Origin of the sequence: Agromyces luteolus, assembly GCF_009729855.1 — a bacterium.
Classification (GTDB): Bacteria; Actinomycetota; Actinomycetes; order Actinomycetales; family Microbacteriaceae; genus Agromyces; species Agromyces luteolus.
This window is the reverse complement of sequence record NZ_WODA01000025.1, coordinates 742,004-796,561: the sequence shown is the minus strand read 5'-3', so window position 1 is coordinate 796,561 and position 54,558 is coordinate 742,004. Positions and strand designations below refer to the sequence as shown.

The 54,558-nt window shown below is 72.3% G+C and carries 59 protein-coding genes and 1 tRNA gene (2 of these 60 only partly in view); 35 read left to right on the top strand and 25 right to left on the bottom strand.

Annotation, left to right across the window (positions count from 1 at the left end):
• Nucleotides 1-1,068: the 5' portion of an ABC transporter permease gene (locus GLX25_RS17360; RefSeq protein WP_155843766.1), read on the bottom strand. Its footprint begins 12 nt before the window's first position; 1,068 of the gene's 1,080 nt are visible here — the first part of the coding sequence; its start codon is at nucleotides 1,066-1,068; its stop codon lies off the left edge, out of view.
• On the bottom strand, nucleotides 1,065-1,988 hold the full coding sequence (locus tag GLX25_RS17355) for an ABC transporter ATP-binding protein (protein WP_155843765.1): 924 nt from the start codon (nucleotides 1,986-1,988) through the stop codon (nucleotides 1,065-1,067). Before GLX25_RS17355 ends, GLX25_RS17360 begins: the two co-directional genes overlap by 4 nt.
• A 182-nt stretch (nucleotides 1,989-2,170) precedes the next feature.
• On the opposite strand from GLX25_RS17355, the gene hisS reads away from it, so the two are divergent.
• The 8 genes from hisS (at nucleotide 2,171) to GLX25_RS17315 (ending at nucleotide 10,137) form a co-directional block, all read left to right on the top strand.
• Nucleotides 2,171-3,490 carry a histidine--tRNA ligase gene (hisS, locus tag GLX25_RS17350; protein WP_155843764.1) on the top strand — a complete coding sequence of 440 codons (1,320 nt, stop codon included), beginning with the start codon at nucleotides 2,171-2,173 and terminating at the stop codon, nucleotides 3,488-3,490.
• A complete protein-coding gene (locus GLX25_RS17345; RefSeq protein WP_155843763.1) occupies nucleotides 3,453-4,595 on the top strand; it encodes a glycosyltransferase family 2 protein in 1,143 nt (380 codons plus the stop codon). The genes hisS and GLX25_RS17345 overlap by 38 nt, the downstream gene beginning before the upstream one ends.
• Nucleotides 4,596-4,707: 112 nt before the next feature.
• Nucleotides 4,708-5,988 carry a phosphopyruvate hydratase gene (eno, locus tag GLX25_RS17340; protein WP_166548951.1) on the top strand — a complete coding sequence of 427 codons (1,281 nt, stop codon included), beginning with the start codon at nucleotides 4,708-4,710 and terminating at the stop codon, nucleotides 5,986-5,988.
• A gap of 73 nt (nucleotides 5,989-6,061) precedes the next feature.
• A complete protein-coding gene (locus GLX25_RS17335) occupies nucleotides 6,062-6,706 on the top strand; it encodes an FtsB family cell division protein (RefSeq protein ID WP_240898398.1) in 645 nt (214 codons plus the stop codon).
• Complete coding sequence (locus GLX25_RS17330; protein WP_155843762.1) at nucleotides 6,703-7,242, top strand: DUF501 domain-containing protein; 540 nt, start codon at nucleotides 6,703-6,705, stop codon at nucleotides 7,240-7,242. Before GLX25_RS17335 ends, GLX25_RS17330 begins: the two co-directional genes overlap by 4 nt.
• Nucleotides 7,239-8,558 carry a S8 family serine peptidase gene (locus tag GLX25_RS17325; protein WP_271192489.1) on the top strand — a complete coding sequence of 440 codons (1,320 nt, stop codon included), beginning with the start codon at nucleotides 7,239-7,241 and terminating at the stop codon, nucleotides 8,556-8,558. Before GLX25_RS17330 ends, GLX25_RS17325 begins: the two co-directional genes overlap by 4 nt.
• 38 nt (nucleotides 8,559-8,596) lie before the next feature.
• Complete coding sequence (locus tag GLX25_RS17320) at nucleotides 8,597-10,018, top strand: NAD(P)/FAD-dependent oxidoreductase (protein WP_166548950.1); 1,422 nt, start codon at nucleotides 8,597-8,599, stop codon at nucleotides 10,016-10,018.
• Nucleotides 10,019-10,063: 45 nt separating this feature from the next.
• Nucleotides 10,064-10,137, top strand: a tRNA-Leu gene (locus GLX25_RS17315).
• A gap of 45 nt (nucleotides 10,138-10,182) precedes the next feature.
• Here the strand turns inward: GLX25_RS17315 and GLX25_RS17310 are convergent.
• From GLX25_RS17310 to GLX25_RS17300, 3 genes are all read right to left on the bottom strand, one after another.
• Nucleotides 10,183-10,602, bottom strand: coding sequence for an arsenate reductase ArsC (locus GLX25_RS17310; protein WP_155843760.1), 420 nt, complete (start codon nucleotides 10,600-10,602; stop codon nucleotides 10,183-10,185).
• Between the two features lie 106 nt (nucleotides 10,603-10,708).
• Nucleotides 10,709-11,596: a metalloregulator ArsR/SmtB family transcription factor gene (locus GLX25_RS17305; protein WP_155843759.1), complete on the bottom strand. Its 888-nt coding sequence runs from the start codon at nucleotides 11,594-11,596 to the stop codon at nucleotides 10,709-10,711.
• An 87-nt stretch (nucleotides 11,597-11,683) separates the two neighbouring features.
• On the bottom strand, nucleotides 11,684-12,610 hold the full coding sequence (locus GLX25_RS17300; protein WP_155843758.1) for a Ppx/GppA phosphatase family protein: 927 nt from the start codon (nucleotides 12,608-12,610) through the stop codon (nucleotides 11,684-11,686).
• A gap of 147 nt (nucleotides 12,611-12,757) precedes the next feature.
• On the opposite strand from GLX25_RS17300, the gene GLX25_RS17295 reads away from it, so the two are divergent.
• From GLX25_RS17295 to GLX25_RS17285, 3 genes are read left to right on the top strand one after another with little or no spacing between them, the layout of a single operon-like run.
• Entirely contained in the window at nucleotides 12,758-13,345 is a 588-nt protein-coding gene (locus tag GLX25_RS17295) for a TetR/AcrR family transcriptional regulator (RefSeq protein WP_240898460.1), read from the top strand.
• Nucleotides 13,342-14,616: an alanine racemase gene (locus GLX25_RS17290; RefSeq protein WP_420837661.1), complete on the top strand. Its 1,275-nt coding sequence runs from the start codon at nucleotides 13,342-13,344 to the stop codon at nucleotides 14,614-14,616. Before GLX25_RS17295 ends, GLX25_RS17290 begins: the two co-directional genes overlap by 4 nt.
• On the top strand, nucleotides 14,613-15,971 hold the full coding sequence (locus GLX25_RS17285; protein WP_166548949.1) for a D-arabinono-1,4-lactone oxidase: 1,359 nt from the start codon (nucleotides 14,613-14,615) through the stop codon (nucleotides 15,969-15,971). The genes GLX25_RS17290 and GLX25_RS17285 overlap by 4 nt, the downstream gene beginning before the upstream one ends.
• Here the strand turns inward: GLX25_RS17285 and GLX25_RS17280 are convergent.
• On the bottom strand, nucleotides 15,946-16,680 hold the full coding sequence (locus tag GLX25_RS17280) for an ABC transporter permease (protein WP_155843756.1): 735 nt from the start codon (nucleotides 16,678-16,680) through the stop codon (nucleotides 15,946-15,948). The genes GLX25_RS17285 and GLX25_RS17280 overlap by 26 nt on opposite strands.
• Nucleotides 16,677-17,405 (bottom strand): ABC transporter ATP-binding protein, encoded by a 729-nt coding sequence (locus tag GLX25_RS17275; protein WP_166548984.1) that lies wholly within the window; start codon nucleotides 17,403-17,405, stop codon nucleotides 16,677-16,679. Before GLX25_RS17275 ends, GLX25_RS17280 begins: the two co-directional genes overlap by 4 nt.
• Before the next feature lie 225 nt (nucleotides 17,406-17,630).
• On the opposite strand from GLX25_RS17275, the gene GLX25_RS17270 reads away from it, so the two are divergent.
• Nucleotides 17,631-18,197, top strand: coding sequence for a LemA family protein (locus GLX25_RS17270; protein ID WP_155843755.1), 567 nt, complete (start codon nucleotides 17,631-17,633; stop codon nucleotides 18,195-18,197).
• A 74-nt stretch (nucleotides 18,198-18,271) separates the two neighbouring features.
• Complete coding sequence (locus GLX25_RS17265; RefSeq protein WP_155843754.1) at nucleotides 18,272-19,144, top strand: M48 family metalloprotease; 873 nt, start codon at nucleotides 18,272-18,274, stop codon at nucleotides 19,142-19,144.
• Here GLX25_RS17265 and GLX25_RS17260 read toward each other — a convergent pair.
• Complete coding sequence (locus GLX25_RS17260) at nucleotides 19,141-20,373, bottom strand: winged helix-turn-helix domain-containing protein (RefSeq protein ID WP_155843753.1); 1,233 nt, start codon at nucleotides 20,371-20,373, stop codon at nucleotides 19,141-19,143. The two genes, GLX25_RS17265 and GLX25_RS17260, sit on opposite strands and share 4 nt — an antisense overlap.
• Before the next feature lie 71 nt (nucleotides 20,374-20,444).
• On the opposite strand from GLX25_RS17260, the gene GLX25_RS17255 reads away from it, so the two are divergent.
• Nucleotides 20,445-21,680 (top strand): AI-2E family transporter, encoded by a 1,236-nt coding sequence (locus GLX25_RS17255; protein ID WP_271192488.1) that lies wholly within the window; start codon nucleotides 20,445-20,447, stop codon nucleotides 21,678-21,680.
• 1 nt (nucleotide 21,681) lies between these two features.
• On the top strand, nucleotides 21,682-22,965 hold the full coding sequence (gene ilvA, locus GLX25_RS17250) for a threonine ammonia-lyase (RefSeq protein WP_155843752.1): 1,284 nt from the start codon (nucleotides 21,682-21,684) through the stop codon (nucleotides 22,963-22,965).
• A 74-nt stretch (nucleotides 22,966-23,039) separates the two neighbouring features.
• On the opposite strand, the gene greA is transcribed toward ilvA, so the two are convergent.
• On the bottom strand, nucleotides 23,040-23,531 hold the full coding sequence (greA, locus tag GLX25_RS17245; protein ID WP_155843751.1) for a transcription elongation factor GreA: 492 nt from the start codon (nucleotides 23,529-23,531) through the stop codon (nucleotides 23,040-23,042).
• Nucleotides 23,532-23,591: 60 nt separating this feature from the next.
• Nucleotides 23,592-24,110 (bottom strand): DUF4307 domain-containing protein, encoded by a 519-nt coding sequence (locus GLX25_RS19450; RefSeq protein WP_155843750.1) that lies wholly within the window; start codon nucleotides 24,108-24,110, stop codon nucleotides 23,592-23,594.
• Between the two features lie 114 nt (nucleotides 24,111-24,224).
• Here GLX25_RS19450 and GLX25_RS17235 point away from each other — a divergent pair, with 114 nt between their 5' ends.
• Nucleotides 24,225-24,545: a hypothetical protein gene (locus GLX25_RS17235; protein ID WP_155843749.1), complete on the top strand. Its 321-nt coding sequence runs from the start codon at nucleotides 24,225-24,227 to the stop codon at nucleotides 24,543-24,545.
• A gap of 54 nt (nucleotides 24,546-24,599) precedes the next feature.
• Here the strand turns inward: GLX25_RS17235 and trhA are convergent, their stop codons facing one another.
• A complete protein-coding gene (gene trhA, locus GLX25_RS17230) occupies nucleotides 24,600-25,397 on the bottom strand; it encodes a PAQR family membrane homeostasis protein TrhA (RefSeq protein ID WP_155843748.1) in 798 nt (265 codons plus the stop codon).
• Between the two features lie 75 nt (nucleotides 25,398-25,472).
• Between trhA and GLX25_RS17225 the strand changes: the two genes are divergently transcribed.
• The 3 genes from GLX25_RS17225 (at nucleotide 25,473) to GLX25_RS17215 (ending at nucleotide 28,999) form a co-directional block, all read left to right on the top strand.
• On the top strand, nucleotides 25,473-26,258 hold the full coding sequence (locus tag GLX25_RS17225; RefSeq protein ID WP_166548948.1) for an isoprenyl transferase: 786 nt from the start codon (nucleotides 25,473-25,475) through the stop codon (nucleotides 26,256-26,258).
• A 67-nt stretch (nucleotides 26,259-26,325) separates the two neighbouring features.
• On the top strand, nucleotides 26,326-27,438 hold the full coding sequence (locus GLX25_RS17220; RefSeq protein WP_155843942.1) for an aminotransferase class V-fold PLP-dependent enzyme: 1,113 nt from the start codon (nucleotides 26,326-26,328) through the stop codon (nucleotides 27,436-27,438).
• Nucleotides 27,439-27,610: 172 nt separating this feature from the next.
• Nucleotides 27,611-28,999, top strand: a complete 1,389-nt coding sequence (locus GLX25_RS17215) for a PhoH family protein (RefSeq protein ID WP_271192487.1) — start codon at nucleotides 27,611-27,613, stop codon at nucleotides 28,997-28,999.
• Between the two features lie 110 nt (nucleotides 29,000-29,109).
• Here the strand turns inward: GLX25_RS17215 and GLX25_RS17210 are convergent, their stop codons facing one another.
• From GLX25_RS17210 to xseA, 5 genes are read right to left on the bottom strand one after another with little or no spacing between them, the layout of a single operon-like run.
• Nucleotides 29,110-30,525, bottom strand: coding sequence for a class II fumarate hydratase (locus tag GLX25_RS17210; protein ID WP_166548947.1), 1,416 nt, complete (start codon nucleotides 30,523-30,525; stop codon nucleotides 29,110-29,112).
• A 58-nt stretch (nucleotides 30,526-30,583) separates the two neighbouring features.
• Complete coding sequence (locus GLX25_RS17205; RefSeq protein ID WP_271192486.1) at nucleotides 30,584-31,237, bottom strand: carbonic anhydrase; 654 nt, start codon at nucleotides 31,235-31,237, stop codon at nucleotides 30,584-30,586.
• A gap of 11 nt (nucleotides 31,238-31,248) precedes the next feature.
• Nucleotides 31,249-31,890 carry a DUF4245 domain-containing protein gene (locus GLX25_RS17200; protein ID WP_155843747.1) on the bottom strand — a complete coding sequence of 214 codons (642 nt, stop codon included), beginning with the start codon at nucleotides 31,888-31,890 and terminating at the stop codon, nucleotides 31,249-31,251.
• Complete coding sequence (locus tag GLX25_RS17195) at nucleotides 31,890-32,183, bottom strand: exodeoxyribonuclease VII small subunit (RefSeq protein ID WP_155843746.1); 294 nt, start codon at nucleotides 32,181-32,183, stop codon at nucleotides 31,890-31,892. Before GLX25_RS17195 ends, GLX25_RS17200 begins: the two co-directional genes overlap by 1 nt.
• Nucleotide 32,184: 1 nt before the next feature.
• Complete coding sequence (gene xseA / locus GLX25_RS17190; RefSeq protein WP_155843745.1) at nucleotides 32,185-33,408, bottom strand: exodeoxyribonuclease VII large subunit; 1,224 nt, start codon at nucleotides 33,406-33,408, stop codon at nucleotides 32,185-32,187.
• A gap of 85 nt (nucleotides 33,409-33,493) precedes the next feature.
• Between xseA and GLX25_RS17185 the strand changes: the two genes are divergently transcribed.
• Nucleotides 33,494-34,540: a 4-hydroxy-3-methylbut-2-enyl diphosphate reductase gene (locus GLX25_RS17185; protein ID WP_155843938.1), complete on the top strand. Its 1,047-nt coding sequence runs from the start codon at nucleotides 33,494-33,496 to the stop codon at nucleotides 34,538-34,540.
• A 12-nt stretch (nucleotides 34,541-34,552) separates the two neighbouring features.
• On the opposite strand, the gene GLX25_RS17180 is transcribed toward GLX25_RS17185, so the two are convergent.
• Complete coding sequence (locus tag GLX25_RS17180) at nucleotides 34,553-35,173, bottom strand: DUF6264 family protein (RefSeq protein WP_155843744.1); 621 nt, start codon at nucleotides 35,171-35,173, stop codon at nucleotides 34,553-34,555.
• Nucleotides 35,174-35,181: 8 nt separating this feature from the next.
• Nucleotides 35,182-36,213, bottom strand: coding sequence for a class II fructose-bisphosphate aldolase (gene fbaA, locus GLX25_RS17175; RefSeq protein ID WP_155843743.1), 1,032 nt, complete (start codon nucleotides 36,211-36,213; stop codon nucleotides 35,182-35,184).
• Between the two features lie 117 nt (nucleotides 36,214-36,330).
• Here fbaA and GLX25_RS17170 point away from each other — a divergent pair, with 117 nt between their 5' ends.
• From GLX25_RS17170 to GLX25_RS17155, 4 genes are all read left to right on the top strand, one after another.
• Nucleotides 36,331-37,284 (top strand): fructose-bisphosphatase class II, encoded by a 954-nt coding sequence (locus tag GLX25_RS17170; protein WP_155843742.1) that lies wholly within the window; start codon nucleotides 36,331-36,333, stop codon nucleotides 37,282-37,284.
• A gap of 259 nt (nucleotides 37,285-37,543) precedes the next feature.
• Nucleotides 37,544-38,545: a class II fructose-bisphosphatase gene (gene glpX / locus GLX25_RS17165; RefSeq protein ID WP_155843741.1), complete on the top strand. Its 1,002-nt coding sequence runs from the start codon at nucleotides 37,544-37,546 to the stop codon at nucleotides 38,543-38,545.
• A gap of 103 nt (nucleotides 38,546-38,648) precedes the next feature.
• A complete protein-coding gene (locus GLX25_RS17160) occupies nucleotides 38,649-40,061 on the top strand; it encodes an MFS transporter (RefSeq protein WP_271192485.1) in 1,413 nt (470 codons plus the stop codon).
• 97 nt (nucleotides 40,062-40,158) lie between these two features.
• The gene (locus GLX25_RS17155; protein WP_155843740.1) at nucleotides 40,159-40,554 is read left to right on the top strand and encodes a VOC family protein; all 396 of its coding nucleotides are present in this window, start codon (nucleotides 40,159-40,161) and stop codon (nucleotides 40,552-40,554) included.
• Between the two features lie 49 nt (nucleotides 40,555-40,603).
• Here the strand turns inward: GLX25_RS17155 and GLX25_RS17150 are convergent, their stop codons facing one another.
• Together GLX25_RS17150 and GLX25_RS17145 are read right to left on the bottom strand one after the other, a co-directional pair.
• The gene (locus tag GLX25_RS17150) at nucleotides 40,604-42,100 is read right to left on the bottom strand and encodes a DNA recombination protein RmuC (RefSeq protein WP_155843739.1); all 1,497 of its coding nucleotides are present in this window, start codon (nucleotides 42,098-42,100) and stop codon (nucleotides 40,604-40,606) included.
• Nucleotides 42,101-42,185: 85 nt separating this feature from the next.
• Nucleotides 42,186-42,803, bottom strand: a complete 618-nt coding sequence (locus tag GLX25_RS17145; RefSeq protein WP_166548946.1) for an exonuclease domain-containing protein — start codon at nucleotides 42,801-42,803, stop codon at nucleotides 42,186-42,188.
• A 125-nt stretch (nucleotides 42,804-42,928) separates the two neighbouring features.
• On the opposite strand from GLX25_RS17145, the gene GLX25_RS17140 reads away from it, so the two are divergent.
• Nucleotides 42,929-43,723, top strand: coding sequence for a class I SAM-dependent methyltransferase (locus GLX25_RS17140; RefSeq protein ID WP_240898397.1), 795 nt, complete (start codon nucleotides 42,929-42,931; stop codon nucleotides 43,721-43,723).
• Between the two features lie 26 nt (nucleotides 43,724-43,749).
• Here GLX25_RS17140 and GLX25_RS17135 read toward each other — a convergent pair whose 3' ends face one another.
• Nucleotides 43,750-45,006 (bottom strand): DUF7363 domain-containing protein, encoded by a 1,257-nt coding sequence (locus GLX25_RS17135; RefSeq protein WP_155843736.1) that lies wholly within the window; start codon nucleotides 45,004-45,006, stop codon nucleotides 43,750-43,752.
• 196 nt (nucleotides 45,007-45,202) lie between these two features.
• Between GLX25_RS17135 and GLX25_RS17130 the strand changes: the two genes are divergently transcribed.
• Nucleotides 45,203-46,168 carry a DMT family transporter gene (locus GLX25_RS17130; protein WP_155843735.1) on the top strand — a complete coding sequence of 322 codons (966 nt, stop codon included), beginning with the start codon at nucleotides 45,203-45,205 and terminating at the stop codon, nucleotides 46,166-46,168.
• 11 nt (nucleotides 46,169-46,179) lie between these two features.
• Nucleotides 46,180-47,253 (top strand): redox-regulated ATPase YchF, encoded by a 1,074-nt coding sequence (gene ychF, locus GLX25_RS17125; protein WP_166548945.1) that lies wholly within the window; start codon nucleotides 46,180-46,182, stop codon nucleotides 47,251-47,253.
• A 17-nt stretch (nucleotides 47,254-47,270) separates the two neighbouring features.
• On the opposite strand, the gene GLX25_RS17120 is transcribed toward ychF, so the two are convergent.
• Nucleotides 47,271-47,834 (bottom strand): helix-turn-helix domain-containing protein, encoded by a 564-nt coding sequence (locus GLX25_RS17120; RefSeq protein WP_155843734.1) that lies wholly within the window; start codon nucleotides 47,832-47,834, stop codon nucleotides 47,271-47,273.
• A gap of 67 nt (nucleotides 47,835-47,901) precedes the next feature.
• Between GLX25_RS17120 and GLX25_RS17115 the strand changes: the two genes are divergently transcribed.
• Nucleotides 47,902-48,480 (top strand): dienelactone hydrolase family protein, encoded by a 579-nt coding sequence (locus GLX25_RS17115; protein WP_155843733.1) that lies wholly within the window; start codon nucleotides 47,902-47,904, stop codon nucleotides 48,478-48,480.
• A gap of 31 nt (nucleotides 48,481-48,511) precedes the next feature.
• Here the strand turns inward: GLX25_RS17115 and GLX25_RS17110 are convergent, their stop codons facing one another.
• Nucleotides 48,512-48,805: a putative quinol monooxygenase gene (locus GLX25_RS17110; RefSeq protein WP_155843732.1), complete on the bottom strand. Its 294-nt coding sequence runs from the start codon at nucleotides 48,803-48,805 to the stop codon at nucleotides 48,512-48,514.
• A 429-nt stretch (nucleotides 48,806-49,234) separates the two neighbouring features.
• Between GLX25_RS17110 and GLX25_RS17105 the strand changes: the two genes are divergently transcribed.
• From GLX25_RS17105 to GLX25_RS17095, 3 genes are all read left to right on the top strand, one after another.
• On the top strand, nucleotides 49,235-49,738 hold the full coding sequence (locus tag GLX25_RS17105; protein ID WP_155843936.1) for an RNA polymerase sigma factor: 504 nt from the start codon (nucleotides 49,235-49,237) through the stop codon (nucleotides 49,736-49,738).
• A gap of 68 nt (nucleotides 49,739-49,806) precedes the next feature.
• Entirely contained in the window at nucleotides 49,807-51,156 is a 1,350-nt protein-coding gene (locus tag GLX25_RS17100) for a hypothetical protein (protein WP_155843731.1), read from the top strand.
• A 95-nt stretch (nucleotides 51,157-51,251) separates the two neighbouring features.
• Nucleotides 51,252-51,461 (top strand): dodecin, encoded by a 210-nt coding sequence (locus tag GLX25_RS17095; RefSeq protein ID WP_155843730.1) that lies wholly within the window; start codon nucleotides 51,252-51,254, stop codon nucleotides 51,459-51,461.
• Between the two features lie 63 nt (nucleotides 51,462-51,524).
• On the opposite strand, the gene GLX25_RS17090 is transcribed toward GLX25_RS17095, so the two are convergent.
• Nucleotides 51,525-52,118, bottom strand: coding sequence for a 1-acyl-sn-glycerol-3-phosphate acyltransferase (locus GLX25_RS17090; protein ID WP_155843729.1), 594 nt, complete (start codon nucleotides 52,116-52,118; stop codon nucleotides 51,525-51,527).
• Nucleotides 52,119-52,308: 190 nt separating this feature from the next.
• On the opposite strand from GLX25_RS17090, the gene GLX25_RS17085 reads away from it, so the two are divergent.
• On the top strand, nucleotides 52,309-53,049 hold the full coding sequence (locus tag GLX25_RS17085) for a hypothetical protein (RefSeq protein ID WP_155843728.1): 741 nt from the start codon (nucleotides 52,309-52,311) through the stop codon (nucleotides 53,047-53,049).
• A 39-nt stretch (nucleotides 53,050-53,088) separates the two neighbouring features.
• Here the strand turns inward: GLX25_RS17085 and GLX25_RS17080 are convergent, their stop codons facing one another.
• Entirely contained in the window at nucleotides 53,089-53,319 is a 231-nt protein-coding gene (locus GLX25_RS17080; RefSeq protein WP_166548944.1) for a hypothetical protein, read from the bottom strand.
• Nucleotides 53,320-53,351: 32 nt separating this feature from the next.
• On the opposite strand from GLX25_RS17080, the gene GLX25_RS17075 reads away from it, so the two are divergent.
• The 3 genes from GLX25_RS17075 to GLX25_RS17065 all read left to right on the top strand — a co-directional run.
• Complete coding sequence (locus tag GLX25_RS17075; protein WP_155843934.1) at nucleotides 53,352-53,786, top strand: MarR family winged helix-turn-helix transcriptional regulator; 435 nt, start codon at nucleotides 53,352-53,354, stop codon at nucleotides 53,784-53,786.
• A 207-nt stretch (nucleotides 53,787-53,993) separates the two neighbouring features.
• Nucleotides 53,994-54,341: a DUF7882 family protein gene (locus tag GLX25_RS17070; RefSeq protein WP_155843727.1), complete on the top strand. Its 348-nt coding sequence runs from the start codon at nucleotides 53,994-53,996 to the stop codon at nucleotides 54,339-54,341.
• Nucleotides 54,342-54,389: 48 nt separating this feature from the next.
• Nucleotides 54,390-54,558, top strand: the 5' portion of a protein-coding gene (locus GLX25_RS17065) for an Fpg/Nei family DNA glycosylase (RefSeq protein ID WP_166548943.1). 731 nt of this gene lie beyond the right edge of the window; only the first 169 of its 900 coding nucleotides appear in the window; it begins with the start codon at nucleotides 54,390-54,392; the stop codon falls past the right edge of the window.

The following is a 54,558-nucleotide window of genomic DNA, read 5'->3' as shown; positions in this document are numbered from 1 at the left end:
GCTGCCGCGGGGGAGTCGATGCGCCGGGGTGCTGGTTCGGCGCACCGCCCATACGAGCGCCCCGGCCGCCAGCAGCAGGTGGATCGCGAGGCCGACGAACCACGAGGGCACCGACCGCTCGTAGACCTCCTCGGGTGTGTCGGAGTCGTCCTGCAGCACCTCCCCGCTCGGGGTCCAGTTCGCGCACTCGTCGTATTCGACCTCGAGCTCCGGGGCGTGCTGCGCCTGACGGACCCCGACCGCGATCCACGTGAACAGGTCGGTCGGGGTGCCGCGCGAGTCGAAGCTCGCGGGCGCGGCGTCCGCCACCACGACGTACGGGTTCGCGGCGAGGAACCCCCACACGTAGTCGAACCGCGGCACGTCGTACGTCCAGGTCTGGGCCGGGAGGCATGGCGGTTCCTCGCCGGGCGGCACCCCGTCGCGCTCGACGGCCATCCAGTCGACGTAGTGGTTGGTCGTGCGAACCTCGGACTGCGCCGACGCGCCGCCGAGCCCGAACGCGATGAGGGTGCCGATCGAGAGCGCGGCGACGACGAGGTAGGTCACCGCGACCGAGAAGAGCGGACGGTTCAGCAGGCCCGAGAGCCCGACGCCGATCGCGGCGACCACGCCGAGCTCGAGGGCCGTCACGAGCGTGGAGACGAGGATCGTCGACGCCGGCACCTCGCCGAGCGTGACGGCGAAGACGAGGAAGGGCAGGGCGGCGGCCAGGAACGCGAGCGCGGTGATCCACGCCGCGAGCCACTTCCCGAGCACGATCTGGGTCGTCGTGACGAGCGTGACCTGGGTCGTGGCGAGCGTGCCCGCGTCGCGCTCGCCGTTGATCGCGTTCGCGCTGAGCGCGGGGGAGACGAGCGTGCCGAGCAGCAGCACGAAGAACACGATCGACGAGAAGACCCCGCCGCCGCCGTCGAGGAAGGCGTTCGTCGCGAGCACCAGCAGCACGGTGACGCCCGCGACGAGCACCACGAACACCCCGAGGAGCACGTACCAGGCCACGGTGCGCACGCGCTGGCGGAGGTCGAGCGTCACGACGAGCCAGAGGCCCTGCAGGAAGCCGGTCATGCGTCCTCCTCCCCGTTGCGGCTGAGATCGAGGAACACGTGCTCGAGGTCGCCGACCGCCGGGGCGAACGACGAGATCGGCACGCCGGACCCGATGAGGTGGGCGATGAGCTGCGCGGCGTCCTCCTCGGACGCGAGCGGGACGATCGCGCCCAGGTTGTCGATGCGCGCCACCTCGCCCCATCCCGCGGCGTCGAGCGCGGTCCGGAGCCGCTCGGGGTCGAGGGACCGGACCCGCCAGTCGCGCGCGGTGCGCGCCGCGCGCTCGATCTCGTCGGCCGCCGCCGTCACGCCGCCGGAGAGGTAGACGGCCTGGTCGGCCATCTCCTCGAGCTCGGCGAGCACGTGGCTCGAGACGAGCACCGTCCGGCCCTCGGACGCGAGACGACGGACGAGTGCCCGGAGACCGGCGCGCGCGACCGGATCGAGCCCGGAGGCGGGCTCGTCGAGCAGCAGCACCTCCGGGTCGTGGACGAGCGCCCGGGCGAGGCTCAGTCGCTGCTTCTGCCCGCGAGAGAGCACCCGGGTCGGGCGATCCGCGAGTTCGTCGAGGTCGACGAGCCCGATCAGGTCGTCGGCGCGCGCCCTCGCGGCGTCCGTCGAACGCCCGTACAGCCGTGCGCTGGTCACGAGCGCCTCCCGCACCGTGAGCGAGGCCCACGAGCCGAGCAGGTCGGGCATCCAGCCCATGCGGGCCCGGACCTCGGCGGGATCGGTCACCGGGTCGAAGCCCGCGACGCGGATCGTGCCCGCGTCGGGTCGGAGCAGTGATGCGAGCATGAGCAGCAGCGTGGTCTTCCCTGCCCCGTTCGGGCCGATGAGCCCGGCGACGTGGCCGGGCTCGACGGTGAACGTCGCGTTCCGCACGGCATGCACGTCGCCGAACGCGCGGGCGACCCCGGACACCTCGATGCCGGCCATCCGACCTCCCTCGGGTCGGCGCGGCGCCGACGAGACGCGAGCCTAGCGGCGCGGCGACCACGCACGGCCGAGGAACGCGCAGGATGTGGAGAACCTCATCCGGATGGCGCGGCCGCTCGGGGCCGCCGGCCGTTCCGTGCCGCGGTCGGGACGCGGCATCCGCTGCTGGAAGAATGGGACGCATGGCCCAGACCGTGACGCCCCCGCGCGGCATGCGCGACTTCCTGCCCGCCGAGAAGGCCCGCCGCGAGCACGCGCTCTCGGTGATCCGCGGGGTGTATGCGACGCACGGCTTCGACGAGATCGAGACCCCCGTCATGGAGGACTCGTCGCGACTGCACGCCGGCCTCGGCGGCGACAACGAGAAGCTCGCATTCGCGGTCATGAAGCGCGGGCTCACGCCGGACGACCTGGCGGCGGCCGCGGCATCCGGCGACGCCCTCTCGCTCGCCGACCTCGGCCTGCGCTACGACCTCACCGTGCCGCTCGCCCGGTTCTACGCGACGCACCGCGCCGCCCTGCCGCCGGTGTTCCGCGCGATCCAGATCGCGCCGGTGTGGCGCGCCGAGCGCCCGCAGAAGGGCCGCTACCGGCAGTTCGTGCAGTGCGACATCGACATCATCGGCGAGGCCGGACCCCTCGCCGAGCTCGAACTGCTCACCGCGACCGTGGGCGCGCTCGACGCGCTCGGACTCGAGGGGTGCCGCATCCGGCTGAACGACCGGCGCATCCTGGCCGGCATCCTCGGCTCGTGGGGCGTGCCGGATGAACTCCGCGAGCGCGCGCTCATCACCATCGACAAGCTCGACAAGATCGGTCCCGACGGCGTCGCGGCCGAGCTCGCGACGCTGGGCGTCGACCGGCCGGGCATCGCCGACGAGCTCGACGCCCTCACGAACGCCGACTGGCACCTGATGGATTCGGTGCCGCGGGGGGCGCCGAATGAGTTGGCTTTCGCCCTTCAACCCGCAGAGACGTGGCCTCCGAACCCGCCCAAATGGCTCGACCTCGAAGCGTACCGCGACCTGCTCGCGCTGCGCGAGGCGCTGCCGGGCACGCCGATCGACTTCGACCCGACCCTCGTGCGCGGCATGGGCTACTACACGGGCACGATCTTCGAGATCGCGCACCCCGATCACGGCTACTCGCTCGGCGGCGGCGGACGCTACGACCACATGATCGGCCGCTTCCTCGGGCACGAGGTGCCCGCGTGCGGGTTCTCGATCGGCTTCGAGCGCATCGTCGACCTGCTCGCCGTGCGCGACGAGGGGCGCCCGCGCTCGGTGGTGCTCGTGCACGACCGCGACCTCGAGCCCGCAGCGCTGCTCGCGCTCAAGCACGAGCTCGTGGCATCCGGCATGCGCGTGCGCTTCGAGCGGCGCGCGAAGAACCTGCGCGGGCTCCTCGACCGCGTGACCGCCGACGGCTTCGACGCCTGGGCGCCCGTCGGCGCAGAGACGACGGATGCCGCGTCGCTGGCGTTCCGCGACCTCGGCGAGTAGCGCGCGGCCGTCCCCAGCTCGAGGGTGTCGTTCGTGGCATGCTCATCGCATGGTCTCGGACGCCTCGACCCCTCTCCGCTCCGGCGGGGACGCCGATCCGCGCGTCACCGTGGTGATCCCGCTCCATGACCGCGGTCGGTACATCGCGGAGACGATGCGAAGCGTGCTCGCTCAGAGATTCGCACGGATCGAGGTCATCGTCGTCGACGACGCGTCGACCGACGACGGCCCCGACGTCGTCCGCGGCTTCCTGGACGACCCCAGGGTCACTCTCGTGCTGCGCTCGCACGGGGGCGCCGCCGCGGCTCGCAACGCCGGGGCCGCCTTCGCCGCGGGCTCGAGCGAGTTCATCGCCTTCATGGACGACGATGACGTCTGCGAGCCCGCCCTGATCTCCGCGCTGGTCGAAGCCCTCGAGGCCCATCCCGCCGCGTCGGGTGCGTTCGCTCGCGGGGAGTACATCGACGCCGACGGCGGGCCTATGCACGGTCGCGCGTTCCGCAGCCAGATGGTCTCGCGGGAGGAGCTCGGCCTCGCCGACGGCGCCGTGTCCGGACACTATCGAGGGATCGACCAGGTGTTCCTCGCGACCCCGGTGGTGCCGATGGGAGCGCTGCTCGTGCGACGGTCGGCCTACGAGGCGACCGGTGGATTCGATCCGACGTTCGCCGTTGGTCAGGACTGGGACTTCACGATCCGGCTGGCGCGCCGTGCGCCGCTCGTCGTCGTGGACAGGGCGCTGGTGCGGTATCGCCGGCACAGCGGCAACGCCTCGGGTAATCACGCGCGCAACGTGCGAACCGTGCGTCGGATCTGGGCGACCGCGTACTACTCCGGGGAGAACACTCGGGCGGATGCCGCGCTGCTCGCCCGAGTCTGGCGGACCCATCAGCGCCGCACGTCCGTCCGCAAGATCGCGCAGGGGCGGGCGCTGCTGGCCCGCGGCCGCCTCGTCGAGGGGCTGGTGCGCATCGCCGACGGCCTCGCGCACCGCGCCCTTCTGAGGCCGCTCCGGCGCTGGCGGCGGCCCGTGCCCGGGTCAGTCGGGGTCGCGGAGCATCGCACGATCGCCGTCGAACGAGGGCTCGTCGGCACCGCGCGGTGATCGCGGCGTCCGCGGCGACATACGCGAGCGGCCCTCGGAACCGGGGTCCTAGACTGTCGTGCGGGCAACGACGGAGTCGTCCACGCACATCCCCATCACAGAGGAGTTCACTGTGGCATTCATCGAAGCTGTCGGCGCACGGGAGATCCTGGATTCGCGCGGCAACCCCACGGTCGAGGTCGAGGTCCTCCTCGACGACGGGACCGTCTCGCGGGCCGCGGTGCCCTCGGGGGCGTCGACCGGCGCGTTCGAGGCGTACGAGCTGCGCGACGGCGAGGCCGACCGCTACCTCGGCAAGGGCGTGCAGAAGGCCGTCGACGCCGTGCTCGACGAACTCGGCCCGGCCATCGAGGACCTGGACGCCGCCGACCAGCGCGTCGTCGACGCCACCCTCATCGAGGCCGACGGCACCGACAACAAGGGCCGCCTGGGCGCGAACGCGATCCTCGGCGTGAGCCTCGCCGTCGCGAAGGCCGCGGCCGACTCGGCCGACCTGCCGCTCTTCCGCTACCTCGGCGGGCCGAACGCGCACGTGCTGCCCGTGCCGATGATGAACATCATCAACGGTGGCGCGCACGCCGACACGGGCGTCGACATCCAGGAGTTCATGGTCCTCCCGGTCGGCGCGCCGACCTACTCCGAGGGCCTGCGCTGGGGCGTCGAGACCTACCACGCGCTGAAGAGCCTGCTGAAGTCGAAGGGCCTCTCGACGGGCCTCGGCGACGAGGGCGGCTTCGCGCCCGACCTCGAGAACAACCGTGCCGCGCTCGACCTCATCGCCGAGGCGATCGGCAAGGCCGGCTTCACGCTCGGCAGCGACATCGCGCTCGGCCTCGACGTGGCGTCGACCGAGTTCTTCGAGAACGGCGTCTACCGCTTCGAGGGCCAGGACCGCACGGCCGCCGAGATGAGCGCGTACTACGCCGAGCTCGCCGCAGCGTACCCGCTGGTCTCGATCGAGGACCCGCTGGCCGAGGACGACTGGGAGGGCTGGGCGACGCTCACCTCGGAGCTCGGTTCGAAGCTGCAGCTCGTCGGCGACGACCTGTTCGTGACCAACCCCTCGCGCCTCGCCGACGGCATCGCGAAGCACGCCGGCAACTCGATCCTCGTGAAGGTCAACCAGATCGGCACGCTCACCGAGACGCTCGACGCCGTGAAGCTCGCGCAGCGCGCCGGCTACACCGCGGTGCTCTCGCACCGCTCCGGTGAGACCGAGGACACGACGATCGCCGACCTCGCCGTCGCGACCGACTGCGGTCAGATCAAGACGGGCGCGCCCGCCCGGTCCGAGCGGGTCGCCAAGTACAATCAGCTTCTGAGGATCGAAGAAGAGCTCGGCGAGGCCGCGGAGTACGCGGGCCGCTCGGCATTCCCGCGCTTCACGGCGTGACGCGTACCTGAGACGCACGACGGGGGTGGCCGGTGGCCGCCCCCGTCGGTCGTTCCAGGAGGTGAGGAGGACGATGAACGCTGCACGTCGTCCCTCGCGTCCGACGAGCCCGAACGGCCCCAAGGGCACGAGCGGCCCCACGAGCAAGAGCGGCGCAAAGAGCAAGAACGGCCCCACGAGCAAGAGCGGCCCGAAGCGCCGGCCGCGCCAGTCGATCCGGCAGGTCGCCGAGACCTGGCTCGCCGGCATCCGCTTCTCGGGGTTCTCGATCATCATGATGGGCGTCCTCGTGCTGGCCGTGGTCGTGCTCGCGCCGAGCATCGCGGCGTACGCCGCGCAGCGCCAGCAGATCGCGGAGCTGAAGGCCGACGTCGCCCGGCAGGAAGCCGAGGTCGCCCGCCTCACCGCCGAACGCGAACGGTGGAACGACGAGACCTTCATCGTCACGCAGGCCCGCGAGCGGCTCTACTACGTGCTCCCGGGCGAGGTGAGCTACCTCGTGATCGACGACCGCGACCCCGCCGCCGCGATCACCGCCGACCGGGCGGTGTCCGCCGAGGTGACCGAGGCGCGCGGCGACTGGATGCAGACCATGCTCCGTTCGGTGATGACCGCCGGGCTCGCTCCCAGTGCGACGGATGCCGCGAGGGAGGCTGCCGACCCGGCCGGAACCGAGCCCGACCCGACCGACCGACCCGCCGATGAGGGGAACCGATGACCCGCCCGCCGTTCGACCCCGTCACCGAGCGCGACCTCCGGATCGTCTCGGTGCAGCTCGGGCGACCGGCCCGCGACGTCGTGGGCATCGCGGCGCGCTGCGTGTGCGGCGCGCCGACGGTCGTCTCCACGCGACCCCGCCTGTCCGACGGCACGCCGTTCCCGACGTTCTACTACCTCACCCATCCGGTGGCGACGGCCGCGATGTCGTTCCTCGAGGCCGCGCAGCTCATGGTGGAGTACACCGAGCTGCTCGTACGCGACGAGGAGGTGCGGGCGGCGTATCGCGCCGCGCACGAGCAGTACCTCGCGGACCGCGAGATGTTCGGGGTCGTCGAGGAGATCGCCGGCGTCTCGGCGGGCGGCATGCCGACCCGCGTCAAGTGCCTGCACGCGCTCGCCGGCCACGCGCTCGCAGCCGGCCCCGGAGTGAACCCGATCGGCGAGCTGGCGCTCGAGCGCTCGACCTGGTCGCCCGACGTCTGCCGATGCCCCGACTACGGGGTCGACGACGTCGATGCGGAGGTGACGGCGTGAGCTCCGCGCGCACCCGTCACGCTCGGCCGGCCGGCCGATCGGGCGCGAGCGCGCGCCGCCGACCGTGGTGGCGTGCGGGGGGCGCCGCCCTCGTCGCCGGCGTCCTCGCCCTGTCGGGCGCCGCGCCCGCGCAGGCCGACACCGTCCGCGACCTCCAGTACTGGCTGAACGACTACGGCTTCACCCAGGCGTGGACCATGTCGCGGGGCGACGACGTCACCGTCGCGATCATCGACACCGGGGTGAACGGCGATGTCGCCGAACTCGAGGGCGTCGTGATCGGCGGCACGGATGTCTCGGGCATCGGCTCGCCCGACGGTCAGGCGCCCGTCGGCGAGGAGGAGGAGCACGGCACGATGGTCGCCTCCCTGCTGGCCGGCCGCGGCACCGGCGAGGGCAACGGCGTGATCGGCGTCGCTCCCGATGCCGACCTGCTCACGGCATCCGTCGCCTTCGGACTCGAGACCGGCGCGGACAAGACGAACGACGAGCAGATCGCCGAGGCCGTCGTATGGGCGGTCGACAACGGGGCCGACGTGATCAACATGTCGCTCACCCGGAACACGCCCGACTGGCCGGAGAGCTGGGACGACGCGTTCCTCTACGCGTTCGAGCACGACGTGGTCGTGGTCGCCGCAGCCGGGAACCGCGGGTCGGGGACGACCCAGGTCGGCGCACCGGCCACGATCCCCGGCGTGCTCGCGGTGGCCGGCGTCGACCGCGACCAGAACGCGAGCTTCGACGCGAGCTCGCAGGGCATCACGATCGCCGTCGCCGCGCCGAGCGAGGACCTGGTGGGCGTGCTCCCCGACGGCAGCCACGTCGTGTGGTCCGGTACGAGCGCCGCAGCACCGCTGGTCTCGGGCCTCGTCGCGCTCGTGCGCGCCGCGTATCCGGAGCTGGATGCCGCGAACGTGATCAACCGCATCATCCGCACCGCCGACCCCAAGGGCGAGGAGGTGCCCGGGCCGCTCTACGGGTACGGCATCATCGATCCGGTCGCCGCGCTCACGGCCGAGGTCGAGGCCGTGGAGCAGAATCCGCTCGGCAGCCTCGAGGAGTGGATCCACGTTCACCGGCGCGCCGACCTGCCGAGCGCCGACGGCGCGGAGGGCGCCGACGATCAGGAGATCGTGCCGATCGCCGACCCGCCGGCGCCGCGTGCGGACAGCGCGAAGACCCTGCTGCCGACCCCGTGGACGATGTCTTATATCACGGTGCCGCTCTCGCTGGTCGCCGGGTTTGGTACGCTAGCAGCGCTGTTGGGCATCGGCGCCACTCGGCACATCAGGCGTTCCACGCGGTCCGACGCGTAGGCGACGCAGGCATCACAGATCCAAGGAGTCCATTCACCGTGCCCAAGATTCTGATCGTCGGTGGCGGCTATGCGGGGTTCTACACGGCGTGGAAGCTCGAGAAGTGGCTGCGTCCCGGCGAGGCCGAGGTGACCGTCGTCGACCCGCTGCCGTACATGACCTACCAGCCCTTCCTGCCCGAGGTGGCCGCGGGTTCGATCGAGGCCCGCCACTCGGTGGTGTCGCTGCGCCGGCACCTGAAGAAGACCAACGTCATCACGGCGAAGGTGACCGGCATCGACCACGCGTCGAAGTCCGCCACCATCACGCCCGAGGCCGGCGAGTCGTGGCAGTTCGACTACGACGTGGTCGTCGTCACCGGCGGCGCCGTCTCCCGCACGTTCCCCATCCCGGGTGTCGCCGACCAGGCCTACGGCCTGAAGACGATCGAGGAGGCCGTCGCGATCCGCGACCGCCTGCTCACGAACTTCGACAAGGCCGCGAACCTCCCCGCCGGCCCGGAGCGCGATCGACTGCTCACGGTGGTCGTCGTCGGCGGCGGTTTCGCCGGCATCGAGGTGTTCGCCGAGCTCCGCTCGTTCGCGAGCGCGCTGCTCGAGTTCTACCCGCAGCTCTCGTTCGACGACACGCACTTCCACCTCATCGAGGCGATGGGCCGGATCATGCCCGAGGTGTCGCTGCCGACGAGCCACTGGGTGATCAAGCACCTCGCACAGCGGGGCGCCGAGATCCACCTCGACACCCAGCTCACGAGCGCGGTCGACGGCCGGATCGAGCTCTCGACTGGTGAGACCTTCGAGACCGACCTCATCGTGTGGACCGCCGGCGTCATGGCGAACCCGGCGATCGTGCGGACGAGCGACCTGCCCGTCGAGGAGCGCGGACGCATCAAGGCCCGCCCCGACCTCCGCGTGGGCGACGAGGACGACATCGTCCCCGACGCCTGGGCGGCCGGCGACATCGCCGCCGTGCCCGACCTCACGGGCGGCGGCGTGGGCGGCTACTGCGTGCCCAACGCGCAGCACGCGGTGCGCCAGGGCAAGCTCATGGCGAAGAACATCGTCGCGGTCCTCCGCGGCGAGGAGCCGAAGGACTACGTCCACAAGAACCTCGGTGCCGTCGCCGGCCTCGGCCTCGGTTCCGGTGCGTTCCAGTCCGGCAAGATCGCGATCACGGGCCTCCTCGCCTGGTTCGCGCACCGCGGCTACCACGGTCTCGCCATGCCCACGTGGGAGCGCAAGTTCCGCGTCTTCTGGGGCTGGTGGAACAACTTCTGGCTCGGCCGCGACATCGTGTCGCTCAGCGCCGTGCAGCACCCACGCGCCGAGTTCGAGCGCTTCGCTGCTCGCCCGAAGCCGGCCGGCGAGGTCGCGGCGCCGCCCGCCCCGGCGAAGTCCGAGGCCCGGAAGCCCGCTGCGAAGTCTGCGAAGCCGGTCGAGAAGGCCGTCGCCGCCAAGTAGCGCGTTCTATGCTGTGACGCGGTGCCGGCCATCGGCCGGCACCGCGCTCCCGTAGCCCAATCGGCAGAGGCAGGCGACTTAAACTCGCCTCAGTCTGGGTTCGAATCCCAGCGGGAGCACCGTATTCCTCGGCTGATGCTCGACCTGACGACGGGCCGGCCGGTTCAGGCCGTCGCGCTCGAGGGGAGGAGCTCGGCCACGAGCTCCGTCACACGGCGCTTGATCTCGTCGCGGATCGGTCGCACGGCCGCGATGCCCTGGCCGGCGGGGTCGTCGAGCTCCCAGTCCTCGTAGCGCTTGCCGGGGAAGACGGGGCAGGCGTCGCCGCAGCCCATCGTGATCACGACGTCGGACTCCTTCACGGCGTCGACGGTGAGGACCTTGGGGGTGTTGCCGGCGATGTCGATCCCGTCCTCGGCCATGGCCTCCACGGCGACCGGGTTGATCTCGTCCTTCGGCGCAGAGCCGGCGGAGCGGACCTCGATGCGGCCGGCGCCGAGCTCGCGCAGGTACCCGGCCGCCATCTGGGAACGGCCGGCGTTGTGGACGCAGACGAACAGGACGGAGGGCGTGTCGATGGACATGGCAATAGCATAGACAAAAGTCTATGAATTTCCAACGGCGACGAGGATGGCGGGACCCACGCGATCGCGAAGTTCGTGACGGGCGGAGCGCGTCCGACGCGAGGCGTCAGAGGCTCGCGAGCAGGTCTCGGACCCGACGATCGATGTCGTCGCGGATCCGCCGCACGTCCGCGATCGGCCGATCGACCGGATCGTCGAGGTCCCAGTCGAGGTAGCGGCGGCCCGGATAGATCGGGCACGCGTCGCCGCAGCCCATCGTGATGACCACGTCGGCGGCTCGGACGACCTCGTCGGTCAGCGGCTTCGGGTACTCGCCGGCGAGCGGGACGCCGATCTCGTCCAGGGCGGCGACGATCGTCCCCCGGACCTCCCCGGCGGGTTCGGAGCCGGCCGTCCGCACGTGCACGCGATCACCGGCGAGATGCCGGAAGATCGCCGAGGCCATCTGCGACCGCCCGGCGTTCTGCACGCACACGAAGAGCACCTCCGGGGCCCCGCCCGTGGGGTGCGCCTGCTCCCGGGCGAGCGCGTCGAGGCGGTCGGCGGCGAACGAGGCGGCATTCGACGGGAGGTGGCGTCCGGGGCTCGGACGCGCCGCCAGCAGGTCGTAGCTCTCCCGCACGTACTGCTCGATCGTCTCGCGCCCGAACGTGCCGTGGAACCGGAACGCCAGGTTGTCGATGATGTGGTCGACGCTCGTGTCGGGCGAACCCGTCGCCTCCTCGGTACGCAGGACGGCTGCCAGTCGATCGACGCGTTCCCCGGGGATCGAGTACCACGTGCGACGCCCGTCGGGCTGCCGTTCCACGAGCCCCTCGTCGAGGAGCGCCCTCAAGTGGTGGCTGACCGTGGGCTGGCGAAGGCCGAGCTCCTCGGCGAGTCGCCCGGTCAGCACGCGGCCGTCCGGCGCCTCGAGGATGGACCGGAGGATGCTCGCCCGCGTGGGGTCGGCGACGACCCTCAACTCGCGCGCGGCCTCCGCGGTGGCATCCATAGACGACAGCCTATGGCGATTCGGATGCGGCATCGAGGGCGGTGCCCCTCGCGAGCCGCGGCGCCGGGCCGCCGGGCCGCCGGGCGTTCAGGACAGACGGTCGATCCGCCGCAGGATCAGCCCCTCGCGGAGCGCCCACGGCGAGACCTCGAGCGTCTTCGCCTTGAATGCGCGCATCGTCTCGGAGAGCACGACCGCTCCCGCGACGATCTGGAACGTGCGGTCCGCGGTGATGCCGGGGAGGTTCGGCCTCGCGTCGGCCGGGATCCGGGCGAGCCGCGGGATCCAGTCGTCGAGTCGTGAGAGCTTCAGGATGCTGCGCTCCTCCGAGCCGACCCCCTCCTCGGTGCTCCCGGCGAGGCGGGCGAGCGACCTGATGGTCTTCGACGACCCGACCACGTGGTCGACCTCGGGGATGCCGCCGATCTCGTCGACCGTCGACCGGAGGACGGTGCGCGCGTGCGCGCGGAGCGCGTCGACCTGCTCGTCGGTCGGCGGGTCGGTCGAGAGGTACTCGATCGTGGAGCGTCCCGCGCCGAGGGGGACCGATCGCGCGTGGTCGGGGACCTCGTCGCCGCCGTGGGCGATCTCGAGCGAGCCTCCGCCGATGTCGAAGAGCAGGATGCGACCCGCCGACCAGCCGTACCAGCGGCGGACGGCGAGGAACGTGATGCGAGCCTCGTCGGCCCCGCTCAGCACGTCGAGGTGGATCCCGGCGGCCTCCTCGATGAGCGCCAGGACCTCTGCGCCGTTCGTCGCCTCGCGGATGGCCGAGGTCGCGAAGGCGAGGAGCTCGTCGATCCCGGACTCCTTCGCGACGGCGGATGCCTCGCGGACGGCCGCGAGGATCGCCTCGACGCCGGCCTCGCTGATCGCGCCGTCGTCGTCGAGGTATCGCATGAGCCGCAGCACCGCCTTGTGCGAGGCGGCCGGGATCGGCCGCGCGCCGGGGTGGGCGTCGACCACCAGCAGGTGGACGGTGTTGGATCCGACGTCGAGAACCCCGAGGCGCATGAGGCGAGCGTACCGGGAGGCTGGTGCGAGCCGCGCGCTGCGTGCATACTGGGTCGAACTGGGACGAGTGTCCCAGTTCGCGCCGACGCGACGTCGACGCGACGTCGACGACGTCGACCTCGGGCCGAGAGGAGCGCCGTGTCCCGTATGTCCGCCGCCGAGCGCCGTCCGGTGCTCATCGAGGCCGGCGTGCGCGTCATCGCGCGCGAGGGCATCGCCGGCGCCTCGACGAGGGCCATCGTCGCCGAGGCGGGGATGTCGCTCGCGAGCTTCCACTACGCGTTCGAATCGCGCGAGGCGTTCCTCGACGAGCTGACCGCATCGGTCGTCGCACGCGAGTCGCAGGCCGTCCTGCCGCTGCCGGAGGCGGGCGGCGACATGCGCGAGGTCGTCGAGGCGGGGCTCGTGCGCTACCTCGACCACCTCCGGGCCGATCCGGCGCACGAGCAGGCCATGCTCGAGCTGACGCAGCACGCGCTGCGGGCGCCGGAGCGGCATCCGCTCGCCGTCGCCCAGTACCGACGCTACGCCGACCTCGCCGAGGAGGCCCTCACGCTGGCCGCCGAGCGCGCCGGTGCCACCTGGCGGGTGCCCGTGCCGGAGGTGGCGAGCGTGCTCATCGCGTTCTCCGACGGGATCACGCTGAACTGGCTGGTCCACCGCGACGACCGCGCCGCCCTGGCGGCCGCGCGCGCGGCCGCCGACGCCCTCTCGCGGATGGCGGCCCCCCGGTGACCCGCACCGAGATCGACCTGCGCGGTCCGGAGGCGTCGTCGACCGGTGCCGCGGGGGCGCGACCCTGGCTCGACCCGACGGTGCACTGGCCGGCGCTCACCGAGGCCACGCGCCACCTCGACGCGCCGCTCGGCGCGCTGCACCTCGGGGCGCTCCGCTGGAACGCGCACGAGATGCTGCGCCGCGCCGCCGGAACGCCCATCCGGATCGCCACGAAGTCCATCCGGGTCCGCTCGGTCGTCGAGGCCCTGCTCGCCCTGCCGGGGTACCGGGGCGTGCTCGCGTACACGCTCGCCGAGGCGATCTGGCTGGCCGAGCGGATGCCGCGACTCGACGACCTCGTCGTGGGCTATCCGACCGCGGAGAGCGCGGGCATCCGCCGGCTCGCGGCCGACGCCGACCTGGCGCGTCGCATCACGCTCATGGTCGACTCGCCCGGGCAGCTCGACCTCGTGGACTCGATCGTCCCGCCGGGCCGTCGCGAGGAGCTCCGCGTGTGCCTCGAGCTCGACGCATCGTGGCGTGCGCCCGTGCTGGGCCACCTCGGCGTGCGCCGGTCGCCCGTCCACGAACCCGAGCACGCCGGTGCGCTCGCGGCGTACGTCGGCGGCCGCCCCGGCTTCCGCGTCGTCGGGCTGATGGCGTACGAGGCGCAGGTCGCCGGCATCGCGAACGCGCCGAGCGGGCGGCCGGTCGACGGCGTCGTGAATCGGTGGATGCAGTCCCGCTCGATGCCCGAGCTCGTCGAGCGGCGCGGCCGCGCCGTCGCCGCCGTGCGCCGTCATGCGGACCTCGAGTTCGTGAACGGCGGCGGCACCGGCTCGCTCGAGGCGACCGCGGCCGACCCGGCGGTCACCGAGCTCGGCGCGGGTTCCGGCATCCTCGCGGGCCACCTGTTCGACGGCTACGCGCACTTCACGCCCGCGCCGGCGGCCGCGTTCGCCCTCGACGTCGTGCGCTCGCCGAGCCCGCGTCACGCGACGGTCCTCGGCGGCGGCTGGCTCGCGTCCGGCCCTCACGGCGCCGACCGGTCGCCCCGCATCGCGTGGCCCGAGGGGCTGCGCATGCTGGCGCGGGAGGGCGCGGGCGAGGTCCAGACCCCCGTGACCGGCCGCGCCGCCGGACGGCTGCGCGTCGGCGATCGCCTCTGGCTGCGGCACGCGAAGTCCGGCGAGCTCGCCGAGCACCTGAACGGGTTCGCCGTGGTGGACGGCGACGAGGTCGTCGGCACCGTGCCGACGTATCGTGGAGAGGGGATGGCCTTCCTGTGACGGCGAGCGGAGCGGTCTGGCGCAACTGGGCGCGCACCGAATCGGTGCGCCCGAACCGGATCGAGCGTCCGGCCGACGAGGGCGCCGTGCAGCGGGCGGTCGTCGCGGCGGAGGGTCGCCGCATCAAGCCCGTCGGATCGGGCCACAGCTTCACGGGCATCGCGGCGGCTCCGGACATCCAGCTCGATCTCGCCGATCTCTCGGGCGTGCTGGCAGCGGATGCCGCCGCCGGCCGTGTCACGATGGGGGCCGGCACGCGGCTGCATCGACTCCCGCACCTGCTCGAGCCCTACGGCCTCGCGATGCCGAACATGGGCGACATCGACCGCCAGACGATCTCCGGCGCGACCTCGACCGGCACCCACGGAACCGGTCTCGGTTTCGGCGGCCTCGCGACGCAGGTCGTCGGCGCGAGGCTCGTCACCGGCACGGGCGAGCTCATCACGGTGAGCGAGACCGAGCGCCCCGAGCTGCTGCCCGCCGTGCGGCTCGGCCTCGGCGCGCTCGGCGTGCTCACCGCGATCACGCTGCAGCTCGTGCCCCGCTTCGTCCTGCACGCGGTCGAGCGGACCGAGCCGCTCGACGTCGTGCTCGACGAGTGGATGCCGCGGGTCCGCGAGCACGACCACTTCGAGTTCTACTGGTTCCCGCACACGGCGACGGCCCTGACGAAGACGAACACGCGGCTGCCCGGCGACGCGCACCGCACGCCGCTCGGTCGCGCCGAACGCTGGCTCTCCGACGAGGTGCTCGCGAACGGCGTCTACCGTGCGATGTGCGCGGTCGGCCGGGCGGTGCCTCCGGTCACACCGCCGCTCGCCCGCCTCGTCGATCGGTTCACGGGCAACCGGGACTTCAGCGACTTCTCGCCGAACGTGTTCACGACGAATCGGTCGGTCCGCTTCCGCGAGATGGAGTACGCGATCCCGCTCGAGGCGATCCCGGAGGCGTTCCGAGCCATCCGCTCGCTCATCGAGTCACGGGGATGGCGCATCAGCTTCCCGATCGAGGTGCGCGCCGCGGCACCCGACGAGAACTGGCTCTCGACCGCGTACGGGCGGGAGACCGGGTACATCGCCGTGCACCGCTACTTCCGCGAGGACCCGGCCGCGTACTTCGCGGGCGTCGAGGCGATCATGCGCGCCTTCGGCGGCCGGCCGCACTGGGGCAAGATGCACACGCAGACGGCGGAGACGCTCAGTGCCGCGTACCCGCGCTTCGACGAGTTCCTCGAGGTGCGCCACCGACTCGATCCGGAACGGCGCTTCGCGAACGCGTACCTCGGACGCGTGCTCGGCGCAGCCGACGGGAGCGGCGGACGCTCGGAGGTCAGGGCGTTCGACGGCGAAGCGTGATCGACCCGAGCACGATCGATCCGACGATCCAAGCTCCGATCACGAGCACCTTGCCCCAGATCCACGCCGCATCCTCCGAGCCGTCGGCCACCGCCGTGAGGGCGTCGATCGCGAAGCTGAGCGGCAGGGCGTCGCCGATCGCCTGGAGGGCCTCGGGCAGCTGGTCGCGGGGCAGGAAGATCCCGCCGAGGAGGATCTGCGGGAACACCAGGACGGGCATGAACTGCACGACCTGGAACTCCGTCCGGGCGAACGCGCTCGCGAGCAGGCCGAGTGCCGTGCCGAGGAGCGCGTCGGAGACCGCCACCGCGAACAGGAGCCAGATCGATCCCTCGATCTCGAGGCCGCACACCCAGACGGCCCAAGACACCGCGATCGCCGTCTGGAAGATCGCGAGGAGACCGAAGGCCAGCGCGTACCCCAGGATGAAGTCGCCCTTGCCGAGCGGCATCGAGAAGAGCCGTTCGAGGGTGCCCGAGCGCCGCTCGCGGAGGGTCGCGATGCTGGTCACGAGGAACATCACGATGAACGGGAACAGCGCGATCATCGCCGGGCCGATGTCGGCGAAGACGTCGGTGTCGGTGAAGATCCACGCGACGAGGCCGATGAGCAGGCTCGGCACGACGAGCAGCAGCCCGATCGTGCGTGGGTCGTGGCGGATCTGGGTCAGCACCCGACCGGCCGTGGCGAGCGTGCGCATCGGCGTCATCGCGGCGCCTCCTCGTCGGTCATCGGCGTGGTAGCGCGCTCGATGAGCGTGAGGAACGCGGTCTCCATGTCGTCGGTGCCGGTCGCGGCGAGCACGCTCGCGACGGATGCGTCGGCGAGGAGCTCCCCGTTGCGCATGAGCAGCAGCTGGTCGCACCGCTTCGCCTCGTCCATCACGTGGCTCGAGACGATGAGCGTCGCGCCCTCGTCGGCGAGCTGGTGGAACAGCTCCCACAGCTCGACGCGCAGCACCGGGTCGAGGCCGACGGTGGGTTCGTCGAGCACCAGCAGCTCGGCGTCGCCCAGGAGCGCCGCGGCGAGCGAGACCCGGCCCCGCTGGCCTCCCGACAGCGAGCCCGCGAGGCGACGTTCGACGTCGCCGAGGTGCGTGCGGGCGATCGCCTCGTCGACCCTCGCCTTCGGGACGCCCAGCACGCGCGCGAAGTAGGCGAGGTTCTGGCGGACCGTCAGGTCGTCGTAGACGCTCGGCTGCTGGGTCACGTACGCCACGCGGCTGCGGAGCTCGCGCGACCCGGCCGGGAGCCCGAGCACCTCCACCGTGCCCGACTGCACGACCTGGACGCCGACGATCGAGCGCATGAGCGTCGTCTTGCCGCTGCCGCTCGGGCCGAGGAGGCCGACGATCCGGCCCGGCCGCACCGTGAGCGAGAGCCCGTGCAGCACGGGCGTCTTCGCACGCCGCACGTGCAGGTCGCGGATCACGATGACGGCGTCCGAGGCATCGGCGGCGACGGCGGGAACCGCGACCGATTCCGTGGATGCACGATGCCGCGCGTGCGGCGACGGGGACTCGTCCACGAGGCCGAGCCTACGCCCGGAGGGACGCCTCCGCTCGCTTCGAGTCTCATGGGAGTTGAGGCGCTTCGCAGGCCCGATCGTTAGGATTGAGCGTCCAGTGAATTCGTCGCCGAAGCCTCAGGAGTCCCCGCCATGGAATGGCTGATCCCGCTCATCATCGTCGTCGTCCTCGTCCTGGTGATCGGCATCTACCTGTGGGCGACCTACAACTCGCTCGTCACGCTCAACGTCCGGGTCGACGAGGCCTGGAGCGACATCACCGTGCAGCTGAAGCGTCGCGCCGATCTCATCCCGAACCTCATCGAGGCGGTGAAGGGCTACGCCGCCCACGAGAAGGCCGTCTTCGAGAACGTCACCAAGGCGCGTGCCGAGACGCTCTCCGCGTCGGGACCGGCCGAGGCGTCCGCCGCCGAGAACCACATGCAGCAGGCGCTGAAGTCGATCTTCGCGGTCGCCGAGGCGTACCCGCAGCTGCAGGCGAGCCAGAACTTCCTCCAGCTGCAGTCCGAGCTGGTCGACACGGAGGACAAGATCCAGGCGTCGCGCCGGTTCTACAACGGCGGCGTGCGCGAGCTCAACACGAAGATCAAGGTCTTCCCGAACACGCTGTTCGTGCGCGGCCTCGGCTTCCACGAGCGGGAGTTCTTCGAGGTGACGGAGGCGGCGGCCATCGCCGAGCCCCCGCGCGTGCAGTTTTGATGCGAGCGAAGCACGCGGCGAGGTCGAGTAGCGACGCGCGAAGCGCGACGCGTATCGAGACCCAGGGCCGATAGATGTACCGAGCGATCGCCCGGAACAAGCGCAACTCCGTCTTCACGATCATCCTCTTCCTCGCCATCGTCGGCGGGCTGGGCTACCTCGCCGCGGTGATCTACCAGGACCTCACGATCGTGGTGATCACGCTCGTGATCGCGACGGCGTACGCCCTGTTCCAGTACTTCACCGCGGACCGGCAGGCCCTGGCGATGTCGGGCGCGGTCGAGATCCACAGCGTGTCGGAGCATCCGCGGCTCTGGCGCACGGTCGAGAACCTCTCGATCACGACCGGGACCCGGATGCCGCGCGTGTTCGTCATCTCCGATCCCGCGCCGAACGCGTTCGCGACGGGCCGCGACCCCGAACACGCGGTCGTCGCGGCGACCACCGGGCTGCTCGAGATCATGGACGACTCCGAGCTCGAGGGCGTCATGGCGCACGAGCTCGGGCACGTGCGCAACTACGACATCCGGCTGTCGATGATCGTGTTCGGCCTCGTCGTCGCCGTCGGCTTCATCTCCGACATCTTCGTGCGGATGGCCTTCTTCGGCCGCAACAGCAACGGCAACCCCGTCGTCATCGTGTTCGGCCTCGTCGCGATGCTCATCGCGCCGCTCGTCGCGAGCCTCGTGCAGCTCGCGATCTCGCGGCAGCGCGAGTACCTGGCGGATGCCACGGGCGCGATGACCACGCGGCACCCCGACGCCCTCGCCCGTGCGCTGCTGAAGCTCGAGCAGTACGGTCGCCCGATGCGCCGGCAGAATTCGTCGATGGCGCACCTCTGGATCGCCGACCCGCTGAAGCCGGGCGTGATCGACCGCCTGTTCGCGACGCACCCGCCGATCCCGGAGCGCGTGAAGCGCCTGCACGAGATGGGGCGCAGCTTCTAGACGGCCTCCGGCGCAGCCGACGATCGCCCGAGCGCGGCGCTCAACGCGGGGGAGAGGTCGCCGCGACCGGCCACCACGACCTCGTCGAGGCCCTGCCAGTCGGCCGCCTCGCGGAGCACCGGGACGAGCCGCTCCGCGGTGTCGGAGGGAGCGCCCGGCTCGGCCCACGCCGACTGCACGCGCAGCACGCCCGCCTTGCGATCGCTCTTCAGGTCGACGCGGCCGACCACGCGGTCGTCGACGAGCACGGGGAGCGAGTAGTAGCCGAACTTGCGCTGGGGTTCGGGCGTGTAGATCTCGATGCGGTAGTGGAAGTCGAACAGCCGCTCGGTGCGGGGCCGGAACCACACGACGGGGTCGAACGGGGAGAGCAGGGCGACGCCCTCCAGACGTCGCGGCCGTCGGGCGTCGCGATGCATCCAGGCCGTCGCGGCCCGGCCGCCGTTGCCCCAGCCCGGCACCTCCACGGGCACCAGCACGCCCGCATCGACGAGGTCGGCGATCGCGGGGCGCACCTCGGCCTGCCGCATGCGCCAGTAGTCGGCGAGGTCCGCGGCGGTCGCGATGCCGAGCGCGGCTGCGGCGCGCTCGACGAGGACGCGCACCGCGTCGGGCTCGGACGGCCCGTGCTCGAGCAGGTGCGGTTCGAGCGCCTGCTCGGGGAGCGCGTACACGCGCTCGAACCGCCGGCGTTCGACGCACACGACCTCGCCGGTGCGGAACATCCACTCGAGGGTGCGCTTGGCGTCGGACCAGCCCCACCACGGCCCGCGGCGCTCGTTCGCGTCGTGCTCGATCGCGCTCGCCGGCATCGGCCCGTTCTCGGCGAGCTCGGCGCGCAACCAGGCGGCGAGCCCGGGGTTCTCGCTCAGCCAGCCACCCCATTCGGAGGTGCCCTCCCGCCGGTACTCGGCCCGACGGAACTCGAACAGCGGCCACAGCTCGCGCGGGATGAAGGCCGCCTGGTGGGCCCAGTACTCGACCAGGCGGCCCTGCCGGCCCCACGCCATCCGGTCGAGCAGGCCCCGGTCGTACCGCCCGAGGCGGCTGAACGCCGGGAGGTAGTGGCTGCGCTCGAACACGTTCACCGAATCGATCTGCAGGAGCCCGAGGCGGTCGACGACGCCCGCGAGCTGCCGCGTGCCGGGCGTCGCCGCCCCGGTGCGGCCGAAGCCCTGCGCGGCGAGGGCGATACGACGTGCGAGGGCGGGGGAGACCTGGTCGACCATGGTCCCTCGACCCTAGCGGCGACCGCCGACACATGGCCGTCCGAGCATGGACCCGCGCCTAGACTGTGACGGTGACCGAGGCGAAGGGGACCTCGCGTGCGCGGCGGATGCGCGTGCGCCGATCCTCCACGTCCGAGCGGGCGGCCGAGCAGCCACCGCGCGATGCCGAGCCCGTGCGCGATGCCGCGGCGTCCGTGCCCTACTCGATGCGAGTCGCCGCCGCCTGGTCGTGGCGGCTGCTGCTCGTCGGCGGCGTGCTCGCGGTCGTGATCTTCCTCATCATCCAGCTCCGGCTGGTGATCATCCCGGTGCTCGTGGCGATCCTCATCTCGGCGCTCCTCGTCCCGTTCTCCGCGTTCCTCCAGCGGCACCGCTGGCCGAAGGGACTCGCGGTCGCCGCGGCGATGGTCGCGACCCTGGCCTTCGTCGGCGGCCTGTTCACGCTCGGCATCTCGCAGATCGTGCGCGGCTCGGCCGACCTCGCCGAGCAGAGCGTCATCGCCTGGGAGGAGTTCCGGGCCTGGCTGCTGGAGGGTCCGCTCCACGTCACGCCGGAGCAGATCGACCAGGTCGTGCAGCAGGTGACCGAGGCCGCGCAGCAGCAGAGCGGCGTGCTCGTGTCGGGCGCGCTGTCCGTCGGCTCGTCGATCGGGCACTTCCTCGCCGGGCTGCTGCTCGCGCTCTTCGCGACGCTGTTCATCCTCATCGACGGACGCGGCATCTGGGCGTGGATCGTCGGGATCTTCCCCCGGCGCGCGCGCGCCGCGATCGACGGGGCGGGCCGGTCGGGCTGGGCGACCCTCGAGAACTTCGTCCGCGTGCAGATCTTCGTCGCCGCCATCGACGCCGTCGGCATCGGCCTCGGCGCCCTCCTGCTCGGCGTGCCGCTCGCCATCCCGATCGCCGTGCTCGTCTTCCTCGGATCGTTCATCCCGATCGTCGGTGCGGTCGTGACGGGTGCGCTCGCGGTCTTCGTCGCCCTGGTCTACAACGGCTGGGGCATCGCGCTCGCGATGCTCGGCGTGGTGCTCCTCGTGCAGCAGGTGGAGGGACACGTGCTGCAGCCGCTCATCATGGGCACGGCCGTCAAGGTGCACCCGCTCGGCGTGGTCGTCGCGGTCGCCACGGGGTCGCTCCTCGCGGGCATCCCGGGCGCGCTCTTCGCGGTGCCGGTCGCCGCGGTCGCCAACGTCATGATCATGTACATCTCGGGCGGGGCCTGGAAGCAGGCCGAACCGCCCCCGCCCGCCGAGATCCGCTCTCCGCTGTGGCGCACGGTACCCCAGCGACCCGGATACGGACGGTGACATGAACCACGCCCTCGACACCACCTCCACCGCGCCGAGCGGAGCCACGGGAGCGGCGCTCCCCGGCCCGACCCTCGCGGAGTTCGAGCACGCCCAGCGCACGGTCGCCGCCATCGCGCGCCGCACCCCGATGGAGACCTCCCGCCACCTCGGCGCGATCGCGGGGGTGCCCGTGCACCTGAAGTGCGAGAACCTCCAGCGGACGGGGTCGTACAAGCTCCGCGGCGCGTTCAACCGCCTCTCCGCGCTCACGGCCGAGGAGCGTGCCAGGGGCGTGGTGGCGGCGTCGGCCGGCAACCACGCCCAGGGCGTCGCGTACGCGGCGCGCGAGCTCGGCATCCGCGCGATCATCTTCATGCCCGTCGGCGTCGCGCTTCCCAAGCTCGAGGCGACCAAGGCCTACGGCGCCGACGTCGTCCTCCGCGGCGACTCGATCGGCGAGACGCTCGAGGCCGCGGCCCGCTTCGCGGCGGAGACCGGCGCGACCGTGATCCCGCCCTACGACCACGGGGACGTCATCGCCGGGCAGGGCACGCTCGGCCTCGAGATCCTCGAGCAGGCCCCGGATGCCACGACCATCGTCGTGCCGATCGGCGGCGGCGGGCTCGCCTCCGGGATCGCGAGCGCGGCCAAGCAGAAGGCCGCGGCGCTCGGCCGGTCGATCCGCGTGATCGGCGTGCAGGCGGAGAACGCCTCGCCCTACGTGCCCTCGCTGGCCGCGGGCGAACCGGTCGCGGTTCCCGTCGTCCCGACGATCGCCGACGGCATCGCGGTGTACAAGCCGGGTGAGCTGAACTTCGAGATCATCCGGGACGCGATCGACGAGGTTGTCACGGTGAGCGAGGACGACATCGCGCGGGCGCTGCTCGTGCTGCTCGAGCGGGCGAAGCTGGTCGTCGAGCCGGCCGGCGCGGTCGGGGTCGCGGCGCTCATGACCGGCAGGGTGCGCTCCGACGGGCCGCTCGTGGTCGTGCTGTCCGGCGGGAACATCGACCCGCTGCTCATGCAGCGCGTGATCGCGCACGGGCTCGCGGCATCCGACCGCTACCTGACCCTGCGGATCGGGCTGCCCGACCGTCCGGGCCAGCTCGCGCGCATCTCGGAGCTGCTCGCCGCGGCGAACGCGAACGTCGTCGAGGTGCTGCACACCCGCCATGGCGCGGGCATGCAGATCTCCGAGGTCGCGCTGCAGCTCTCGGTCGAGACGCGCGGCCCCGCGCACCGCGAGGAGGTCGTCGCGATCCTGCGACGTGCCGGCTACGAGCCCGAGATCATCGCCGAGTGACCAGATGACGGCCCCGTGACGCGGAACGGCCCCTCCGGTCGGAGGGGCCGTTCGACGTTCGGGCGGTCAGCGCGTCACTGCCCCGACCAGGTCTCGACGCCCGTGACCTCGACGGCGATCTCGCGGCCGTTCGGGGCGGTGTACGAGGTCGAGTCGCCGACCTTCAGGCCGAGGATCGCCGCGCCGAGCGGCGACTGCTCGCTGAAGACGTCGAGCTCGGAGTCGCCGGCGATCTCGCGGCTGCCGATGAGGAACCGCTCCTCGTCGCCCGCGACGACGGCGGTGATGACGGTGCCCGACTCGACGACGCCGCTCGAGGTCGGCGCCTCGCCGACCTCGGCGTGGCGGAGCAGCTCGGTGAGCTGGCGGATGCGGGCCTCCTGCTTGCCCTGCTCGTCCTTGGCGGCGTGGTAGCCGCCGTTCTCCTTGAGGTCGCCCTCCTCACGCGCGGCCTCGATGCGCTTGGCGATCTCTTCCCGGCCGGTGGTGGAGAGGTGCTCGAGTTCGGCGTTCAGGCGGTCGTAGGCCTCCTGAGTGAGCCAGGTGACGGTGGCGTCCTGCGCCATGGTGCACACTCCCGTGAATAGACGTGTCGCCCCAGCGTCTGCCGGGGCGAATCACCAATTCTACCGAAGCCAGCAGTGGGAGATCAAACCGGTGTTGGCCGGCTGCGCCGTCCGCACGGTCTCGGTGAACGTGCGGAGCGGCCGCTCGGACGCCGGGATCTCCACCACCTTCCAGCCGACGACGGTGAAGTCCTCGTTGAGCGCCTGGACGGCGCACGCGGTCGCGTTCCCCGACGGGACCGATAGCCGCCACGTCACCTCGACCGAGCGCGCGTCGAGCAGCTCGTGGCCGAGGTCGGTGGCCTGCACGAGCGGCCTGCTGCCGTCGAGCCCGGCCCAGACGACCCACGAGACGAGGACCACCGCGAAGGCGATCGCGCCGCCGATGAGGATGGACCGGTCACGGCGCCGCCTGGCGGGCGTGCGGCCGTAGCGCCCGGCGAGGTCGGGCGGGGCCGCCGACCGGCTCGCGCCCGCGGACGACGGCTCGGCGGCGGCTGCGGGTGCGCCGGCGGGTGCGGGAGAGCCGTCGAGTGCGGCGTCCTCGGCCGCCGCGTCGGCGGACTCGCGTGGGGGCACCGCGCGGCTCCTTCCCGGGTGGATCGTCTAGGCTTGGCTCCCAGCCTAACCCGCCGTCCCTGAAGGGAATCCGATGCTCGTCGCGCCCGCCGTCACCACTCGCGGAGACCGCCGATGAGCCCCGCGCTCGCGTCGGCGATCACGCTCGTCGCGGCCGCCGAGGAGGAGTTCGACCCGAACGACGTCACTCCGGGCGTGGTGGGCTTCATCGCCACCATCCTCATCATGGTCGCGGTGCTGCTGCTCGTGCTCGACATGGTCCGCCGCATCCGCCGCGTGAACTACCGGGCCGAGGCGCAGGAGCGCCTCGCCGCCGAGGAGGCCGCCGCAGCCGAGGCGGCTGCCGACGGCGACGTCTCGCCCGGCGACGCGGACGCACCGCAGACGGATGCCGCGGCATCCGAGACCCCGCCCGTCGACCGCGACGAGCGGTAGCGGCCCGGCCGCGACGCCGTCCGAGCCCGGTCGAGCCGTCGAGGCGGTGGAGCGTCAGCCGCCGTGGTACGCCGGATCGATCGCGATGAGCAGCGTCGCCGTCCAGTGGCACATGAACGCGAGTACCGTGCACACGTGGAAGATCTCGTGGAACCCGAAGTGCCCGGGCCACGGGTTCGGCCTCTTCAGCCCGTAGACCACGGCGCCGATCGTGTAGAGCACGCCGCCCACGATCACGAGGACCATCATGGCGACGCTCGCCGCGAGCAGGTCGCCGAGGTACATCACGGCCGCCCAGCCGAGCAGCACGTAGATCGGGACGTAGAGCCAGCGCGGCGCCCCGATCCAGAAGACGCGGAACGCGATGCCGATGAGCGCGCCGCCCCAGACCAGCACCAGCAGGATGAGCCCCTTCTCGGGCGGGAGCGCGAGGATCGACAGCGGCGTATAGGTGCCCGCGATCAGGAGGAAGATGTTCGCGTGGTCGATGCGCTTCAGGATCACCTTCGTGCGCGGCTTCCAGTTGAACCGGTGGTACAGCGCCGAGTTGCCGAAGAGCAGCATCGACGTCAGCATGAAGACCGCCGACGCCCACTTCGCCGCGGCGCCGTCCGCCAGCACGATGAGCACGATGCCCGCGGCGATCGTGAGGGGGAACGTGCCGGCGTGGATCCATCCCCGCCAGCTGGGCTTGAGGTCGGCCGGATGCTCCGGCGACGCGTCGATGAGGGGCAGGTTCGGGATGTCGGGGCCGAGGCGCTCGTCGGCGGCGACCGCGGCGTCCGCGCGATCGAGTTCGGCCGCCGGTCGGTGCAGGTGCTCGGCGACGTCCTCGGGTTCGCGCTGGGTCATGGTGACAGCGTAGGTGCAGCCCCATCACGGCTGGCTGTGAGTGTCCGAACGCGCGCGGGGGAGTAGCGTGGTCGGGTGCAGACGAGCGATCAGCGCCCCGGTCGCGGCCTTCTCTATCGGCTCTACCAGAATCGGCTCCGCCGGGAACTCGACGAGGCGGAACTGCCACGACACGTGGCGATGATCATCGACGGCAACCGCCGGTGGGCGAGGCAGCTGGGGTACGAGTCCGCAGCCCACGGCCACCGCGCCGGCGCCGCGAAGATGCGCGAGTTCCTCGAGTGGTGCGACGACCTCGGCATCTCGGTCGTGACGCTCTACCTGCTCTCGTCCGACAACCTGGGCAATCGCACGTCGGAGGAGCTCGCCGACCTCATCGAGATCATCGCCGAACTCGCCGAGGAGCTCAGCCACTACCGCGACTGGCGGGTGCAGCACGTCGGGTCGGACGCCGGACTGCCCGAGCCGCTCGTCGCCGCGCTCGACGCCGCGGAGCACCGCACCGAGGGCAAGCGGGGCCTGCACGTCAACCTCGCGGTCGGCTACGGCGGACGCCGCGAGATCACCGACGCGATGCGCTCGATCGTGGCATCCCACCATGCCGAGGGCCGGAGCCTGGAGGACCTCGCCGAGTCGCTCACGCCCGAGCTGATCGGGGAGCACCTCTACACCGGCGGCCAGCCCGACCCCGACCTCGTGATCCGCACCTCGGGCGAGCAGCGCCTCAGCGACTTCATGCTGTGGCAGGCCGCGCACAGCGAGTTCTACTTCGTCGAGGCGCTGGGTCCGGACCTCCGAGAGGTGGACTTCCTCCGGGCCATACGCGACTACACGCGTCGCCACCGGCGCTTCGGCAGCTGATCCCGCTCACGAATCGATCAGGATTCTGTCAGGATATGCCTCGGAGAAGGGGGCACCGCCCGTGAGCATGGACGACTACCTGGCCGGATTCGGCGAGGAGCCCGGCTACCTCGACTACGCGCGCGTCGGTCCGCTCGCGCGCGTCGCGGTCGAGGAGGACCTGGCGTTCGCGCAGGTGCTCGAGCGCGCCCGGCACGGGAGCATGGACGCGTTCCGGGACCAGGACCGCAGGCTCCGCGACGCGGCATCCGCCCTGACCGGCGTCGCGGCCGATCGCATCGTGGCGATCCCGAACACGACCACGGGCCTCATGCACGCGATGTTCGGCCTCACGGGCACGGTGCTGCTCTCCCCGGGGGAGTTCCCGAGCGTCCCGATCGCCGCGGTGCGTGCGAACGAGGCACTGCACTCGGTGCAGCCGGCGTGGCTCGAGACCGACCACGGCAAGGTGACCCCTGGGCTGATCCGCGACCAGCTCGAGGCGAACGTCGCGGCGGTCGCGGTGAGCCTCGTCGACAGCCGCACCGGCTACCTGTGCGACCTCGAGGGCATCCGCCAGGTGATCGGCGACCGGCTGCTCGTCGTCGACGCGATCCAGGGGTTCGGCATCGTCGACGCGCCGTGGGAGGCCGCCGACGTGGTCGTCACCGGCGGGCAGAAGTGGTGCCGCGCCGGGTGGGGCACGGGCGTGATGGCCCTGTCCGAGCGTGCGGCGGAGCGGCTCACGCCCGTGTTCTCCGGGTTCACCGGCACCGACGACGACGAGGTGTGGGACGAGGTGCCGCCGCCGGCGGCCGGTGCTCGCGCCTTCCGCGTGTCGAATCCCGACCCGATCGCCGGGGCGCGTTTCGCGGCGGCGCTCGAGGAGCTCGCCGAGGTCGGCGTCGAGGCCGTCAACGCGCGCGTCGCCGAGAACGTCAGTCGCGTGATCGACCTCGCGGACGAGTTCGCGGTGCCCGTCGTGAGCTCCCGCGACGAGCGCGAGCGCGCCGGGATCGTGGTGCTGGAGCCCGAGCCCGAGCAGGTGACGGTGCTCACCGCGTCGATGCACAACCACGGACTCACCACGACCACGCGGCTCGCGACCGTCCGGCTCAGCGTGCACGCGGCGCTCGACGAGGAGACCGTCGAGATGCTGCGCGGCGCGTTCGTCTCGTTCAACACCGCCGCCTCCTACTGACCCGATTGTGAACAGCGGATGTCGCGCCGCGTGTCGCTTGGGCGGATGTCGCCGGTCGGACGTACCGTCAGGACATCGGGCAAGGCGCCCGGTCGAGTCGGCTCGTGAACCGCTCGTGGGAGGATCGCCGGCCGGCGTGTGAGCCGAGCGAGAGCTCGGGGCAGGAGCGGTCGTGACCTCTGTCGATCCCATCAAGCCCCTCGGACCGGTCGAGCCGGACGCGCAGCACGAGCGCCGTCCGGGCGAGGCGTCACCCGGGGGTGCCGCGCAGGACGAACGGACCTACGTGCTCGACACGTCGGTGCTGCTCTCGGACCCGCGTGCCCTGTTCCGATTCGCGGAGCACCCGGTGGTGCTGCCGGTCGTCGTCATCACGGAGCTCGAGGCCAAGCGCAACGACCCCGAGATCGGGTACTTCGCCCGGGCCGCGCTGCGGCTGCTCGACGACCTGCGCGTGCAGCACGAACGGCTCGACTTCCCCATCCCCGTCGGGGACGGGGGGTCCCTCCGGGTCGAACTGAACCACTCGAGCCTGTCGGTGCTGCCGAGCGGGCTGCAGCTGGCCGACAACGACTCTCGCATCCTGGCGTGCGCGATGAACCTCTCGAACGACGGCGTCGCGGTGACGGTCGTCTCCAAGGACCTGCCGCTTCGCATCAAGGCCGCCTCGATCGGCCTCGACGCGCAGGAGTACCGCGCCGAGCTCGCCGTCGACTCGGGGTGGACCGGCATGGCGGAGGTCGCCCTGGGCTCGAACGACATGGCGAAGCTCTACGAGCACGAGCGCCTCGAGACGGCCGCGGCCGCGGGCCTGCCCGTCAACACCGGCCTCGTGATCCAATCCGACCGCGGGTCGGCACTCGCCAGGGTCGTCGGCGACCGCGAGGTGCGCCTGGTCCGCGGCGACCGCGAGGCGTTCGGCGTGCACGGCCGCTCGGCCGAGCAGCGACTGGCCATCGACCTGCTGCTCGACCCCGAGATCGGCATCGTCTCGCTCGGCGGTCGGGCGGGGACCGGCAAGTCGGCGCTCGCGCTCTGCGCGGGGCTCGAGGCCGTGCTCGAACGGCAGCAGCACAAGAAGATCATGGTCTTCCGGCCGCTGTACGCGGTGGGCGGCCAAGAGCTCGGCTATCTGCCCGGCGACCAGGGCGAGAAGATGAACCCCTGGGCGCAGGCGGTGTTCGACACCCTCGGCGCACTCGTCTCCGACAACGTGCTCGACGAGGTCGTCGACCGCGGCATCCTCGAGGTGCTGCCGCTCACGCACATCCGCGGCCGTTCGCTGCACGACGCGTACGTGATCGTCGACGAGGCGCAGTCGCTCGAGCGGAACGTCCTGCTCACGGTCCTCAGCCGCGTCGGGCAGAACTCGCGCGTGGTGCTCACGCACGACGTCGCCCAGCGCGACAACCTGCGCGTCGGCCGCCACGACGGCGTCGCGAGCGTGATCGAGACGCTGAAGGGGCATCCGCTCTTCGCCCACATCACGCTCACGAGGTCGGAGCGCTCGGCGATCGCCGCACTGGTCTCCGAGATGCTCGACGGCGCCGAGCTCGCCTGAGGTCCGGCGCCCGTCCGGCGCCCGACGGCCCGACGGACGCACGACGGCCCCGGAACCGCGAACGCGGATTCCGGGGCCGTCGTCGTCAGGGGCGAGCGGATGCCGCGGGCTCAGCCCTGCTGCGGCGGCCGAGTCATCGAGAGCAGGTGCAGCGCCTCGTCGAGCTGGGCCTCGGTGAGGTCGCCGCGCTCCACGTGGCCGAGGTCGATCACGGCCTCGCGGACCGTGATGCCCTTGGCGACCGAGTGCTTCGCGATCTTCGCCGCGGCCTCGTAGCCGATGATCTTGTTGAGCGGCGTGACGATCGAGGGCGACATGCCGGCGAGCGCCGTCGTGCGGGCCTCGTTCACCTGGAGGCCGTCGACGGTCTTGTCGGCGAGCACGCGAACCGAGTTCGAGAGCAGGCGGATCGACTCGAGCAGGGCGGTGCCCATGACGGGGATCTGCACGTTGAGCTCGAAGGACCCGGAGGCGCCGGCCCACGCGATCGTGGCGTCGTTGCCGACGACGCGCGAGGCGACCATGAGGACGGCCTCGGGGACGACGGGGTTGACCTTGCCGGGCATGATCGACGAGCCGGGCTGGAGGTCGGGGATGAACAGCTCGCCGAGCCCGGTGTTCGGGCCCGAGCCCATCCACCGGAGGTCGTTGCAGATCTTCGTGAGGCTCACCGCGATCGTGCGCAGCGCGCCCGACGCGTCGACGAGGCCGTCGCGGTTGGCCTGCGCCTCGAAGTGGTCGGCCGCCTCGGTGATGGGCAGTTCGGTCTCCTGCTGGAGCAGTTCGATCACGAGCTGGGGGAAGCCGGCGGGCGTGTTGATGCCGGTGCCCACCGCCGTTCCGCCGAGCGGGACCTCGGCGACGCGGGGGAGCGCCGTGCGGACGCGCTCGATGCCGAGGCGGACCTGCCGGGCGTAGCCGCCGAACTCCTGGCCGAGGGTGACGGGCGTGGCGTCCATCAGGTGCGTGCGACCGGCCTTCACCACGCCGGCCCAGGCCTCCGCCTTGGACTCGAGGGCCACCGCGAGGTGGTCGAGCGCCGGGATGAGATCGTCGATGAGCGCGGCGGTCACGGCGATGTGCACCGACGTCGGGAAGACGTCGTTGGAGGACTGCGAGGCGTTGACGTGGTCGTTCGGGTGGACGGCGCTGCCGAGCTTCTGCGTCGCGATCGTCGCCAGCACCTCGTTCATGTTCATGTTCGAGGACGTGCCGGAGCCCGTCTGGTACACGTCGACCGGGAAGTGCTCGGCGAAGCCGTGCGCGCCGGCGATGACGTCGTCGGCGGCGTCGGCGATCGCCTGGGCGAGCTGCCGGTCGAGGACCCCGAGACGTGCGTTGGCCAGCGCCGCGGACTTCTTGATGCGGGCGAGCGCGGCGATCTGGGCGGGCTCGAGGCCGGAGCCCGAGATCGGGAAGTTCTCGACCGCGCGCTGCGTCTGGGCGCGATAGAGCGCCGCTGCGGGGACCCGCACCTCGCCCATCGTGTCGTGTTCGATCCGGTAGTCGGCGGCGTTGTCCACCACGGTGTGCTCCCCTTCGATTCGGAACGTGCGGCGCGGCGGTGGGATGCCGCCGGCGGCGTCAGATGCGACCGACGACGACGTCGGTCTCGGCGCGGCCCTCGAGCAGGCGGTAGTTCGCGCCGACGACAGCCAGCGTACCCGCTGCGATCGCGTCGCTGATCACCTCGGAGCGCTCGAGCAGCTGCGCCACGGTGTTGCGGAGGTGCTCGCGCCCGACGTACCCGGCGTCGATGTGGTCGGTCGCGATCGCGCCCTCGTCGATGCCCGCGACCTTGCGCACGGCGGGCACGATCTCGTCGACGATGCCCCGGATGTGCGCCGGCAGCGGAGCCGCGTCCTCGGCCTGCGAGTCGATCGCGGCGCGCACGGCGCCGCACTCGTCGTGTCCGAGCACGAGGATGAGCGGGACGCCGAGGACCGCGACGGCGTACTCCAGCGACCCGAGCACGGAGTCGGAGGGCACCTGCCCGGCGTTGCGCACGACGAACGCGTCGCCGAGGCCGACGTCGAAGATGATCTCGGCCGAGAGGCGCGAGTCGCTGCAGCCGAAGATCGCGACGAGCGGGCGCTGGTGGTTGGCCAGCTCGGTGCGGCGCTCGACGTCCTGTCTCGGGTGCATGGGCGCCCCGGCCACGAACCGGGCGTTGCCGGCACGCAGCTCGCGCCACGTCTCGGCGGGGGTGTTCGGTCGTGCGGATGCGGGCTTGCTCACGGCCGCTCCTCTCAGCGCTGCGCGTCGATCGCCGGCGCGAGCGCGCCGGCGAGGGTCTCGAACTCCTCGGGGGTCGCGGTGCCGAGCAGCACGAAGGTGCTCTCGCCCGCTTCGGCCACGAGTCCGTACCGCGCGTTGCCGACGTCGGCGTCGGTGTCGCGGTTGTCGTAGACGGTCCACTCGACGCCGTCGATCGAGACGACCCCCGTGGCGATCGTGTTCTTCAGCAGCTCGGCGGTCCACGTCGGGTTCGCGCCGAGCCCCTGGTACATGCCCGCGTACTCGTCGGTCGGCGTGAGGTAGCCGGCGTACCACGCGGTGATGCCGTCGGCGTCGCGCGTGCGGAGCTCGGCCGCGTTCGACCGCCAGCCGTCGGGCAGCTCGGGCACGGCGAGCGGTTCGTCGATGCCGACCTGCGCCTGGTCGGCGACGGATGCCACGTCGATGTCGCGCTCGATCGGGGTGTCGCTGCGCGGCACGAGCAGCACGATGAGCGCGACGACGGCGACGCACGCGAGGAGGGAGCCGATGAGGTTGCGCAGCGTCTGGCGCTCGCGGTGCTTGCGGGACTGCTCGGCCTTGCGGTCGGCGGTCTCCTGCGGGGTCTCGGGGCGGCCGAGCTCGGCGACGACCCGCGGTGCGCGCGCGGCCATCAGGCCTCGCCGCCGTCGAGGTCGAGTGCGTCGGGTGCCGTGGCGGTGGCAGCGCCGCCGGCGCCTGCCGCGGCCGTCGCGCCGGCACGCGCCGCGTCGAGGCGCGCCTTCGCCCCGACGAGCCACTCCTCGCACCGCTGCGCGAGCGCCTCGCCCCGCTCCCACAGCGCCAGCGACTGCTCGAGCGTCGCGGAACCCTGCTCGAGCTCGGCGACGACGCGCACGAGCTCGTCGCGCGCCTGCTCGTAGCTGAGCTCGGCGACATCCGTCGAAGTGGGGGGCATGGAGGGCATTCTATTCGGCCTCGCCGACCGCTCCCCGAGATGTCGCCGCGAGACGGCCCTCGGCGAGCGTGATCCGCAGCGCGGTGCCGTCCGGCGCCTGCTCGGGGCTCGTGAGCACGCCGTCGTGCTCGCGCTGCACGATCGCGTACCCGCGCTGCAGGGTCGCGAGCGGGGACAGGGCGCGCAGCTGCGACCGCAGCTCGGCGGTGCGGACGGACGCGCGCTCGATCGCGCGTTCGGCGAGCTCGCTGCCGCGCGCGACCCACCGCGTGACCTCCTCGGCGCGCCGGTCGATCATCCAGCCCGGGTCGGCGAGCGCCGGCCGGCTCCGCAGGTGCCCGAGCCGGTCGATCTCGTGGTTCACGAGCGTGGTGACCCGCATGCGCAGGCGCGTGCGGGCCTGCTCGACGCGGATGAGCTCCTCGGCGACGTCGGGCACGACGCGCTTCGCGGCATCCGTCGGCGTCGACGCCCGGAGGTCGGCGACCTCGTCGAGCAGGGGGCGGTCGGCCTCGTGGCCGATCGCACTGACGATGGGGGTGGATGCCGCGGCCGCGGCCCGCACGACGCGTTCGTCGCTGAACCCCAGCAGGTTCTGGAAGTCGCCGCCGCCGCGCGCGACGATGATGACGTCGACCTCGGGATCGGCATCGAGGCGACGGATGGCGCCGGCCACCTCGGGCGCGCACCGGTCGCCCTGCACCGCCGCGTACGCCGTCCGGAACTCCACGGCGGGCCAGCGCAGGCGGGCGTTGCGCACGACGTCCGTCTCGGCATCGCTGTCCCTGCCGGTGACCAGGCCGATGACGCGCGGCAGGAACGGGAGCGGCCGCTTGCGGTCGGCGGCGAACAGGCCCTCGGCGGCCAGTTGCGCGCGCAGCCGCTCGAGCCGCTCGAGCAGGTCGCCGAGTCCGACGTGGCGGAGGTCGAAGACCTGCATCGTGAGCGAGCCGCCCTTGACCCACCAGTTGGGCTTCACGAGGCCGACGGCGTGGTCGCCCGCCTTGAACTGCTCGGTGAGCTTCGCGCGCGTCGACGACCAGATCGTGAAGGACACCGTGGCATCCGTCTCGAGGTCCTTCAGCTTGCCGTAGACGTTGCCGGCGGACACGCCCCACTGCGTGATCTCGCCCTCGATCCACACCGTGCCGAGGCGGTCGAGGTACTCCTTCAGCTTCGCCGAGAGCACCGAGACCGGCCAGGGCGACTCTCGGGTGGTGGGACCCTGTGCCATGCGCCTCCCAGCAGCCCGTCATCACCGCCCGCGTAGGATGGCCTCCGTGACGAGCTTGACGGATGCCCCGCGAATCGACCTCGGCATGCCTCGGATCCCGAGCGTGCGCGGCCGGCTCAAGGATATCCCCGCCCGAGGACCCAAGAAGGTGCTGCTCGCGGCGCCGCGCGGCTACTGCGCGGGCGTCGACCGGGCCGTGATCGCCGTCGAGAAGGCGCTCGACCACTACGGCGCGCCCGTGTACGTGCGCAAGCAGATCGTGCACAACATCCACGTCGTGACCGAACTCGAGAAGCGCGGCGCGATCTTCGTCGAGGAGGTCGACGAGGTGCCCGAGGGCGCTCACGTCGTCTTCAGCGCCCACGGCGTCTCGCCCGCGGTCGTGAACTCGGCCGCCGAGCGCGGCCTGCACGCGATCGACGCGACGTGCCCGCTCGTCACGAAGGTGCACCGCGAGGCCGTGCGCTTCGCCCGCGACGACTACGAGATCCTGCTCATCGGCCACGAGGGACACGAGGAGGTGGAGGGCACCGCCGGCGAGGCGCCCGACCACGTCACGCTCGTGAACAGCCCCGACGACGTGCCGAACATCGAGGTGCGCGACCCCGAGAAGGTCGTGTGGCTCTCGCAGACCACGCTCAGCGTCGACGAGACCATGGAGACCGTCCGGCGCCTGCGCGAGCGGTTCCCGAACCTGCAGGATCCGCCCTCCGACGACATCTGCTACGCCACGCAGAACCGTCAGGTCGCGATCAAGAAGGTCGCGCAGAGCGCCGATCTCGTGATCGTCGTCGGCTCCGCCAACTCGTCCAACAGCGTGCGCCTCGTCGAGGTCGCCCTCGAGTACGGCGCGAAGGCCGCGTACCGGGTCGACTACTCGACCGAGGTCAAGCAGGAGTGGCTCGAGGGCGTCGAGACGGTCGGTGTCACGAGCGGCGCGTCGGTGCCCGAGGGACTCGTGAAGGAGGTGCTCCTCGAGCTCGAGGACGCCGGCTTCGGCGAGGTCGAAGAGGTCAAGACGGCCGAGGAGGACCTCATGTTCTCGCTGCCGAAGGAGCTCCGCAAGGACCTGCAGGGCAACCGCGACGCACGCGCGATCGGCGGGCGCAACCGGGCGGGCGCGAACGCCTGAACGTGGGCGGCGTCAGACGCCCGTCATGCGCTCCAGGTACGACTGGAACGTCGGGTCGGTGAAGAACACGATCGAGGTCAGCACCATCGTCGCGAGGAACGCCACGGCACCGCCGACGAGGGGCACCCAGAACGCGAGCCTGCGCGCGCGGAGGCGCATGATCGACCAGCCGAGCACGGCCGCGTAGAGCGCCAGCATGAAGACGGTGCCGATCAGGGCGAGCGTCGGCAGCCACGGCTGCGGCGAGTAGGTGCCGACCCCCTGGTCGGTGTAGACGCCCTGGATGGCGCCGGGGAGCTGCTGCAGGCTCACCGACGTGTTCCACGCCCCGATCGCGCCGAGCGCCAGCAGCAGGATCGTGAAGAACCGGTCGATCGTGCGCGGCGGTCGGGCCGCCCCGTCGGCCGCTCCCGATCCGGGCGCGCCGACCGGCGTGGCGGCGGGCGGCGGGGGCGGCGTGGCCGGTGCGGATGCCGCGGCATCCGTTCGGTCGTCACCCGGCGGCTGCCACGACCAGCCCTCGGGCGCGTACTCGCCGTACTGCGGGCGAGGCCGCTCGTCGCGCGGCGGGGGAGCGGCGCCGTCGTCGGCGCGCTCCGGCGTCCCGTTCCGAGCGGCCTCGTCCTGCGTCATCCGTCGCCCTACGCCGTGAGCGAGTTGCCGGCCGAGCCGAGCTGACGCGTGGCCTCGCCGACGCGGACCGCCATGGCCGACTCGGCGACCTTGCCCCACGCGCGCGGGTCGTACTGCTTCTTGTTGCCGACCGAGCCGTCGACCTTCAGCACGCCGTCGTAGTTGCCGAACATGTAGCCGGCGACCGAGCGCGTGAAGGCGTACTGCGTGTCGGTGTCGATGTTCATCTTCACGACGCCGTTGGCGACCGCCTCGGCGATCTCGGCGTCGGTCGAGCCCGAGCCGCCGTGGAAGACGAGGTCGAGCGGCTTCTCGCCCGTCCCGTACTTCTCCGCGAGGCCGTCCTGGATCTCCTTGAGCAGCGCGGGGCGGAGCTTCACGTTGCCGGGCGCGTAGACGCCGTGCACGTTGCCGAACGTCAGGGCCGCCATGTACCGGCCCTGGTCGCCGAGGCCGAGCGCCTCGACGGCCGCGATCGCGTCGTTCAGGGTCGTGTAGAGGGCCTCGTTCGAGCCCTCGTGCTTGACGCCGTCCTCCTCGCCGCCGACGACGCCGATCTCGACCTCGAGGATCGCGTCGATCGCCTTCATGCGCGGGAGGATCTCCTTCGCGATCTCGAGGTTCTCCTCGAGCGGCACGGCCGAGCCGTCCCACATGTGCGACTGGAAGATCGGGTTGCGGCCGGCCTTCACCTCCTCCTCCGAGGCGGCGATGAGCGGGTACACGAAGTCGTCGAGCGCGTTCTTCGGGCAGTGGTCGGTGTGCAGTGCCACGGTCACCGGGTAGGCCTTCGCGACCTCGTGCGCGAACCGAGCGAACGCGAGGGCGCCGGCGGCGCGGGCCTTGACCGTGTGGCCGGCGAAGTAGTCGGCGCCGCCCGTGGTCACCTGGATGATGCCGTCGGAACCCGACTCGGTGAGGCCCTGCAGCACCGCGTTGAGCGTCTGGGAGCTCGAGACGTTGATCGCCGGGAAGGCGAAACCCTTGGCCTTGGCGGTGTCGAGCATCTCGGCGTACTGCTCGGGCGTTGCGATGGGCATACCTTGCTCCTTCGGAGGTGAGTGGGATCGGCACGAGTCTACCGACGTGTCGAGATCGCCTCAGGTGCGATTCGCAAGGGGTGCCGGATGCCGCGGCTCGCGCGGCAGGATTGACGCGTGCAGCAGGATGCAGGACCCAACGACCCCGACCGCCCGAGCGAGACCGCCACGCCGCTCGACGTCCGCGATGCGGCGCTCATCGACGGATTCGCCGGAGCGGTGCGAGTCGCCGCGCTCGCCGCGGTGCCGTTCGTCGGATCGCGGGACCGCGACGCGGTCGACGGCGCCGCGGTCGCGGCGATGCGATCGGCGCTCGCGGGGCTGGCCGTCGACGGCCGCGTCGTCGTCGGCGAGGGCGAGAAGGACGAAGCGCCGATGCTCCACCTCGGCGAGCGGTTCGGGAACGGGGACGGTCCGGCCGTCGACGTCGCGGTCGACCCGGTCGACGGCACGAGCCTCGCCGCGGAGGGCCTGCCCGGCGCGATGGCCATCCTCGCGGTCGCGCCGCGCGACGGGTTCCTCGACATCGGGCCGGCGCACTACATGGCGAAGCTCGTCTCGCGGGTGCCGGGGCTCGAGATCGACGCGCCGGTCCGCGAGGCGATCGCGCGCATCGCCGAGGCTCGCGGCGTGCCGGTGTCGGACGTGCGGGTCGCGGTGCAGGACCGGCCGCGGAACGAGGCGATCGCCGAGGCGGCCGAGGCGACCGGGGCGAACGTCGAGCGCTTCGTGCACGGCGACGTCGAGCGGTGCCTGCGCGCCGCGCGCGCCGACGGCGACCTCGACCTCGTGATCGGCATCGGCGGCGCACCCGAGGGCGTGCTCACCGCCGCCGCCGTCCGCGCGCTCGGCGGATGGATGCAGGCGCGCCTGGCCCCCCAGTCGGCGGGGGAGTCCGAGCGGCTCGCGGCTGCGAGCATCCCCCTCGGTCACGTCGTCGGGCTCGACGAGCTCTGCGCCGAGCCCGTGGCGGTGTTCCTCACCGCGGTGACGCCGTGCGACCTCGGGCCCGGCGCTCGGCTGGATCCGGGGCGTTCCTGGCGGATCGGGTCGGACGTCGGGATCAGCTGAGCGTGCCCGATTCGCCGGGTGCGCGGATTCGCGACGGGTGCGCGAGTCCGCGTCTGCGCACCCGTCGCGAATCCGGGCGGTCGGGGATCGGCAACGGACGCAGCGGTGTTCGCAGGCGCCGTTAAGAATGCACGAACTTTCACGACCGATCGCGGTCGCACCGGCGCGTTCCGTCAGCCCCGTCAGTAGGCTCGAAGGCAGGCGTCCCGGCCGTTCGAGCCGTGCGGGCGCGGTACCCACGAACCAGGAGGATCCCTCGATGGCGAGCAGCGAACACGACAGCCTCTACCTGCACCCCGACCGCAACATCGCGCTCGAGCTGGTCCGGGCGACCGAGGCGGCCGCCATCCGTTCGTACCCGTGGATCGGTCGCGGCGAGAAGCTCGCCGCCGACGGGGCCGCGGTCGATGCGATGCGCGCGTTCCTCGGCACGGTGAACTTCGACGGGGTCGTGGTGATCGGCGAGGGCGAGAAGGACGAGGCGCCCATGCTCTTCAACGGCGAGCGCGTCGGCAACGGGCGCGGGCCGGCCTGCGACATCGCGGTCGACCCGATCGACGGCACCTCCCTGACCGCCGCCGGGCGCCAGAACGCGCTGTCGGTGATCGCGGTCGCCGACCGCGGCACGATGCTCGACGCGTCATCAGTCTTCTACATGGACAAGATCGTGACGGATGCCTCCGGCATCGGCGTCGTCGACATCCGCAAGCCGATCGGCGAGAACCTGCGCGCGCTGGCGAAGGCCAAGGGCAAGGAGGTCGGGGAGCTGCGCGTCGCGGTCCTGAACCGTCCCCGGCACGAGCAGCTCATCGCCGACATCCGCGAGGCGGGGGCCGGCACCCGCCTGATCTCCGACGGCGACGTCGCGGGCGGTATCAACGCGGCGCGGTACGAGTCGCGCATCGACATGTGCGTGGGCATCGGCGGCAGCCCCGAGGGCATCACGACGGCGTGCGCGATCAAGGCGCTCGGCGGGTTCATGCAGGGCCGGCTCGCGCCGAAGGACGACGAGGAGCGGGCACGCGGCGAGGCCGCGGGCCTCGACTGCGACCAGGTGTACGAGCTCGACGACCTCGTGCGAAGCGACAACACGTTCTTCGTCGCGACGGGCGTGACCGACGGCGAGCTCGTCGACGGCGTGCGCAAGAAGGGCCCGATCATCCGCACCGAGTCGATCGTGCTGCGCGGCAAGTCGGGCACCATCCGCCGTATCGTCGCCGACCACCTCGTCGAGAAGTGGCTCGACGACGCCGACCGGTGACCGTCGCCGGCTGAGCGCGAGGCGCAACGGGAAACCGCTGCGCGCCACGCTGCCGTGAGCGGCGTACCGGTGCGATGTCGGGGGTGTGCCGCAGACTGGTCGGGTGACCTCCGAGACCCGGATGCCGCGCGCGCTGCGGCCGTTCTCCTCGGCCCAGTATCGACGACTGGTCGTCGCCCTCGCCGCATCGTTGCTCTCGGCGGGGGCGTGGATCGTCGCTGCCGCGTGGCAGGTCATCGAACTCGGCGGTACGCCGATCGACCTGTCGATCGTGGCGGTCGGCGCGAGCCTCGGGCTCGTGCTGGCCGTGCTCGTCGGCGGCGTCGTCGCCGATCGCGTGCCCCAGCGGCGCATCCTCCTCGCCATCGAGACCGCGCGGGCCGTGGTCTTCGCGGTCGCGGGGTTCCTCGCCGCGACGGGGCTCATCGAGGTGTGGCAGCTGGCGGTGCTCTCGTTCGTCCTGGGCGTCGCCGACGGGTTCTTCTATCCCGCCTACTCGGCCTGGCTGCCGGCGCTGCTGCCGGCCGAGCAGCTGCTCGCGGCGAACGGCGTGGAGGGCGTGCTTCGGCCCGTCGCGCAGAACGCCGCCGGACCGGCCCTCGCGAGCGTGCTCATCGCGGTGCAGGCGCCGTGGCTCGCGTTCCTCGTCGTCGGCGGGCTGCAGGTCGTCGCCATCGTCGCGCTCGCCGTCATGCGGACCACGCCGCTGCGGCGCGACCTGGAGGCATCCGATGCCCACCCGCTCAGGCAGATGGCGGTCGACCTGCGCGACGGCTTCGCCTACCTGCTGCGGACGCGATGGCTCTTCGCGACGCTCGCGTTCTCCATCCTGCTCGTGCTCGTGGTGATCGGGCCGATCGAGGTGCTCATCCCGTTCGCCGTGCGCGACCAGACGGGCGGCGGAGCGGGGGAGTTCGCGCTCGTGCTCGCGTCGTTCGGCATCGGCGGCGCCGTCGGCTCGCTGCTCGTGTCGTCGTTCCGGCTCCCGAGACGCTACCTCACGCTCATGATCCTCGCGTGGGGCTTCGGCTGCCTGCCGCTCGCCGTCATCGGGGTGACCCCGTGGCTCTGGGTGATGGTCGTCGCGACGTTCGTCGTCGGCTTCCTCTTCGACGCGGCGCAGGTCGTGTGGGGCACGCTGCTCCAACGGCGCGTGCCGCCCGCGATGCTCGGGCGGGTCTCGAGCCTCGACTTCTTCGTCTCGCTCGCCCTGATGCCGCTGTCCATGGCGATCGCCGGGCCGGTCGGCGAGTGGCTCGGGTTGGCGCCGGCGTTCCTCATCGCCGGGATCGTGCCGCCGATCCTCGCGATCGTGACGCTCGCCACGGCCCGGCTCGGACAGGACGAGCTCGCGCATCCGCTCGACGACGGCCCGATGGATGCCACCCAGGTGACGGGCGCGGAAGCGGCAGCGGGGTTCGCGCCGCCGGTGGACGAGTCGCACCCGGGGCGTGATCCGTCGGCCGGGGCCGACGGATCCGGAAGTGGGCGTGCGGTCGGGGCCGACGAGGAGTGACCGATCCGGCGTCGCCGGCCCGCCGCAACGCGCAACCCCCTGATCCGGTGGGGGCGGCTCTGGCAGGCTGGGTGCACACCGATGCGGAGGAGCGACGATGATCACCATTCGGGACGCCTTCTCGGGCTTCAGCGTCGACGACGTCGATGCGGCCCGCGAGTTCTACGGGACCACGCTCGGGCTGGCGGTCGAGGACGCTCCGGGCGCCGGCGGGCTGACGGTCCGCCTGCCGTCCGGGCAGGGCGTGCTGCTCTACCCGACCGACGCCCACGAGCCGGCGAGGTACACCATGCTCAACCTCGTCGTCGACGACATCGACCGCGCCGTCGACGAACTGAACGCGGCCGGTGTGAACACGAAGATCTACTCGGGCGAGGAGTCGTACGGCACCGACGAGCGGGGCATCAACCGCGGTTCGGCGACGGGGATGGGACCGGACATCGCGTGGTTCCGCGACCCGGCCGGCAACGTGCTCAGCGTGCTCGCGGGGTAGGGGTCCCGCATCCGTTCCCGGGGTCGCGCGACCGGGAACCGAACGGCGATCAGGACGAGGCGGACCGACGGATGTGCTCGTCGAGATCGGCGCCGTCGAAGCCGTCGTCGATGGGCAGCGCGACATCGTCGGGGTCGCCGGAGGCGTCGGCGTCCGGTCCGGCATCGCCGGAGTCGGCCCCGAGCGCGTGAGACGGCTCCGAGGCGGATCCGAACGGATCGCGCTCGGTGAGCTCGGGCGCCGACAGTCGTCGGGGCGACTCGTGGATCGGCGCCGGCTCCTCGACCAGGGAGAGCTTGGTCTCGTTGATCCCCGGGAACTGGCGAGCGGTCACGAGCACCCGGGACTCCAGCGAACTGGCGAACTTGTTGTAGCTGTCGACCGTGCGCTCGATGGCCTTGCGCAGCGAGTCGGCGTGGCCCGCCAGCACGCCGATGCGCTGGTAGAGCGTGGTGCCGAGGTCGAACAGCTTCTTCGCCTCGTCGGACACGGCCTGCTGCTGCCACGCGTAGTCGATCGTCTTCAACACCGCGAACAGGTTGACGGGCGAGGCCAGCGCGACGCGACGCTCGAAGGCGTAGTTCAACAGCCCGGCGTCGGCCTCGAGTGCGGCCGACAGCAGCGACTCGTTCGGGATGAACGCGATCACGAACTCCGGGCTCGCGGCGAGGCCCTCCCAGTAGGTCTTCTTGCCGAGCGCGTCGATGTGCGACCGCATGGCCTTGACGTGCTTCTCGATGAGCGCCTTGCGCCGCGCGCCCTCTTCGCCGGTGGCGGTCTCGGGGATGCTGGACGCCTCGAGGTAGTGCTCGAGCGGCACCTTCGAGTCGAGCGGGATGTACTTGCCGCCGGGCAGGTTCACGACCATGTCGGGGCGCCCGCGGCCCTGGTCGGTCGTGACCTGCGTCTGCAGCTCGAAGTCGACGTGCTGCGTGAGGCCGGCGGCCTCGACGACGCGGCGCAACTGCGTCTCGCCCCACACGCCGCGCGTGCTGTTGTTGCGGAGCGCGCTCGCGAGCGACTCGGTCGTGGCACGGAGCTCGGCGTCGGAGAGCTGCGCGCGCTTGAGCTGCTCGGCGATCGAGCCGTACTGCTCGCTGCGCTGCTGCTCGAGCTCGGACACCTTGCGCTGCATCGTCGACAGGGTCTCGCGCACGGGACTCAGCGCCTGGAGCACGGCGCTCTCGCGACGCTCGCGCTCGCTGCGCTCGGCCTGGTCGAGCCGCTGCTGCTCGAGGAGCTCGCGCTGTCGCCGCCCCTGCTCCTCCACCTGCTCGCGCAGCCCCGCCGCCGCCGCCTCGGCGGCCGCGAGCTCGGCGCGAAGCGCCGCCTGGACGGCCTGCTGCTCGGCGAGCACCCGTGCTCGCTCGGTGTCTGCGGCGGCGCGCTGCTCGAGCAGCGCGCGCTCGTGCCGGGCCTCGACGAGCGCCGGGTCTTCGACGGGGACCACCTCGCCCGGGGTGCGGCGCTGCGCGACGACGTGCATGACGAGGGCGCCGAGGACGCCGCCGACGACGAGCCCGATGACGAGGAGGAGGATGTCCATGGCGCTCAGTGTGGCAGCGGCCCCCGACATCCGTCGTGAAGCGGACCGGCAGGCCGCCCGACCGGACGTCGAGCGCCGTCGCCGCCTACTGCAGCGCCATCGGGCCGTGCAGCGAGGCGCGGGCGCGCGAGGCCGCCGCGCCGATCGCGCCGACCCGCACGCGCGTCACGTGCGCGAGCCGCTCGAGGTCGCCCGCCTCGTGCCGCTTCGCGGCGTGCACGATGATCGCCGCGCACGCCTCGGCGTCGGCCAGCGCGTCGTGGTGCGCGAAGTCGTCGAACCCCGCCGCCGCGGCGGCCGAGGTCAGCCGGTACGAGTCGAGGTGGTACGTGCTGCGCGCGACCTGGAGGCTGCACACGTAGCGGAAGTCCGGCACGGCGAGGCCGAGCGCCTCGGAGGTCGCCCGGATGACGCCCATGTCGAACCCGGCGTTGTGCGCGACGAGCCAGTCGTCGCCGGCGAACTCGCGGAGGAACGGCAGGTGCGCCTCCCACCCGTCGGCGTGCTCGACGAGGTCGGGGGTGATGCCGTGGATCCGCACGTTCCACGGCGAGAACTCGCCGTGCGGGAACGGCGGGCGGATGTACCGGTGCTCGCGCTCCACGACGCGGCCGTCGACGACCTTCACCAGTCCGATCGAGCACGCGGAGGCGGGGGAGGGGTTGGCGGTCTCGAAGTCGATCGCGGTGAAGCTCACTGGCACGGCCGCATCCTCGCACGCGCCGCCGACGCCCCCGACGACCGGACCGGCGCGCCGCGCGCCCCGGCCATTGACGCGCGTGCCCGCGTGGCGTGGAATGTCCGGTGGGCGGCATCCGGGGGTGGGCGATGGCTGGTGGGGACGACAGGTCGGCGGGCGCGGCCGGCGGGCTCGTCGTGGACCCGGCCGACCCCGACATGCGCCGCGCGGCGCGCTCGTTCGGCGCCGTGGCATCCGTCTACGCTGCGGCGCGGCCCGGGTACCCGCCCGAGGCGGTCGAGTGGCTCGTCGGCGACGCCGGACGGGTGCTCGACCTCGGCGCGGGCACCGGCCGGTTGACCGAGGCGCTCGTCGAACTCGACCGGGACGTCGTCGCGGTCGACCCCGTCGAGGAGATGCTGGAGGAGCTCGAGATCCGCGTGCCCGGCGTTCCGCGCATCCTCGGCACCGCCGAGGACCTCCCCGTCGAGGACGACTCGGTCGACGCGGTCGTCGCGGGGCAGGCGTGGCACTGGTTCCAGCGCGAGCGCGCGGTGCCCGAGATCGCGCGGGTGCTCCGTCGCGGCGGCGTGCTCGGCCTCGTCTGGAATCGCCGCGACACGAGCCCCGACTGGCTCCGTGCGGCGGGGGAGATCATGCACGACCGGCTCGACCCGTCGGCGGCGTTCGCCTCGTCGGTGCGCGTCGGCGGCCCGTTCGGCCCGGTCGAGTCGCACCGCGTCGAGTGGGTCCAGCGGATGTCGCGTGCGCGGTTCCTCGACCTGGTCCGCTCGCGCAGCCCGTGGCTGACCGCGCCGCCCGACGAGCAGCGCACGGTGCTCGCCGCCGTCGAGACGCTGCTCGTCACGCATCCGGACGTCGCGGGCGCCGACGAGCTCGCGGTGCCCTACGTCACGTACTGCTTCCGGACCGTCCGGGGCTGACGCGGCCCGAGGCCGATCGGGAGCGCTCAGGCGGCGCGCGCCCGCGCGTCCGGGTGACCGTAGACCGCATAGGCGACCGCGCACGCCTCGCCGGCCGCGCGCGCCGCCTCGCGGGCCCGGCGCGACGCCCGGTCGACGGGCGCGCCGCCGGCCAGCTCGGCGGAGAAGGTCGCGAGGAAGGTCTCCGAGAGGGCGCTCCGTCCACCGCTGCCGCCGCACTCGACGACGACGCCCGCACCGTTCCGCATCGCGGCGGCCGCTCCCTCGGCCGCTCCCTCGTCGGAACCGAGGGCGACGACGGATGCCGAGGCGACCGCCGTCGCGGGGCGCCCGCCCGCGGCATCCGTCGTCGACGACAGGCGCACCGCGGCCGGAGGCGTCACGTCGTACAGCCAGCGGGTGAGGCCGAACTCGCCGAGGAACGCGTCGGCATCGGTCGCCGCCGCGCCGGGGCGACGCACGACGAGGAGCTCCCACGGCAGTTCGGTCTCGCCCGTCGTCTGGACGACGAGTCCGTCGAGGCGGTCGCGGTGCGCCCAGAGCAGGTCGCGCGCGCGCCGGTCGAGCAGGCGGTCGGCGAGCCCTGCCCCGACCTCACGCAGGCCGCGCTCGACCGCGTCCGCGCGCTCGGCCGCGGGCAGGGTCGCCCCGACCTCCTTCGCCCGGGCGAGGGACGCGCGCACCTCGCCGACGAGCCGCGCCTTGTCGGCGAGGCGGATGCGGAAGCGGTGCGCCTCGTCGCCGACGCAGAGGGCCGCGTGCAGGATCGAGCGACCACGAGCCACCTCCTCGTCGATCCGCAGCGTGGGACGGCAGGCGATCAGCGGGTCGGCCGCGGCGATCCGCGCGGTCGCGCGCGCCACGCCGGCCTGGTCGTGATCGTCCGAACCGACGACCTCGCTCGTGAGCCGCAGCGTCGCGAGCGGCAGCTCGCCGTCGCCGCGCACGAGCACGGTCACCTCGGCCGGACCACGATCGACGGCGAGCATCGTGAAGCGGGCCTCGGCGGCGGTCGCGGAGGGCAGGCGGACCAGGCGGCTGCGGCGGGCGCCGACGAGGAACCGGAGTCCGCGGGGCACGACCGTCACCGTGACCGGGCCCCCGGCGGCGATCCGGCCGGCCTCGCCGTCCACCGGTGCCGGCGCGCCCGGCGTCGACGCGGCATCCGCTCGCACCAGCCGCACCGTGAGCGTCGCCGTCGACCCCACCGTCACGATCGGCGTGAGCTCGGCCTGCAGGTGCGCCGCTGCGACACCCTGTGCGACGCGTCCGTCCTGCGGCATGCGTTCCCCCTTCGACGGCACTCGGCCGTACAGACGTCCGGGCGCCCGAGTGGGCGCCCGCGGATGGAGGCTACGTCGCCTCGGCCGCCGCCGCCTCAGGGCGGGCACCGAGCTCGGTTCGGCCGTGAAACCGCCGGTGGGTGGACGGTTCCGTCTCACGGCGTCCGCTCAGTCGCCGAGGCCGTAGCATTCCCCGGTGCCACGTCGCCGCGCGTTCGTCCTGCTCTCCCTCGCCAACCTCTTCTGGGCGGGGAACTTCGTCTTCTCCGCGATCATCGCGGAGCAGGTCGATCCGGTGTCGCTGACGTTCTGGCGGTGGTCGCTCGCCGCGCTCCCGCTCCTCGTCGTGGCGTGGATCGCGGAGCGTCCCGACTGGCGCGCCGCGGCGCGCGAATGGCGCTGGCACCTCGTGCAATCGGCCTTCGGCCTGACCGGGTACGCGCTGCTGCTGTACGCGGGCATCGGCATGACCGGCTCGGTGACGGCATCCGTCATCAGCGCGATCAACCCGGCGACGATCGCGCTCGCCGCGGCGCTCCTGCTGGGCGAGCGGATGTCGCGGACGCAGGGCCTCGGCATCGTGCTCGCGTTCATCGGGGTGGCGGTGGTGCTCACCGGCGGCGACCCGGTCGCGGCGTTCGCGCAGGGGTTCGGGGTCGGCGACCTGCTCGTGCTCGGCGCGGTGCTCGCCTGGACCGCCTACTCGATCATCGCGCGGCGTCTCGCGACGCCGCCGATCACGGCGACCGCGCTGCAGGCCGTGTTCGCCACGGTCACGATGCTGCCGGTCATCGGGTTCACGGGGCTCACGGTGCCCACCGAGCTCGGCGGCACGCTCGCGATCGCCTACATCGTGCTGCTGCCCTCGGTCGCGGGGTACGCGCTCTGGAACGCCGGCTCGGCGAGCGTCGGCCCTGCACGCGCCGGGGTGTTCCTCAACCTGCTGCCCGTCTTCACGGTCGTCATCGCGCTGCTGCTGGGGCGGCCGATCGACCCGGCCGCGATCGTCGGCGGGGCGGTCGTGCTCGCGGGCGTCTACCTCACGGTGCGCGTGCCGCGCACCCGAGGCGTCCCGGCGGAGCCGGCGGGCGACGATCTGCCCGGCCCGGAGGGCGAGACCGCGGGCTCCACGACGACCGGCCCGGTGCCACTGCCCCGGTAGACTGGTCGCCCGTGGCACTCACCATCGGAATCGTCGGACTCCCGAACGTCGGCAAGTCGACCCTCTTCAACGCCCTCACCAAGAACACGGTGCTCGCCGCGAACTACCCGTTCGCGACGATCGAGCCGAACATCGGCGTGGTGAACCTGCCCGACCCCCGACTCGAGACGCTCGCCGGCATCTTCGGCTCCGAGCGCATCTTGCCCGCGGCCGTGTCGTTCGTCGACATCGCGGGCATCGTGAAGGGCGCCTCCGAGGGCGAGGGCCTCGGCAACAAGTTCCTCGCGAACATCCGCGAGGCCGACGCGATCGCGCAGGTCGTCCGCGGCTTCGAGGACTCCGACGTCGTGCACGTCGACGGCAAGGTCGACCCGAAGAACGACATGGAGACGATCAACGCCGAGCTGATCCTCGCCGACCTCGAGACCCTCGAGCGCGCCATCACGCGCTACGAGAAGGAGGTCAAGGCGAAGAAGCTCGACCCGTCGGTGCTCGCCGCGGCGAAGGAGGCGCAGGAGGAGCTCCAGAAGGGCACGCCGCTGTCGGCCTCGAAGGTCGACATCTCGCCGATCGCCGAGCTCGGCCTGCTCACGGCGAAGCCGTTCATCTACGTCTTCAACGTCGACGAGGCGGTGCTGACGGATGCCGCCAGCAAGGCGGAGCTCGCCGCACTCGTCGCGCCCGCCGAGGCGGTCTTCCTCGACGCCAAGATCGAGTCGGAGCTCATCGACCTCGACCCGGCGGATGCCGCGGAGCTGCTCGCCTCGACCGGCCAGGAGGAGTCGGGCCTCGACCAGCTCGCCCGTGTCGGCTTCGACACGCTGGGCCTGCAGACCTACCTCACCGCCGGCCCGAAGGAGTCGCGCGCCTGGACCATCCGCAAGGGCTGGAAGGCCCCGCAGGCGGCCGGCGTCATCCACACCGACTTCGAGAAGGGCTTCATCAAGGCCGAGGTCATCTCGTTCGACGACCTCGTCGAGACGGGCTCGGTCGCCGAGGCGCGCGCCAAGGGCAAGGCCCGCATGGAGGGCAAGGACTACGTCATGCAGGACGGCGACGTCGTGGAGTTCCGCTTCAACGTGTAGTCGCGGCCGGCGGCCGATCACTCGGCCGGCGGCAGCCTCGGGTGGTCCGTCGGGTAGATGCCGATGGCGAACCCGTACGTGGTGTCGCCCGCGCGCGGCATCCGGTCGAATTCGTCGACCAGCTCGGCCATCCGTTCCCAGAACGTCGAGGCCTGCTCCTCCGAGATGCGTCCGTGGCGGATGAACCCCCAGAGCCGACCCTGTTCGAAGGCGCCCGCGGATTCGCGCGCCGCCACCTCGAAGTCGTTGAAATCACCCGTCGCGGCATGGTTCCCGGACGGGTGCTCGAGGGCGATCGTGAACATGCGGGCGGTCCGGCCGTAGAAGCGCTCCTCGATCGCGCGCACCTTCCGCGTCCGAACGACCCGGAGCAGCCCGTTCCTCGCCAGCACGTCGACGTGGTGCGCGACCGTGCTCCTGGGGCGTTCGACGGCGGTCGCGAGCTCGGTGACCGTGGCGGCCCGCTCGTGGAGGAGTTGCAGGATCGTCGTGCGGAGCGGATGGCCGATGGCCCGCACCTGGGCCGGCCGGGTCAGCACGATCCGATCCGCCAGCTCGTAGTCCGGGGGGTTGTCCGCCATAATCGATCAGACTAGCATCACGGAATGTTCGAGATTAGTCGATCAATGAGGCGAGGAGACCGCTGACATGGCCGAAGTGCTGCTGTTCCACCACATCCAGGGCCTGACCGACGGGGTGCGGGCCTTCGCCGACGAGCTGCGACGGGAGGGCCATGTCGTGCATACGCCCGACCTGTTCGACGGTCGTACCTTCGCCAGCATCGAGGAGGGATCCGCGTTCGTGCGAGACACGGGCTTCGACGCCCTCTCGGAACTCGGCCGCGCCGCGGCCGACGAACTCGGCGAGGGGCTCGTCTACGCCGGGTTCTCGTTCGGCGTGATGATCGCCCAGGGGCTCGCGCAGACGCGACCGGGTGCCCGGGGCGCCCTGCTGCTCTACTCCTGCATCCCCGTCTCCGAGTTCGGCGAAGCGTGGCCGGATGGCGTGCCGGTGCAGATACACGGCAAGGAGGGCGACGAGTTCTTCGAGGAGGACCTGCCCGCGGCACGCGAACTCGTCGCCTCCACGCACGATGCCGAGCTCTTCCTCTACCCGGGCGACCAGCACCTCTTCGCCGACTCCTCGCTCGACGCGTACGACCCCGAGGCATCCGCCCTGCTCATGGAGCGCGTGAGGGCGTTCCTCGCCTCGCCCGCGCTCGCGTGAATACAGGGGCCGCGATGTGCTCCGGCCGCCGTCACTCCAGCGGGCTGACCACGGTCACCCGGAACGGCTCGGCCATGAGCTCCGCCAGCGGTCCGAAGGCGTTCGTGGCCATCGCCTCCTCCAGGTGCTCCATCCGGGCCTCGACCGAGTCCCAGTCGGCGATCTCGACGAGCATGTCGGGGTCGTCGAGCACCTCGTAGCGGGCGCTGCCCAGGAACCCGCGTCGCCCGTGCCCGCGCGTGGCGACGAGCTCGTCGAGCAGTCGCTTCAGTTCGTCACGCAGGCCGGGTCGGGCCTTCATCTCGACGATCACCGTGATGGCCATGTCGCACCGCTTCCTCGCGCTGGATCGGCGCCCGACGGAGGCGCCGCCCAGAGGCTACGCCGATCGCGCGCCATCCGGCAGTCCCCGGAGATCGCACGCGATGAACATGAGCAAACATCATGAAACCCTTGCGTCCCGCGCGGAGCGGCGTAGAATCGTCTTCACCACCGGAGGACGCTCCGGCATAGAAAGGCCCCGACGAGTCGACAGACGCCGAGGCCTTTCAGGCTGTCTGGGGAGATTCGCCGGCCTCGGGCCATCGGCGGTCCCGCGCGATCGCGACGATTCCGTGATCACCCCGTGCCCCGTCGCGTGCAAGACTCGCACCAGTCGCGACACAAGCAGGGCGTGAGGATCGCCAGCACCGACGCCGCAGACGCCGACACGACCCAGGGGGTGGCGATGCCCGACGCCGCGGAACCGCCTGCGATGACGGCGCGCGACGACGGACTCGAGTGGTTCACGGGCGTCGTGCACGAGCACTCGACCGCGCTCGTGAAGTACTTCGCACGGCGCGGTCCGCGCCAGGACGCCGAGGACCTCGCCGCCGAGGTCTTCGCGACGGCCTGGCGTCGACGCGACGACGTCCCGCGCGAGGCGGTGCTGCCGTGGCTGTACCGCACGGCGGGCTTCACGCTCGCCAACCACCGCCGCAAGCTCGTCGACCTCCCGGTCGAGCACGTGCCCGACGCGGGCACCTCGCGCGTCGACGAGGATCCGGAGCTCAGCGTGCTCTTCGACGCCGAACTCCGAGGCGCGCTGGAGAGCATCGGCGAACGCGACCGGCGCATCATCCTGCTCCACGCGTGGGAGGGCCTCGACGGCGAGGCCCTCGCGCAGGTGCTCGGCATCTCCCGATCCGGGGCGGATGCCGCGCTCTCGCGAGCCCGCAAGCGCCTCCGCGACGCGTGGGGCGAGCGCCTGTCGTTCTAGTCCTGCAAGGTTCCGCCGTCCGGGCACACATGCATGGGTGAGACAGTCCGGCAGGAAGGCGAACGAGGGTGAGCGAGATGGGCGACGACGAGGACCGCCGCGATCCGATCGAGGAGCTGCGCGCCGCCGACCCGGCCGCGGGCATCGAGCCGCGCGAGGGCTTCGCCGACGAGGTCGTCGCGCGCGTCGCGGCCGAGACCGCCGGCGCGGCATCGCCCGTGGCCGAGCCCGAGACGACGGATGCCGCGGCATCCGCCCGGCCGCCGGTCGCCGACCTCGGGGCCGAGCGCACGCGCCGCCGGCCGCGGTGGATTCCGGTGGCCGCGGTCGCGGCCTCGCTCGCCGTCGTCGGCGCCGTCGGATACGGCGTCGGGGCGGCGACCGGGCAGCCGGCGAACCTCGCGGACGCCGCCGCCCCGCCGATCTCGCTGCAGGGGCAGGCCGGCGCCGGGGCGCTCGAGGGGAGCCTCGTCGAACCCGGGGCGGTCGACCAGCGGATGGCCGGACCGGGCGCCGCCGACCTGTCGTACCCCTACGGCTTCGGCCGCAACGCCTTCCACGCCGACGGGCTGTCGACCACCGCCGGCACGGCCGCCGCGTACGCGTTCGACGCGCCCGCGGCATCCGACCCCGGCACGATCGCGGCGCTCGCCGCGGCGCTCGGCGTCGCGGGGGAGCCCGTGCTCGCCGACGGCGCGTGGACCGTGGGCCCGCAGGACGGCACCGCGCCGACGCTGTGGGTGTCGCTCGACGGCACGATGAGCTTCTCGTACTCCGACCCGGGCCTGGACCCGTGGATGTGCGAGGAGGGCGCCGACGTGTGCGAGCCGTCCGGCGACATCCCGAGCGAGGATGCCGCGATCGACGCGCTGCGCGACCTGCTCGCGTCGGCGGGCCGCGACCCGGGCGCGTACGAGTTCTCCTCCGAGACGTGGGAGGGCGCGGTGACGCGCACGGCCTCCGCGTGGCCGGTGGTCGACGGGCAGCGCATCGACACCGGCTGGTCGGTCGAGGTCACGGACGACGGCCTGTACAGCGCGTACGGCGCGCTCGCCGAGCTCGTTCCGCTCGGCGACTACCCGGTCGTCAGCGAGCAGGAGGCGTTCGAACGGCTCTCGGACCCCCGGTTCGGCGCGCAGATGACGATCATGCCCTTCGCGGTGCGCGAGCAGGCGAGCGACGAGGTCGCGGAGTGGGTGCCGCCGACCGACCCGCCGGCCGTCCCGTCGGCCGGCACCCCGCTCTCGTGGCCGGTGAACGACGTCGACATCGTCGAGGCACGGCTCGGACTCGCGAGCCAATGGCAGCCCGACGGCAGCGTGCTGGTCGTCCCGGCGTTCGAGTTCACGGACTCCGACGGCGGTGCGTGGTCGGTCGTCGCGGTCGCCGACGAGCGACTCGACTTCTCCATGGGATAGCCCGCACGCGCGCGACCGGCCGACCTGTCGGCGCCCCGGCGATGCGGCTAGGGTCGAGGCATCCCGCGCCGGTGCGGGAGGGGGAGCCGAGGCACATGAGCGATCACGTCTACCGAGTCACCGAGATCGTCGGGAGTTCGCCGGAGGGCACCGACACCGCCATCCGCAACGCCATCGCGCGAGCGACCTCGACGTTGCGTCACGTCGACTGGTTCGAGGTCGTCTCGACCCGGGGCGTCGTGGAGGACGGCGGGGTCGCGCACTTCCAGGTCACGCTGAAGGTCGGGTTCCGACTCGAGGAGTAGGACGCGGGGCGGCGGAGGGCCGAGCCGGGCGGCCGGCCCGACCGGGCGTCGGCCGGTCGGATGTCAGCCGAGTCCGGCCGTGGCGTCGTCGCTCGGCTCGTTCCGCAGGCGGGGCTCCGTGCGCAGCTCGGGGCGCACGCCCGCCTTGTCGGCGTAGAACGCCCGGATGCGGTCCATGTCGGAGGCCACGTCGCCCGTGAGTTCGAACGTCGGGCCGAGGCCCGTCGTCATCGTCGTGCGGTCGACGAACCCGAGCGTCACCGGCATGCCCGTCTCCCGGGCGATGCGGTAGAAGCCCGACTTCCAGTACGCGTTCGAGCCGCGCGTGCCGTCCGGCGTCACGACGAGGCCGAACACCTCGCCCGCCCGGATCCGACCCACGACCTCGCCGACGACGCGACTCGGGTCGTCGCGGTCGACGGGGATGCCGCCGAGGCGTCGCATGATCGGGCCGCGCCATCCGCGGAACAGGCTCTTCTTGCCGAGCCAGCGGACGTCGATGCCGTAGTGCCAGGCGATGGCGAGCATCAGCACGAAGTCCCAGTTCGACGTGTGCGGGGCGCCGATCAGCACGGACGGCCGGCCCGGTGCGGCCTCGCCCGCGAGCGACCACCTGCTGAAGGCCCAGTAGACGCGGGAGGCGAGTCGTCGGAGCATCCGGCAACCCTATGCGAACACGCATGCGCCGGGCGGCATGCGTCCGCCGCGGTCGACGGCGGAGGAACTCGTTCGCCCCGCGGGTGCAGAGCAGCAGCAGCCCGATCAGGACGTATCGATCCCGTCTCGGGTGCACGCGCGGGGCGTCCACCGGATGCCGCGCATCGGCGGTCGTCCCTATGATCGCGCTGTGGACCCGATCGCCGCACGCACGACCCTCCAGATCCCGCCCGATGCGCCGCTGTCGCTCGAGCTGATCGACGCCGCCTACCAGCGAGAGCTGTGGCTGCGGCATCCGTCGCGCTATCCCGACGCCGAGGGCCGCGGCGCGGCGGAGGCCTGGCGCGACGCGCTGGGACGCGCGCGAGCCGTGCTCGTGGCGGAGCTGGCGTCGCCCGTCGCCCGCGTGGCGGTGGGACGCGAGGCCGCGCCGCGCGGCCGGCTCTCCGGGGGCGCGGTCGCCGCGATCGTCGCGGGCGGCGTGGTCCTCGTCGCGGTCCTCGTCGCGGCGGGCATCGGCCTGTTCGGCCTGGTCCGGGGCGTCGCCGAGACGGCCATCGCCGAGTCGGCCGAATCGGCCGGGCCGGGTGCGGTCGGTGCCGACGTCGAGCGGTACGAGTCGTACGAGACCGGGTACGAGTTCCCCGCCGCGCTCGAGCTGTACTGGGACGGCCGGTACGACGGCGACTGCGCGATCGGGTTCGTGGAGGGCTGCTGGCAGGCGGCGCTGTTCACCGAGGCCGACTGCGACGCGCTCGAGGTCACCCTCGCCTTCAACGACGACGCCGAGTCCTGGGTCGCGGAGGAGACGCAGACGCGACTCGTGCCGGACGCCCGCGCCGATGAGGCGATTCCCGTCGTGTTCGGCAACGACGGCCGGGAGTTCGGCTGGATCGACCAGGTGCGCTGCACCGACCGCGCGTCGACCTGACCTGCGCCGATCCCAGGCCGGTCTCGCCGTGCGCGCCGATCAGGGGCAGTGCAGGTGCGTCGGCGTGGTGGCGTCACCGCGGTCGATGCGGTGCTCGGCCATCGCGGCGCCGCACAGCGGACACGTCGGATCCGCCGGCGGCACGTAGGGGGCCTCGGGTCGGCCGATGCCGACCTGCGCGGGCCCGGTGACGGGGTAGAGCAGCTGGTTGACGCGCGACCAGAACCCTGGAACGCCCTTCCACGGGTTCGGCAACTTCTGTTCGTGCACGAATGATTAGTGTACAGACTAATCTGGTGGGCATGATCGATCCGCTCGAACTCGACCGCCAGCTCTGCTTCGCGCTCGCCGCGACGAGCCGCGAGGTCGTGCGGCTCTACCGTCCCTCGCTCGATCCGCTCGGCCTCACCCACCCGCAGTACCTCGTCATGCTCGCGCTGTGGGAGCAGAGCCCGCTGCGACTGCGCGAGATCGCCGATCGCCTGCACCTCGAGCCGGCGACCGCCAGTCCGCTGGTCGGGCGCCTCGAGTCGGCCGGGCTCGTGACGCGGCGGCGCAGCGCGGCCGACGAACGCGCCGTCGACATCGAGCTCACGGCCGACGGCGAGGCGCTGCGCGAACGCGCGCTCGCGGTCCCCGGCGAGGTCGTCGCCCGCCTCGGATACCCCGTCGAGCGGCTCGAACGACTGCGCGACGAACTGACCGCGCTCCTCGAGGCCGCCCACCGGGTCGGCTGAGGCCGCGGGTCGCCGCAGCACGCGCGGACGGCCCGTGTCAAGTCCCTCCCGCGATCCGGGAACAGTCCGTACAACTGACTGCGCGGGACCCCGAAGCCCGCGACAGGCCGTCGGTCACCGCGCGGAGTTCGACCACGCGGACGTCCCGGGACACCCGGGCGATCGACGGCCTGACCCGTTCCATCGCCACGCCCGGAAGGACCCCGTTTGGGTACGCTCCACGTCGGCCGCATCTCGCGGATCGACCTCCCCGACCCCGTGCTCGCCCACGTGCACGCCGTCGTCATCGCCAAGCTCCGCGTCCACGAGCCCGTGCTCGTCTGCTGGATCGCGCCCGACGGGCGCCGCGACGAGGTGCTCGTGCACCCCGCGATGTCGATCGTGGTCCGCTACGACGTCGACGACGGGCTCGCCCTCGATCGGGCCTGGCTGGAGCGGCTCATGCGCTCGGCGAACGGCGTCGGCGGCCTGCGGCTGACCGCGGAGGCGATCGCGGAGATGGCGGCGCTCGGCGCCCGGGCGCCCGAGTCCGACGCAGCGGCGCCCGCCGGCTGACCAGGTGGCGCGGTCGCGGATGTCGGCCGCCGATGCCACCATTGACCCGTGCCCGAGATGCCCGAGGTCCAGGCGCTCGCCGAGTTCCTCGGAGAGCGCACGGCCGGGCACGCGATCACCTCCGCCAGGGTCGCGGCGATCGCGGCGCTCAAGACGTTCGATCCGCCGCTGCACGCGATCGAGGGCCGGCCCATCGTCGCGGTCGAGCGGTACGGCA

Excerpts from the sequence above, each read along its gene's own strand:
- GLX25_RS17355 (WP_155843765.1), bottom strand. The coding sequence starts at position 1,988 with ATGGCCGGCATCGAGGTGTCCGGGGTCGCCCGCGCGTTCGGCGACGTG.
- hisS (WP_155843764.1), top strand. The coding sequence starts at position 2,171 with ATGGCCCAGACCGTGACGCCCCCGCGCGGCATGCGCGACTTCCTGCCC.
- GLX25_RS17345 (WP_155843763.1), top strand. The coding sequence starts at position 3,453 with ATGCCGCGTCGCTGGCGTTCCGCGACCTCGGCGAGTAGCGCGCGGCCG.
- GLX25_RS17335 (WP_240898398.1), top strand. The coding sequence starts at position 6,062 with ATGAACGCTGCACGTCGTCCCTCGCGTCCGACGAGCCCGAACGGCCCC.
- GLX25_RS17330 (WP_155843762.1), top strand. The coding sequence starts at position 6,703 with ATGACCCGCCCGCCGTTCGACCCCGTCACCGAGCGCGACCTCCGGATC.
- GLX25_RS17310 (WP_155843760.1), bottom strand. The coding sequence starts at position 10,602 with ATGTCCATCGACACGCCCTCCGTCCTGTTCGTCTGCGTCCACAACGCC.
- GLX25_RS17305 (WP_155843759.1), bottom strand. The coding sequence starts at position 11,596 with ATGGATGCCACCGCGGAGGCCGCGCGCGAGTTGAGGGTCGTCGCCGAC.
- GLX25_RS17300 (WP_155843758.1), bottom strand. The coding sequence starts at position 12,610 with ATGCGCCTCGGGGTTCTCGACGTCGGATCCAACACCGTCCACCTGCTG.
- GLX25_RS17295 (WP_240898460.1), top strand. The coding sequence starts at position 12,758 with ATGTCCGCCGCCGAGCGCCGTCCGGTGCTCATCGAGGCCGGCGTGCGC.
- GLX25_RS17280 (WP_155843756.1), bottom strand. The coding sequence starts at position 16,680 with ATGACGCCGATGCGCACGCTCGCCACGGCCGGTCGGGTGCTGACCCAG.
- GLX25_RS17270 (WP_155843755.1), top strand. The coding sequence starts at position 17,631 with ATGGAATGGCTGATCCCGCTCATCATCGTCGTCGTCCTCGTCCTGGTG.
- GLX25_RS17265 (WP_155843754.1), top strand. The coding sequence starts at position 18,272 with ATGTACCGAGCGATCGCCCGGAACAAGCGCAACTCCGTCTTCACGATC.
- GLX25_RS17260 (WP_155843753.1), bottom strand. The coding sequence starts at position 20,373 with ATGGTCGACCAGGTCTCCCCCGCCCTCGCACGTCGTATCGCCCTCGCC.
- ilvA (WP_155843752.1), top strand. The coding sequence starts at position 21,682 with ATGAACCACGCCCTCGACACCACCTCCACCGCGCCGAGCGGAGCCACG.
- greA (WP_155843751.1), bottom strand. The coding sequence starts at position 23,531 with ATGGCGCAGGACGCCACCGTCACCTGGCTCACTCAGGAGGCCTACGAC.
- GLX25_RS17235 (WP_155843749.1), top strand. The coding sequence starts at position 24,225 with ATGAGCCCCGCGCTCGCGTCGGCGATCACGCTCGTCGCGGCCGCCGAG.
- trhA (WP_155843748.1), bottom strand. The coding sequence starts at position 25,397 with ATGACCCAGCGCGAACCCGAGGACGTCGCCGAGCACCTGCACCGACCG.
- GLX25_RS17220 (WP_155843942.1), top strand. The coding sequence starts at position 26,326 with ATGGACGACTACCTGGCCGGATTCGGCGAGGAGCCCGGCTACCTCGAC.
- GLX25_RS17200 (WP_155843747.1), bottom strand. The coding sequence starts at position 31,890 with ATGGCCGCGCGCGCACCGCGGGTCGTCGCCGAGCTCGGCCGCCCCGAG.
- GLX25_RS17195 (WP_155843746.1), bottom strand. The coding sequence starts at position 32,183 with ATGCCCTCCATGCCCCCCACTTCGACGGATGTCGCCGAGCTCAGCTAC.
- xseA (WP_155843745.1), bottom strand. The coding sequence starts at position 33,408 with ATGGCACAGGGTCCCACCACCCGAGAGTCGCCCTGGCCGGTCTCGGTG.
- GLX25_RS17185 (WP_155843938.1), top strand. The coding sequence starts at position 33,494 with ATGCCTCGGATCCCGAGCGTGCGCGGCCGGCTCAAGGATATCCCCGCC.
- GLX25_RS17180 (WP_155843744.1), bottom strand. The coding sequence starts at position 35,173 with ATGACGCAGGACGAGGCCGCTCGGAACGGGACGCCGGAGCGCGCCGAC.
- fbaA (WP_155843743.1), bottom strand. The coding sequence starts at position 36,213 with ATGCCCATCGCAACGCCCGAGCAGTACGCCGAGATGCTCGACACCGCC.
- glpX (WP_155843741.1), top strand. The coding sequence starts at position 37,544 with ATGGCGAGCAGCGAACACGACAGCCTCTACCTGCACCCCGACCGCAAC.
- GLX25_RS17155 (WP_155843740.1), top strand. The coding sequence starts at position 40,159 with ATGATCACCATTCGGGACGCCTTCTCGGGCTTCAGCGTCGACGACGTC.
- GLX25_RS17150 (WP_155843739.1), bottom strand. The coding sequence starts at position 42,100 with ATGGACATCCTCCTCCTCGTCATCGGGCTCGTCGTCGGCGGCGTCCTC.
- GLX25_RS17140 (WP_240898397.1), top strand. The coding sequence starts at position 42,929 with ATGGCTGGTGGGGACGACAGGTCGGCGGGCGCGGCCGGCGGGCTCGTC.
- GLX25_RS17135 (WP_155843736.1), bottom strand. The coding sequence starts at position 45,006 with ATGCCGCAGGACGGACGCGTCGCACAGGGTGTCGCAGCGGCGCACCTG.
- GLX25_RS17120 (WP_155843734.1), bottom strand. The coding sequence starts at position 47,834 with ATGGCGGACAACCCCCCGGACTACGAGCTGGCGGATCGGATCGTGCTG.
- GLX25_RS17115 (WP_155843733.1), top strand. The coding sequence starts at position 47,902 with ATGGCCGAAGTGCTGCTGTTCCACCACATCCAGGGCCTGACCGACGGG.
- GLX25_RS17110 (WP_155843732.1), bottom strand. The coding sequence starts at position 48,805 with ATGGCCATCACGGTGATCGTCGAGATGAAGGCCCGACCCGGCCTGCGT.
- GLX25_RS17105 (WP_155843936.1), top strand. The coding sequence starts at position 49,235 with ATGACGGCGCGCGACGACGGACTCGAGTGGTTCACGGGCGTCGTGCAC.
- GLX25_RS17095 (WP_155843730.1), top strand. The coding sequence starts at position 51,252 with ATGAGCGATCACGTCTACCGAGTCACCGAGATCGTCGGGAGTTCGCCG.
- GLX25_RS17090 (WP_155843729.1), bottom strand. The coding sequence starts at position 52,118 with ATGCTCCGACGACTCGCCTCCCGCGTCTACTGGGCCTTCAGCAGGTGG.
- GLX25_RS17075 (WP_155843934.1), top strand. The coding sequence starts at position 53,352 with ATGATCGATCCGCTCGAACTCGACCGCCAGCTCTGCTTCGCGCTCGCC.